At 53.1% G+C, this 51,725-nt stretch carries 51 protein-coding genes, 2 tRNA genes and 3 pseudogenes; 24 read left to right on the forward strand and 32 right to left on the reverse strand.

The genetic code is table 11. The features are described 5' to 3' along the window. Positions 1-141 (reverse strand): annotated as a pseudogene (locus P3X23_RS10050) (photosystem II D2 protein (photosystem q(a) protein)); the annotation flags it as partial. Between the two features lie 383 nt (positions 142-524). Here P3X23_RS10050 and P3X23_RS10055 point away from each other — a divergent pair. After that, on the forward strand, positions 525-698 hold the full coding sequence (locus tag P3X23_RS10055) for a hypothetical protein (protein WP_300876194.1): 174 nt from the start codon (positions 525-527) through the stop codon (positions 696-698). After that, complete coding sequence (gene rbfA, locus P3X23_RS10060; protein WP_300876197.1) at positions 677-1,057, forward strand: 30S ribosome-binding factor RbfA; 381 nt, start codon at positions 677-679, stop codon at positions 1,055-1,057. The genes P3X23_RS10055 and rbfA overlap by 22 nt, the downstream gene beginning before the upstream one ends. Here the strand turns inward: rbfA and P3X23_RS10065 are convergent. The 3 genes from P3X23_RS10065 to P3X23_RS10075 all read right to left on the reverse strand — a co-directional run bounded on the left by P3X23_RS10065 (position 1,054) and on the right by P3X23_RS10075 (position 3,252). Then, complete coding sequence (locus tag P3X23_RS10065) at positions 1,054-1,941, reverse strand: sulfite exporter TauE/SafE family protein (protein ID WP_300876200.1); 888 nt, start codon at positions 1,939-1,941, stop codon at positions 1,054-1,056. The two genes, rbfA and P3X23_RS10065, sit on opposite strands and share 4 nt — an antisense overlap. Positions 1,942-1,944: 3 nt before the next feature. Beyond that, positions 1,945-2,487 (reverse strand): rhodanese-like domain-containing protein, encoded by a 543-nt coding sequence (locus P3X23_RS10070; protein WP_300876203.1) that lies wholly within the window; start codon positions 2,485-2,487, stop codon positions 1,945-1,947. A gap of 66 nt (positions 2,488-2,553) precedes the next feature. Continuing rightward, entirely contained in the window at positions 2,554-3,252 is a 699-nt protein-coding gene (locus P3X23_RS10075; RefSeq protein WP_300876207.1) for an MBL fold metallo-hydrolase, read from the reverse strand. A gap of 188 nt (positions 3,253-3,440) precedes the next feature. Here P3X23_RS10075 and P3X23_RS10080 point away from each other — a divergent pair, with 188 nt between their 5' ends. Genes P3X23_RS10080 through P3X23_RS10090 form a run of 3 tightly spaced genes read left to right on the forward strand, consistent with a single transcriptional unit; the run spans position 3,441 to position 8,242 of the window. Further along, positions 3,441-4,904: an FAD-linked oxidase C-terminal domain-containing protein gene (locus P3X23_RS10080; RefSeq protein ID WP_300876210.1), complete on the forward strand. Its 1,464-nt coding sequence runs from the start codon at positions 3,441-3,443 to the stop codon at positions 4,902-4,904. Next, on the forward strand, positions 4,904-5,920 hold the full coding sequence (gene cobW, locus P3X23_RS10085; RefSeq protein ID WP_300876213.1) for a cobalamin biosynthesis protein CobW: 1,017 nt from the start codon (positions 4,904-4,906) through the stop codon (positions 5,918-5,920). The genes P3X23_RS10080 and cobW overlap by 1 nt, the downstream gene beginning before the upstream one ends. A gap of 6 nt (positions 5,921-5,926) precedes the next feature. Next, the gene (locus tag P3X23_RS10090) at positions 5,927-8,242 is read left to right on the forward strand and encodes a TrkA family potassium uptake protein (protein ID WP_300876216.1); all 2,316 of its coding nucleotides are present in this window, start codon (positions 5,927-5,929) and stop codon (positions 8,240-8,242) included. A gap of 249 nt (positions 8,243-8,491) precedes the next feature. On the opposite strand, the gene P3X23_RS10095 is transcribed toward P3X23_RS10090, so the two are convergent. The 3 genes from P3X23_RS10095 to serS form a co-directional block, all read right to left on the reverse strand. Beyond that, positions 8,492-8,563, reverse strand: a tRNA-Asn gene (locus tag P3X23_RS10095). A 58-nt stretch (positions 8,564-8,621) separates the two neighbouring features. Continuing rightward, positions 8,622-9,962 carry a UDP-N-acetylmuramoyl-tripeptide--D-alanyl-D-alanine ligase gene (murF, locus tag P3X23_RS10100; protein WP_300876219.1) on the reverse strand — a complete coding sequence of 447 codons (1,341 nt, stop codon included), beginning with the start codon at positions 9,960-9,962 and terminating at the stop codon, positions 8,622-8,624. Continuing rightward, entirely contained in the window at positions 9,959-11,251 is a 1,293-nt protein-coding gene (serS, locus tag P3X23_RS10105) for a serine--tRNA ligase (protein WP_300876222.1), read from the reverse strand. Before serS ends, murF begins: the two co-directional genes overlap by 4 nt. Before the next feature lie 200 nt (positions 11,252-11,451). On the opposite strand from serS, the gene apcD reads away from it, so the two are divergent. Then, positions 11,452-11,937 (forward strand): allophycocyanin subunit alpha-B, encoded by a 486-nt coding sequence (gene apcD, locus P3X23_RS10110; protein WP_300876225.1) that lies wholly within the window; start codon positions 11,452-11,454, stop codon positions 11,935-11,937. A gap of 66 nt (positions 11,938-12,003) precedes the next feature. Continuing rightward, on the forward strand, positions 12,004-13,359 hold the full coding sequence (locus tag P3X23_RS12030) for a lipid-A-disaccharide synthase (protein ID WP_367186596.1): 1,356 nt from the start codon (positions 12,004-12,006) through the stop codon (positions 13,357-13,359). Positions 13,360-13,375: 16 nt separating this feature from the next. Here the strand turns inward: P3X23_RS12030 and P3X23_RS10115 are convergent. The 4 genes and pseudogenes from P3X23_RS10115 to P3X23_RS10130 form a co-directional block, all read right to left on the reverse strand. Beyond that, positions 13,376-14,350, reverse strand: a pseudogene (locus tag P3X23_RS10115) (AI-2E family transporter); the annotation flags it as partial. A gap of 77 nt (positions 14,351-14,427) precedes the next feature. Next, positions 14,428-15,522, reverse strand: coding sequence for a metallophosphoesterase (locus tag P3X23_RS10120; RefSeq protein WP_300876230.1), 1,095 nt, complete (start codon positions 15,520-15,522; stop codon positions 14,428-14,430). Between the two features lie 9 nt (positions 15,523-15,531). Further along, on the reverse strand, positions 15,532-17,088 hold the full coding sequence (gene purH, locus P3X23_RS10125; protein ID WP_300876233.1) for a bifunctional phosphoribosylaminoimidazolecarboxamide formyltransferase/IMP cyclohydrolase: 1,557 nt from the start codon (positions 17,086-17,088) through the stop codon (positions 15,532-15,534). 37 nt (positions 17,089-17,125) lie between these two features. Then, a complete protein-coding gene (locus P3X23_RS10130; RefSeq protein WP_367186597.1) occupies positions 17,126-18,160 on the reverse strand; it encodes a ribose-phosphate pyrophosphokinase in 1,035 nt (344 codons plus the stop codon). Positions 18,161-18,233: 73 nt separating this feature from the next. Between P3X23_RS10130 and P3X23_RS10135 the strand changes: the two genes are divergently transcribed. After that, a complete protein-coding gene (locus P3X23_RS10135) occupies positions 18,234-19,130 on the forward strand; it encodes a carbohydrate ABC transporter permease (RefSeq protein WP_367186598.1) in 897 nt (298 codons plus the stop codon). Here the strand turns inward: P3X23_RS10135 and P3X23_RS10140 are convergent. The 5 genes from P3X23_RS10140 to P3X23_RS10160 all read right to left on the reverse strand — a co-directional run bounded on the left by P3X23_RS10140 (position 19,127) and on the right by P3X23_RS10160 (position 22,923). Then, entirely contained in the window at positions 19,127-19,246 is a 120-nt protein-coding gene (locus P3X23_RS10140; protein WP_071823295.1) for a photosystem II reaction center protein J, read from the reverse strand. The genes P3X23_RS10135 and P3X23_RS10140 overlap by 4 nt on opposite strands. 44 nt (positions 19,247-19,290) lie before the next feature. Continuing rightward, positions 19,291-19,404, reverse strand: a complete 114-nt coding sequence (locus P3X23_RS10145) for a photosystem II reaction center protein L (protein WP_149820459.1) — start codon at positions 19,402-19,404, stop codon at positions 19,291-19,293. A 12-nt stretch (positions 19,405-19,416) separates the two neighbouring features. Beyond that, complete coding sequence (psbF, locus tag P3X23_RS10150; RefSeq protein WP_011057382.1) at positions 19,417-19,554, reverse strand: cytochrome b559 subunit beta; 138 nt, start codon at positions 19,552-19,554, stop codon at positions 19,417-19,419. A gap of 7 nt (positions 19,555-19,561) precedes the next feature. Further along, the gene (gene psbE, locus P3X23_RS10155; protein WP_011057381.1) at positions 19,562-19,816 is read right to left on the reverse strand and encodes a cytochrome b559 subunit alpha; all 255 of its coding nucleotides are present in this window, start codon (positions 19,814-19,816) and stop codon (positions 19,562-19,564) included. Positions 19,817-20,010: 194 nt separating this feature from the next. Further along, on the reverse strand, positions 20,011-22,923 hold the full coding sequence (locus P3X23_RS10160; RefSeq protein WP_300876244.1) for a CHASE2 domain-containing serine/threonine-protein kinase: 2,913 nt from the start codon (positions 22,921-22,923) through the stop codon (positions 20,011-20,013). Positions 22,924-23,121: 198 nt separating this feature from the next. On the opposite strand from P3X23_RS10160, the gene chlG reads away from it, so the two are divergent. Further along, on the forward strand, positions 23,122-24,117 hold the full coding sequence (gene chlG, locus P3X23_RS10165) for a chlorophyll synthase ChlG (protein WP_300876246.1): 996 nt from the start codon (positions 23,122-23,124) through the stop codon (positions 24,115-24,117). Between the two features lie 9 nt (positions 24,118-24,126). Further along, positions 24,127-25,056, forward strand: a complete 930-nt coding sequence (locus tag P3X23_RS10170; protein ID WP_300876249.1) for an RluA family pseudouridine synthase — start codon at positions 24,127-24,129, stop codon at positions 25,054-25,056. Here P3X23_RS10170 and P3X23_RS10175 read toward each other — a convergent pair. After that, positions 25,053-25,667 (reverse strand): primosomal replication protein PriC, encoded by a 615-nt coding sequence (locus P3X23_RS10175; protein WP_300876252.1) that lies wholly within the window; start codon positions 25,665-25,667, stop codon positions 25,053-25,055. The genes P3X23_RS10170 and P3X23_RS10175 overlap by 4 nt on opposite strands. 51 nt (positions 25,668-25,718) lie before the next feature. Beyond that, positions 25,719-25,791, reverse strand: a tRNA-Ala gene (locus P3X23_RS10180). A 214-nt stretch (positions 25,792-26,005) separates the two neighbouring features. Between P3X23_RS10180 and P3X23_RS10185 the strand changes: the two genes are divergently transcribed. After that, a complete protein-coding gene (locus tag P3X23_RS10185) occupies positions 26,006-27,295 on the forward strand; it encodes a PrsW family glutamic-type intramembrane protease (protein ID WP_300876255.1) in 1,290 nt (429 codons plus the stop codon). 12 nt (positions 27,296-27,307) lie between these two features. On the opposite strand, the gene hisH is transcribed toward P3X23_RS10185, so the two are convergent. Beyond that, the gene (gene hisH, locus P3X23_RS10190) at positions 27,308-27,958 is read right to left on the reverse strand and encodes an imidazole glycerol phosphate synthase subunit HisH (RefSeq protein ID WP_300876325.1); all 651 of its coding nucleotides are present in this window, start codon (positions 27,956-27,958) and stop codon (positions 27,308-27,310) included. Between the two features lie 27 nt (positions 27,959-27,985). After that, on the reverse strand, positions 27,986-28,585 hold the full coding sequence (locus tag P3X23_RS10195) for a cation diffusion facilitator family transporter (RefSeq protein WP_300876258.1): 600 nt from the start codon (positions 28,583-28,585) through the stop codon (positions 27,986-27,988). 94 nt (positions 28,586-28,679) lie between these two features. Here P3X23_RS10195 and fumC point away from each other — a divergent pair, with 94 nt between their 5' ends. Next, positions 28,680-30,083: a class II fumarate hydratase gene (gene fumC / locus P3X23_RS10200; RefSeq protein WP_300876261.1), complete on the forward strand. Its 1,404-nt coding sequence runs from the start codon at positions 28,680-28,682 to the stop codon at positions 30,081-30,083. On the opposite strand, the gene P3X23_RS10205 is transcribed toward fumC, so the two are convergent. The 4 genes from P3X23_RS10205 to psbB all read right to left on the reverse strand — a co-directional run bounded on the left by P3X23_RS10205 (position 30,035) and on the right by psbB (position 34,489). Then, entirely contained in the window at positions 30,035-31,300 is a 1,266-nt protein-coding gene (locus P3X23_RS10205; RefSeq protein ID WP_300876263.1) for a dihydroorotase, read from the reverse strand. The genes fumC and P3X23_RS10205 overlap by 49 nt on opposite strands. 3 nt (positions 31,301-31,303) lie before the next feature. Then, complete coding sequence (locus P3X23_RS10210; protein WP_300876266.1) at positions 31,304-32,716, reverse strand: histidine phosphatase family protein; 1,413 nt, start codon at positions 32,714-32,716, stop codon at positions 31,304-31,306. Between the two features lie 122 nt (positions 32,717-32,838). Further along, positions 32,839-32,937, reverse strand: a complete 99-nt coding sequence (locus tag P3X23_RS10215) for a photosystem II reaction center protein T (RefSeq protein ID WP_300876269.1) — start codon at positions 32,935-32,937, stop codon at positions 32,839-32,841. Positions 32,938-32,956: 19 nt separating this feature from the next. After that, positions 32,957-34,489: a photosystem II chlorophyll-binding protein CP47 gene (psbB, locus tag P3X23_RS10220; RefSeq protein WP_300876272.1), complete on the reverse strand. Its 1,533-nt coding sequence runs from the start codon at positions 34,487-34,489 to the stop codon at positions 32,957-32,959. 189 nt (positions 34,490-34,678) lie between these two features. On the opposite strand from psbB, the gene P3X23_RS10225 reads away from it, so the two are divergent. After that, entirely contained in the window at positions 34,679-35,005 is a 327-nt protein-coding gene (locus P3X23_RS10225; RefSeq protein ID WP_300876275.1) for a 2Fe-2S iron-sulfur cluster-binding protein, read from the forward strand. A gap of 24 nt (positions 35,006-35,029) precedes the next feature. On the opposite strand, the gene P3X23_RS10230 is transcribed toward P3X23_RS10225, so the two are convergent. From P3X23_RS10230 to P3X23_RS10240, 3 genes are read right to left on the reverse strand one after another with little or no spacing between them, the layout of a single operon-like run. Further along, positions 35,030-36,166, reverse strand: a complete 1,137-nt coding sequence (locus P3X23_RS10230) for a DUF4350 domain-containing protein (RefSeq protein ID WP_300876278.1) — start codon at positions 36,164-36,166, stop codon at positions 35,030-35,032. Beyond that, positions 36,163-36,774, reverse strand: a complete 612-nt coding sequence (locus P3X23_RS10235) for a DUF4129 domain-containing protein (protein ID WP_300876281.1) — start codon at positions 36,772-36,774, stop codon at positions 36,163-36,165. The genes P3X23_RS10230 and P3X23_RS10235 overlap by 4 nt, the downstream gene beginning before the upstream one ends. A 15-nt stretch (positions 36,775-36,789) precedes the next feature. Then, positions 36,790-37,644 carry a universal stress protein gene (locus P3X23_RS10240; protein WP_300876284.1) on the reverse strand — a complete coding sequence of 285 codons (855 nt, stop codon included), beginning with the start codon at positions 37,642-37,644 and terminating at the stop codon, positions 36,790-36,792. Positions 37,645-37,820: 176 nt separating this feature from the next. Between P3X23_RS10240 and P3X23_RS10245 the strand changes: the two genes are divergently transcribed. From P3X23_RS10245 to P3X23_RS10255, 3 genes are read left to right on the forward strand one after another with little or no spacing between them, the layout of a single operon-like run. Further along, complete coding sequence (locus P3X23_RS10245) at positions 37,821-38,342, forward strand: photosystem I assembly protein Ycf3 (protein ID WP_300876286.1); 522 nt, start codon at positions 37,821-37,823, stop codon at positions 38,340-38,342. A gap of 33 nt (positions 38,343-38,375) precedes the next feature. Beyond that, on the forward strand, positions 38,376-38,669 hold the full coding sequence (gene gatC, locus P3X23_RS10250) for an Asp-tRNA(Asn)/Glu-tRNA(Gln) amidotransferase subunit GatC (RefSeq protein ID WP_300876289.1): 294 nt from the start codon (positions 38,376-38,378) through the stop codon (positions 38,667-38,669). Next, complete coding sequence (locus P3X23_RS10255; protein ID WP_300876292.1) at positions 38,591-39,148, forward strand: hypothetical protein; 558 nt, start codon at positions 38,591-38,593, stop codon at positions 39,146-39,148. The genes gatC and P3X23_RS10255 overlap by 79 nt, the downstream gene beginning before the upstream one ends. A 102-nt stretch (positions 39,149-39,250) precedes the next feature. Here P3X23_RS10255 and purE read toward each other — a convergent pair whose 3' ends face one another. Further along, positions 39,251-39,772, reverse strand: coding sequence for a 5-(carboxyamino)imidazole ribonucleotide mutase (gene purE, locus P3X23_RS10260; RefSeq protein WP_300876295.1), 522 nt, complete (start codon positions 39,770-39,772; stop codon positions 39,251-39,253). 88 nt (positions 39,773-39,860) lie between these two features. Here purE and queG point away from each other — a divergent pair, with 88 nt between their 5' ends. The 3 genes from queG to P3X23_RS10275 are packed head-to-tail and all read left to right on the forward strand — an operon-like array spanning position 39,861 to position 42,550. Continuing rightward, on the forward strand, positions 39,861-40,799 hold the full coding sequence (queG, locus tag P3X23_RS10265) for a tRNA epoxyqueuosine(34) reductase QueG (protein ID WP_300876298.1): 939 nt from the start codon (positions 39,861-39,863) through the stop codon (positions 40,797-40,799). Positions 40,800-40,826: 27 nt separating this feature from the next. Further along, positions 40,827-41,726 (forward strand): vitamin K epoxide reductase family protein, encoded by a 900-nt coding sequence (locus P3X23_RS10270; protein ID WP_300876301.1) that lies wholly within the window; start codon positions 40,827-40,829, stop codon positions 41,724-41,726. Between the two features lie 53 nt (positions 41,727-41,779). After that, positions 41,780-42,550 carry a response regulator transcription factor gene (locus tag P3X23_RS10275; protein ID WP_300876304.1) on the forward strand — a complete coding sequence of 257 codons (771 nt, stop codon included), beginning with the start codon at positions 41,780-41,782 and terminating at the stop codon, positions 42,548-42,550. Here the strand turns inward: P3X23_RS10275 and P3X23_RS10280 are convergent. From P3X23_RS10280 to P3X23_RS10290, 3 genes are read right to left on the reverse strand one after another with little or no spacing between them, the layout of a single operon-like run. Then, complete coding sequence (locus P3X23_RS10280; RefSeq protein ID WP_300876307.1) at positions 42,516-42,725, reverse strand: hypothetical protein; 210 nt, start codon at positions 42,723-42,725, stop codon at positions 42,516-42,518. The genes P3X23_RS10275 and P3X23_RS10280 overlap by 35 nt on opposite strands. A 1-nt stretch (position 42,726) precedes the next feature. Next, on the reverse strand, positions 42,727-43,587 hold the full coding sequence (locus P3X23_RS10285) for a shikimate dehydrogenase (RefSeq protein ID WP_300876309.1): 861 nt from the start codon (positions 43,585-43,587) through the stop codon (positions 42,727-42,729). 6 nt (positions 43,588-43,593) lie between these two features. Next, a complete protein-coding gene (locus P3X23_RS10290) occupies positions 43,594-43,932 on the reverse strand; it encodes a P-II family nitrogen regulator (protein ID WP_298614483.1) in 339 nt (112 codons plus the stop codon). Positions 43,933-44,109: 177 nt separating this feature from the next. Here P3X23_RS10290 and rph point away from each other — a divergent pair, with 177 nt between their 5' ends. The 4 genes from rph (at position 44,110) to P3X23_RS10310 (ending at position 48,387) form a co-directional block, all read left to right on the forward strand. After that, a complete protein-coding gene (rph, locus tag P3X23_RS10295; protein ID WP_300876312.1) occupies positions 44,110-44,838 on the forward strand; it encodes a ribonuclease PH in 729 nt (242 codons plus the stop codon). After that, positions 44,831-45,442: a hypothetical protein gene (locus tag P3X23_RS10300; protein ID WP_300876315.1), complete on the forward strand. Its 612-nt coding sequence runs from the start codon at positions 44,831-44,833 to the stop codon at positions 45,440-45,442. The genes rph and P3X23_RS10300 overlap by 8 nt, the downstream gene beginning before the upstream one ends. Before the next feature lie 172 nt (positions 45,443-45,614). Further along, on the forward strand, positions 45,615-47,144 hold the full coding sequence (locus P3X23_RS10305; RefSeq protein WP_300876317.1) for a YifB family Mg chelatase-like AAA ATPase: 1,530 nt from the start codon (positions 45,615-45,617) through the stop codon (positions 47,142-47,144). 10 nt (positions 47,145-47,154) lie between these two features. Continuing rightward, complete coding sequence (locus tag P3X23_RS10310; RefSeq protein ID WP_300876319.1) at positions 47,155-48,387, forward strand: ABC transporter substrate-binding protein; 1,233 nt, start codon at positions 47,155-47,157, stop codon at positions 48,385-48,387. Here the strand turns inward: P3X23_RS10310 and hpnH are convergent. Next, positions 48,384-49,394, reverse strand: coding sequence for an adenosyl-hopene transferase HpnH (gene hpnH / locus P3X23_RS10315; RefSeq protein ID WP_300876322.1), 1,011 nt, complete (start codon positions 49,392-49,394; stop codon positions 48,384-48,386). The two genes, P3X23_RS10310 and hpnH, sit on opposite strands and share 4 nt — an antisense overlap. Before the next feature lie 533 nt (positions 49,395-49,927). Between hpnH and P3X23_RS10320 the strand changes: the two are divergent. Then, positions 49,928-51,583 (forward strand): annotated as a pseudogene (locus tag P3X23_RS10320) (Rne/Rng family ribonuclease); the annotation flags it as partial. Positions 51,584-51,725 lie beyond the last annotated feature (142 nt).

Genomic DNA, 51,725 nt, shown 5'->3' on the forward strand with positions numbered 1-51,725 from the left:
GCCGCCGAGGGCAAGGTAGGCGCAGGGAAAAAGCAAGATGCCTGACCAGCCTACGAAGACAAATCTGTCACGTTTGAGCCAGTCGTCGAGGATGTCGAACCATCCCCGCTCCGCTGGCGCTCGTCCAATCGCAATCGTCATGGAATTAAATCCTCTTGCAGATATAGATGCCAGATTTAGAACCTTACAGTTGCTGGCAGAGTACTATCGACTCCTCAAAAACCAAGGAGCGATCGCTCCAGCATCCTGTTCATTTGGCTTCATAAATAAGAAACCCATCCCTTGCTAACGCTTAAGCTAATAGGTGATTTGACCTATTTACTGTTGGCGTTCACCAAGGGTAGGTTAAGCCTCCCATCAGCATTTGCTGCGGGAGAACTATACTAACGTGATAGCGGAATTCTTACGAAATATCAAGGTGATTGTTACCTGGCCTCACCAGTTTCTCATTTTTGAGCAGGGGTCGCAATTCCCCAAAACAGCAGGAAATTGAGGCCTGAACTTAAACAGAACGCCAGCAGGAAATGTTAAGTATTGTAACACTGCTGTCAGCAGTTACTGCTATGGAAGTCTTGGGCGATCGCCTGCAACCCAACGAACTCGGCGATGGCTGTCTTGATAAGATAGGAGGGGTGCAGGATAGTCTTTACCAACAATCGAGAAAAGGAGACCCGCCATGGCGACAGAGCGACGGGTAGCACGAGTAGCAGAATTAATCAAACGGGAAGTGAGTCAGTTGTTAATGTATGAAATCCGCGATGAGCGCGTAGGGGCGGGCATGGTCAGTGTCACGGATGTAGAAGTTTCTGGTGATTTACAGCACGCCAAAATTTTCGTCAGCATCTACAGCACCGATGAGGTGCGGCGCTCAACAATGGCAGGTCTCAAGGCTGCCTCAGGCTTTGTACGACGCGAACTCGGACAGCGCCTTCGCCTACGGCGGACACCTGAGGTGGTGTTTATTGAAGATCGCTCCCTAGAGCGGGGGAGTCGCATTCTCTCACTGCTCAATCAAATTGGGCAACAGCAGAGTACCTCAGAAGCCCCAGAGTCCTAAGTGTGGCTTCGCTTTGTGGGAACCGATGCAGTGAGGTAGTGCCTCGGCGGCAGGGAGGAGCTTTTGCCGCGTTGGGGGGGCGCCAATAGCGTTTTGAGGATAACAAAGGTGGCAATACCAATTAAAAAGTAGCCAAAGCCCTGCTGTAGTCGTTTGGCGGAGATGTAGTGACTGAGATAGCTGCCAAGAACAGAACCACTCGCTGCTGCTAAGGTTAGCGTCAGGGTCAAGCGTGGATCCAAGTTAACGGTGCCCAGATAGCCCCAAACCGCAGCCACGGAGTTAGCAGCAATAATGAGTAGTGAGGTGCCGATCGCCTGTCGCATGGGAATTTTCCCCAGCAAAACAAGGGCAGGCACAATGGCAAAGCCCCCACCCACACCCACCAGTCCCGTTAGAATACCGACACCCAAGCCCTCTGTGGGTAGCCATAACCAGCAGTACTTACATACGGGGGGGGTATAAAGCTGACTTTCTAAAGAAACCTCTGGCGGCGTGAGTTCGGGCGCAGGGGGGCGCTGCTGCCGCCGAATCATCAGAATTGCTGCCACCATCATGGCAACGGCAAAGAGTAATAGTTGCAGGGTATCGGTAACCCAAGGCAAGGCTGCCAGTCGTGCTCCGAGATAGGCACCAGCCATCGTTGCTGAACCAAAAACCAGTGCCAGACGTAAGTTGACGTAACCGCGCCGCCACTGGGGAATGACCGCCAGCAAACTGACGGTGCCAACAATCACAAGTGTCATCGGAATCGCGACTTTAGTCTCAATGCCCATGACATAAACCAATACTGGTAGGGCAAGGACTGAACCGCCGCCCCCCAATAGACCAAGGCTCAAGCCAATGGCGATCGCGAGTCCGTGCCCCAACCAGTAACTCAGCATTGGCTATTTTCCTTTGGGGCGATTAAAGGGCAAGCGCATGAGCAGTTGACCTAGCAGGCAGCGGCCACTGAGACCAGCAAAGAGCATGCCCATGCCGACAAAGCCTGACAGGAAGAAAAATGCTGAGTTGACGGTAAAGCCCAAGATCACCCCTGTGAGAATTAAGCTACCGGCCGTAATTTGTACTTGCCGCATGATGCTAAGGGGAGCATTAGCAGCGCCCTGTACAGCGTAGCCCATCTGTTTCCAGCGCTGGATGCCTCCTTCGAGGTTTTTCAGATTTCTAAATCCCTGCTCAGCGAGGATTTCGTAGGCTATCTGCGATCGCCGACCCGACTCGCAGTAGAGCACCACCGGCGTGTCGGAGCTACAGGGAGGCTCCAGCTCCTTCACATTGGCCAAGGGGCACAGCAGCGCCCCCGAAATGTGGGCATTGTTGTACTCATTGGGTTCCCGCACGTCAATGAGCAGGACTTGTCGCTGCTGCAGGGCATTGTGGAGCTCAGCAGCAGAAATAAGGGGAGACTCAGTCGTTGTTGCGATCATAATTTTTGGTTTCCAACTTCGGAACTAAGGGTAGGCAAAAAACAGGGGCAATCAGGAGTCAAGGAACTAAACAGCAGCAGCAACCTTACCACACTGTTGGTTAGCAGGCACTGCCTCCATAATTTTCTTGGGATCGGGCAGATTCAGGTTGGCCATAAACTCAATGAACTGCTGGCGATCGCGACCTACAAAGCGAGGATTAAAGCGTTTCTCCTCACCAATAGTAGAGACAGTGTGGCCACGATAGTCATGGCCGGGATAGACCAAGGTGGTGTCAGGTAGTGTAAAGAGTCGCTGCGTTACCGCATCGTACATTGCACCCGCATCACCGCTTTGAAAGTCGGTGCGCCCACAGCCCCGAATAAAGAGGGAATCGCCGGTCAAAAGATGAGTGCCATTGACTAAAAAAGCCATATGGCTATCGGTGTGACCCCAGGTGGCAATTCCCTGAATCGGAATGCTACCAACGTGAATCACTTCCCCATCCTTAATATAGCCATCAGCGCAGTCCACTTTAGCATTTTCAGGGACAAGGGTTTTACAGCCCGTGCGCTCACGGATTTGACCAGCGCCGGTAATGTGGTCGGCGTGGACATGGGTTTCCAAGCAGTAGCGCAACTTTAACCCCAATTGCTCAATTAATTGCACATCCCGATCCACTTGCTCTAGGACGCTATCCACCAAAGCGGCCTCACCTGTGGCTTCATCGGCAATGAGGTAAGAATAGGTCCAAGTATCATAGTCAAACAGTTGGCGAAACAGCATAGCAAACTCCTTTGCAAGGTAGAGGTCAAGGAAACTCGCTCAGACTTAAAACGGTTACCACTTCAGCTTAATCAATCTAAGTATAATTTTATAACTATTTAGTAAACAAATGTCAAATCCCCCTCTTCCCCATTTTTGAAATCAGTGGTCAGTCTAGAATAGGGGAAAGCAGGTTCGGCACACTGGGGATGTTCACACTCTGGCAAACCACTCCTTGGCAGCGGGTCATAGGGGAGCTAGCGGCAATTGTCGGCAAAGAAGGTCTAATTTGTAAAGCAGCGGAAACCCTGGTGTATGAGTGCGACGGTCTATCCATGTATCGGCAGCAACCAAAGCTCGTCGTGCTTCCTCAGACCACAGCTCAAGTTTCTGCTGTCCTCAAAGTGTGCGATCGCCATCGGATTCCCTTTGTTGCCCGTGGCTCAGGCACCGGCTTATCGGGGGGCGCGCTGCCCCACCCAGAGGGAATTCTTGTTGTTACTTCCCGCATGAACCAAATTTTAGACATTGATCTGGCCAATCAGCAGGTGGTAGTGCAGCCGGGGGTCATTAATGCGTGGGTCACCCAAGTGGTTGCCGATCAGGGCTTTTACTATGCGCCCGATCCGTCGAGTCAAACGATTTGTTCCATCGGCGGCAATGTGGCTGAAAACTCCGGCGGTGTTCACTGCCTAAAGTATGGCGTCACCACTAACCATGTGCTCGGACTCACGGTGGTTCTGCCCAATGGAGAGATTGTGGAACTCGGTGGTGCTGCTCCCGAAATGCCCGGCTATGATCTGATGGGGGTTTTTGTTGGCTCGGAGGGGACGCTGGGAATTGCCACAGAAATTCGGCTGCGGGTTCTTAAACAGGCGGAAGCAATCGCTGTTCTATTGGCGGATTTTCCCACCATTGAAGTAGCCGGAGAAACAGTTTCTGCAATTATTCGTGCCGGGATTATTCCCGCTGGCATGGAGATTATGGACAACCTGAGTATCAATGCCGTTGAGGATGTGGTGGCAACCAACTGCTATCCCCGCGATGCCGGTGCTGTCCTGTTGGTGGAAGTAGATGGGCTAGAGGCTGAAGTGCCCATCTTGCAAGAACAAGTCATGCGCATTTGCTATGAACAGGGCGCACGCCATGTCAGAGTGGCCACAGAGGCCGAAGATCGCCTGCGCCTTTGGAAGGGGCGCAAAGCCGCTTTTGCCGCTGCGGGTCGTCTCAGTCCCAATTATTTTGTTCAAGATGGCGTGATTCCCCGCAGTCAACTGGCCACTGTTCTCAAGGAAATTGAGCAGCTCAGTCAGCGCAGTGGTTATCGCATCGCCAATGTCTTTCACGCCGGCGATGGCAACCTGCATCCTTTGATTCTTTACGATCAATCGGTTCCCGGTGCCCTTGCCGAAGTAGAAGCCTTGGGGGGTGAAATTCTCAAGCTCTGTGTGCGCTTGGGGGGAAGTATCTCTGGGGAGCACGGTATTGGCAGTGATAAGGCCTGTTTCATGAGGGAAATGTTTAGTCCAGCGGATCTAGAAACAATGCAGCAGGTGCGCGCTGCTTTTGATCCAAAACGCCTCGCCAACCCCGAAAAGGTGTTTCCAACACCACGAACCTGTGGCGAAGCTGCCCATCAACTCAAAGACTTTCCTAACATTGAGGCTTTTTAATGGGTGCAAAAATTCCTGTTACAATTATTACTGGTTTTCTCGGGAGTGGTAAAACCACGCTGATTCGGCACCTGCTCCAGAATGCCGCTGCTAGGCGTATTGCCGTGATTGTCAATGAGTTTGGCGATGTCGGCATTGATGGCGAGTTGTTGCGGTCCTGTTGCGATCGCGCCATGGGCATCTGGGAACTCACCAATGGCTGTCTCTGCTGTACGGTGCAGGAGGAGTTTTTGCCAACGATGCAAGCGCTCTTGGCACGGCGGCAGGAAATTAATCACATTGTGATTGAAACGTCGGGACTGGCACTGCCCAAGCCCTTGGTAATGGCCTTCCGTTGGCCAGAGGTACGCCACGCAGCAACGGTAGATGGGGTGGTGACTGTTGTGGATGGGCTGGCCTTGGCAGCGGGTCAAGTGAGCGCCGATTTAGAGGCACTCTTTGCCCAAAAGGAGGCAGATCCGAGCCTCCAGCATGAAGATACGCCCCTTGAGGAACTCTTTAATGATCAACTGGCCTGTGCCGATTTGGTGATTCTCAACAAGGCCGATCAACTGACTCCCCAGCAAGTGGAACAGCTCCTGAGTCAACTGCGCAGTCAATTGCCCCCACGGATTAAGCTGCTGGCGGCGCAGCAAGGACAAGTGCCTGCGGAGTTGTTGTTGGGCTTTAATGCAGCCGTTGAGGAGAACTTGGGGCAGCGGCCAAGTCATCACGATTTTGCGGAAGAGCACGATCACGACGAGGAGATCCAAGCCGTTTGCTTGGAGATGGGGGCTTGGGAGCTACAACGCCTGTGTCAATCCCTTGAGCAGCTATTACAGGTACCCGACATTTACCGTATTAAGGGTTTTGCGGCCATTGAAGGCAAGCCGATGCGTCTTGTGGTACAGGGGGTCGGTCAGCGGTTAGACTGGTTTTACGACCGCCCCTGGCAATCCGCAGAACCCCGTCAAACCCGCCTTGTGGTGATTGGTCGTCAGTTGGAGCAACAGACACTGCTGTCCTATTTCGGCTAGAAGAATATGGCGAGCCTTGTGGAGGTCATCGATCAGCAATTGCGCCAGCTCTTAGGTAGCAGTGCCACTTGGTTTATTGATCTTGGCGATCGCCACCTAGCCATTTGGATTGAGTCCACTCAGGTTGACCTTGATCGCCTCACCCGCTGGGGCACTCTCCTGCGGCAGAAGTGGCAAGGGGGAAGTCTCCTTCTGTTTGTGGCTGAACCCTATCAATCCTTTCCCTACTGGTGGAAATCGTGGTCTGCTCCCTCGGTAGGAGCACCGTTCACACAGTTAGCAGAGGGGAGCGGCCGCGATCGCTTTATTATCTGTGGTCTTGGTAGTTTGGGGCAGTTTTGCATCCAAAGCCTGCGCCGGTTTGCGGCTGATCACTTGGCGATTGAAATTTGTGCCATTGAACGCCACCGCAACATTGAATGGGAAATTCCCCAGTTGGCGGAGTTACTCAGTGAACCTGTGGTTATTGGTGACTGTCGGCAAGAAACAGTTCTGAAAGCTGCTGGCATTGATCGCTGCCGCACCCTACTAGCGGTGACAAGTGATGAGGCCACCAACATTGCTACGGCGATTGTGGCTCACCGCTTAAATCCCCATGTCCACCTCGTGGTGCGCTCCAGTCGCGATAATCTCAACGCCCTTTTGGCAAAAAAGTTGGGGAGCTTTGTTGCCCTTAATCCGACGGAACTGCCGGCTCCTGCTTTTGCCTTGGCAGCCCTCGAGGAGGATATTCTAGCTGCGTTTACAATTGAGGGGCAACAGTTTCGAGTGTGGCAGCAAACCGTCACTGCCGAGAGTCCGCTACTGGGTACCCCTGCCCACCGCTGGCAACGCCGTCATCAGCGCCTAATTAGTATCCGCTCCTGCCATTCGCAATCCTCTCTCTTCCAGCCGACTCGCCCCCATCGTCTTTTTAACCATTGGCCCCCAGATTTACACTTTGAAGTGGGCGATCGCCCCATTTGGATTGAACGGGTGGAAGTGGTTAAATCCTTGCCCGTTGCGGACTCCACTCTGATTCAGCGACTCATTCAGCAGGGGCGCCAACTCCCTGAGCAGATGCAGCAATTCTGGCAGTGGATTCATAGCGATCGCTCCCGCGAGTTAATCTTCAGGGGACTCTGGATAGGCAGTGGTCTGTGGCTTTTGACAGCCCTCCTGTTGCGCTACAACGTCCCTGAACTCACTTGGCAAAAAGCTTTTGCTGCTGGGTTTATTCTCCTTTTAGGGGGGTTTGGCGATGTTTTTGGCGGGCTAGAAAATGATCCTGTGCCCCCTTGGCTACTCGTGGTTTGTATTTTGGTGGCAATTGTCAGCATCCTCTTTATTGTGGGTGTCTTAGGACTTTTGGCCGAAAAACTCCTAGAAGCACGGTTTGAATTTATCAAGAAACGCCCCCCTCTGCCCACGGCAGATCATGTCATTGTGGTTGGCCTAAATCGCATTGGCCAACAGGTCGTACAACTGCTGCGCACCTTTCGTCAACCCCTTGTCCTACTGGTGGACAACCCAGAGCAGACCCAGCTCTTTGAAGACCTACCAATGCTTTTTGGCAGCATTACTGAGAAACTTCCCCAAGCCCATTTAGAGACCGCCAAAAGCCTAGTTCTTACCACTCCCGATGAGATGCTGAACCTTGAGGCGGCTCTAATTGCCCGCCAAGCAACAGAGCAGCGCCAGTCCCCCATTGGCTTGGTTATTAGCATCTATAATCCCACACTGACCAATGATTTGCGGGAGCTTTTACCCCGTGCCCGTCCCCTCTGTGCCTATGCCTTGGCAGCAGAAGCTTTTGCCGGCGCCGCCTTTGGCGAAACCATGCTTGGTCTGTTTCAGATTGAGCAGCAGACAGTGCTCATTGCCGATTACACAGTAACCCCAGGGGACTCCCTTGAGGGCAAGTTAATTGGGGAGGTGGCCTATGGCTATGCAGTTATCCCCGTCTTTTACAAGCGCCACGAACAGTTTTTGGGCGGGGAGACCAGTCAGCAATTTTTGCCCAGTGATACACTGCAACTTACTGCGGGCGATCGCCTGATTGTCTTAGCCACAATTGATGGCCTACGGCGGATTGAACAGGGAAAAATGGCGCCTCGCCGTCAGTGGCGGCTGTGGGTGGGGCTCCCCCGTAATGCGGAAGCCGTCCTAGAAATCGGCAACTTAATTACAAAAATTACAGGTCTGTCCCTGCCGCAATCGCGCGCTTTTATCCAGCAACTCCCGGCTGCCCTCACCCTCGAACTCTATGAACCCCAAGCTTTTCGCCTTGGACAACAACTGCAGGCCCTAGCCCCAATACGTCTTTTTCCCCTAACTTACTAACTTAATTTAGCTCATCGGCGGGAAGCTCTACCCTCTTCCGAGGAGGAATCTTGCTGCTCAATGTACTGCTTCAAGAGGAATACGGTGACTGTTCCACCACTGGCGATGAAGTACTCACCGTTGACCTCTAATACCGCGAAGCGTGAGGGCCGGGAGTATGTTACTAGTCCCCCTCCCGCTCCGACTTCATTAGCTAGATCGAACTCCAAAGGAGAGGACGCCGTCGCTATTGTGGCTTAAGTTATGGAACTCCCCAGGCTGGATTCGAACCAGCGACCAATCGGTTAACAGCCGACCGCTCTACCGCTGAGCTACTGAGGAATATTGACGATTTTCTAATGTAGCGTAGTTCACTGCTCTTTGCAAGCCTCGGCCACCTTTAAGACTGAAGTTTAGGCCAGCGCTGCCGCAGTTCAGTGACCACTCGATCTAGGGCAACGGCATGGGAGGCCTTAAAAAGGAGGCGATCGCCCGCTTGCACCTCCTTCAATAGGTACTCCACCAATTCTTCGTGGCAAGCAAATCGTTGACTGGGAACATGCCCCGCTGCGCGCGCAAGGGCTGCCCCTTCCTCGCTGTTATCGAGGATCAAAAGACCATCGAGGTCTAATTGGGCAATCGTTGCCCCCACCTGCTCATGGAAGGGAAGCGAAAACTTGCCCAGTTCGCGCATAGGGCCGAGAACCGCCAGATGCCGCTGGCCAGGGAGCGATCGCAACAGGTGCAAGGCGGCCACCATTGATTCTAGGCCGGCATTATAGGTTTCATCCAGCAAGAGAATATCTGGTTCAAGGAGATAGCGGCCACTGCGACCACTGGGCAGTTCTAGCATTAACTGGGGAGGCAGGCAACTGCTCTCTAGGTTTAGAGCTTGCAGTACCCCAAGGGCGGCCAAAAAGTTTAGGGCATGATGGGCGCCAGCAAGGGGAACGGTATAGGCCCGCTCACCCACGCGCAACGTTTGCGGAGGGATATAACTACCCCGCAACGTCCCTTGCTCAAGGCCATAGGTCAGGGTCTGGCCGCGCCAAACCTGAGCCGCCGTTTCCAACAGCAAGGGGCTATCGGCATTGAGCACCGCAGTTCCCCCCGCAGGCATTTCGGCAAGCAGTTCGCATTTGGCTTGGGCAATGGCCTCGCGCGAACCCAGGCGACCAATATGAGCCGTGCCCACATTGGTAATTACGGCAACATCGGGCTGGGCAATCTGGCTCAACAGGGCAATTTCGCCGCGGGCACGCATCCCCATTTCAATCACGGCAAATTGGTGGTGTGGCTCCAATTGCAGGAGGGTCTTGGGGACGCCAATCTCGTTGTTGAAGTTGGCTGTAGTTTTGTGAACAGCACCGTAGTGACTGAGGACAGCAGCAATCATTTCCTTGGTGGTGGTTTTGCCCACTGAGCCAGTAACTGCAATGACTTTGGCTGAACATTGCCGCCGCCACCACTGCCCCAAGCGCTGATAGGCCCTCAGGGTATCCGGCACCCAAAGCTGCGGCAAAGAAGAAGACACTGGTGCCTCGACAATCAAGGCGATCGCCCCCGCTGCGGCCGCTTGCTCCACAAATTGATGACCATCAAAGGTTTCTCCCCGCAGGGCAACAAATAGATTGCCTGCGGCAATCTGGCGGGAGTCAGTGCTGATCCCTGTAATGGGTACCTCTGGCGAGGCAGTTTCTACCCCCAACGCATGGGCGATCGCCCCCAAGGTCGTGTTCACGAGGCGGCTCTGCCAATGTAACTACATTTCAAGTAAGGTTGTAGCACCTGCGGTACGCGGACAGTGCCATCTGCCTGTTGGTAGTTTTCCAGAATGGCCGCCATAGTTCGGCCAACAGCTAAACCAGAACCATTGAGCGTGTGCACAAACTGGGTGCCCTTTTGCTTGGCTCCCTTGAAGCGGATTTTGGCGCGACGGGCTTGGAAATCCCCAAAATTAGAGCAACTGGAAATTTCGCGGTAGCAGCCCGCTGCGGGCAGCCACACTTCCAAGTCGTAGCACTTCATGGCAGCAAACCCCAAATCGCCAGTGCACAGTTCAACAACCCGATAGGGCAGTTTCAGGGCTTGGAGAATGAACTCTGCATCGGCCACAAGGGCTTCATGTTCCGCAGTAGAAGTTTCCGGATGGACAAACTTAACCAACTCGACTTTATTGAATTGGTGCAGGCGAATTAGACCGCGGGTATCCTTGCCGTAGCTGCCCGCTTCGCGCCGAAAACAGGGGGTGTAGGCACAGTGGTAAATGGGCAGTTGCTCAGCAGCTAAAATTTCATCGCGATAGAGATTCGTCAGCGGTACTTCCGCCGTTGGAATCAGCCAGAGATCGTCGTCGGCACAGCGAAAGCTCTCCTCAGCAAATTTGGGGAGTTGCCCCGTTGCCGTCAGCGAGGCCGTATTCACCAACAGGGGCGGCAACACTTCCACATAGCCGCGCTCGCGGTGGGTATCGAGCATGAACTGGATCAAGGCTCGCTCAAGGGCAGCGCCCATTCCCACTAAGGTCACAAAGCGACTCTGAGCCACCTTCACCGATCGCTCCACCTCCCAGAGTCCCAATTGAGTGGCAATATCCCAATGGGGCTGACAAGGTTGATTTGGCTTATACTCCTCACCCCAACGGCGCACCTCCACGTTTTCAGTTTCATCGCGGCCAACAGGAGTTGTTTCGCTGGGAAGATTGGGAATTGTCAGCAGTAGCTGCTCCAATGCTTCCTTCAGTTGCCGTTCCTGCGGTTCGAGATCACCGAGCTGCTGCTTGAGATCGTTGGCCTCGGTCTTCAGGGCTTGGATTTCGGGGTCAGTGGGGGGAACCCCTGACTTCATTTTTCTGCCGACAAGGGCACCAATTTCGTTACTGCGGGCTTGGAGGCGCGATCGCTGTTGTTCTAGCTGTCGCTGCTGCCTATCCAATTCTAAAATGCGCTCAAGGTCAAAGTCACCGCCGCGCCGCCGCAGGCGATCGCCAAAGGCTTGGGGATTTTCTCGCAGTTGCTTTAGATCAATCACAGGCGGACGAAAACCAGTGCAAACCGCATTGATCCTATCACCAAGGGAGGAGATTGATTCCAGGGGACTGTCTTGCTGCGCATCGGGTCATCCAAACCTCTAAAGTGCGTCTATCAACTGTGGAGATTTTGATCGTTGGTGGCGTCAACAAGGGGTCGCCGTCCTCTAAAATGAGGGATGTATTAAGCGGTGTTAGCAATATGAGTGTCATTAGTCAGGTTCTTCTTAAAGCGGACGATGAATTACGCTACCCCACCACGGGCGAACTACAGACGATTATTGACTTTTTTCAAACGGGTGAGCAACGCCTCCGCATTGCCACAACACTGGCCGAAAATGAGAAACGCATTGTTGAGCAAGCCAGCAAACAACTGTGGCAGAAACGGCCTGACTTCATCTCACCGGGGGGGAATGCCTACGGCCAGAAACAGCGTGCCCTATGTCTGCGCGACTATGGCTGGTATATGCGCCTGATTACCTATGGCATCCTTGCTGGTGATAAAGACCCCATTGAGCGCACAGGCATTATTGGCGTACGGGAAATGTACAACTCCCTTGGCGTGCCAATGGCCGGGATGGCAGAAGCAATCCGTTGCCTAAAGGAGGCCTCCTTGGCACTGCTGAGCACTGAAGATGCTGAAGTTGCTGCCCCCTATTTTGATTACATTATTCAGGAAATGTCCTAGAACAAGGAGCAACACCACTCCTAGTGGTCGCCTGTTTGAGCCCTTCAGGGGGCAAGGCCACCCTCTATGAAACAGCCCCTCGAAGTCGTCATTTTGAGTAATGGCCCTGGTGAACTGGCCACGTGGGTCTATCCCTTTGTAACAGCACTGCGGCAACAGGTTAAACAGGGCATGCGAGTCTCAGTGGTGATTGTTCCCTGTCCCCATGCCAGTGGTCAGGAAGCAGAAATGGCTCGCCGCTATCTAGGGGTAGATCGGGTGTTGCCGGCCACAGAGTTTTGGCACCTTGTGCGCACAAAAACCACTCGCAGCAATTGGGATTGGTTTTCCCAAGGCGTTGTGGTCTTTTTGGGAGGTGATCAACTGTTTGCAGTCCTGCTGGCTAGGCGGTTAGGCTACCGCTGTGTGCTCTACTGTGAGTGGCAGGCACGTTGGCAAAGGTGGGTAGATGGCATTGGGCTGCGCCGTCCTCTACCAATGGGCAAAACAAGAGCCAAGGTGGCGGTAGTAGGAGATCTGATGACCGATGTGCAGACCCTCACCTTTGATTCTCTGCCTGATGTGCGCCAACAGATAGGCATTGCTGCAGATGCTCCCCTTGTGGGGCTGATGGTCGGTTCCAAGCCCAATAAACTTAAGTTGGGGGTACCCCTTTCCCTTGGGATCGCCGACCATTTAGCTGCCGCCCATCCCCCGATTCACTGTGTAATTCCAGTGGCACCCACCCTGACGCTCAACGCCCTTAGCTGCTATGCCAATCCCCACTTTAACCCGGAACTCAAGCACGTTGAGGGCACCACTGCCACACTCGTCCAATCCAGTGCAGGGCTGCCCTATTTAGAGACGCCAAGGGGTACGAAAATCTATCTCTGGCAGCAGTTACCCAACTATCCCCTGCTGCGGCAGGTGACTCTCTGCGTCACCACCGTTGGTGCCAATACCGCAGAACTGGCCGCCTTGAATGTGCCGATGATTGTTCTGTTGCCCGCACAACAGTTACGGGTTCGGCGGGCACACCCTTGGGATGGCTTGGCGGGGTTGCTGGTCAGCTTGCCGGCAATTGGGCGGCAGTGGACAGCGCTGGTATTTTGGGCACTCGTCGCCAAAGGATTAGGCTGGCGGCGCTTTTGGCAGTTGTGGCGATCGCCAGAAATCGACTGGAACCTAGTAAAACAGGGTCTCGGCTACAGGGCGTGGCCCAATATCTGGGCGGGTAGAGAAATAGTACCGGAGCTGGTAGGTCCCATTGAGCCAGCAGTTGTTGCCGATCAGATTATGTCTCTATTGAGTCATCCTCAGCAACTGCATCAGATGCGGCAGGACTTGCGGGAGCAGGTGGGGTCGGCGGGGGCTGCGGCAAAATTGGTGGATTTGACGCTTCAGGTGGCGGGTTGGGCTGCCAGCGATCCAAAATGTCCTTGAGCACAATTTCCGTAAACCAAATCTGACCCACAATCACTAAGGGCAGTGCCAGCAGTAATCCTAAAAAGCCAAAGAAAATGGCAAAAATAATTTGTGAAACCAACGTCACAGCGGGCAGTAAAGCTACCTGTTTGGCCATGACGACGGGTACCAGCAGGTACTGCTCCAACTGTTGAATGACAATGTAGGCAATCAGCACCGCCACTGCTCGCCAAGGGTTGTCAATAAAAGCAATGATCATCGGTGGAATCACACTCAAAGCAGGGCCAATATTGGGAATTGCCTCCAGAAGACCTGCCAAGAAGGCATTGGCCAAGACCAACCGTACCCCCAGCAGAGCAAGAGTAATGCCACTGACCACACCAATTACAAGCATATTCAGGCCTGTGCCCGCCAGCCACGCCAAGAGTGCCTGCTCACTTTCGGTGAGAATTGTGTCAATCCGAGATCGATAAAAAGCTGGAAACAGACGAATAAACCCTTGGCGGTAGGGCTGAGGATCCATCACTAGCATCACCGTCAGCACCAAGACTAGCAGCGTATTCAGTAAGACTGCCAGTGTATTGGAAAAAAGGGCAAAGAAGTTATTAAAAATTTGCTCAAGGAATGGCTCTAATTGGGTAATGAGCCGAGTAAGTACAGGAGTGTCGTCAAAGCTACTCTTTGGTAAAAGGTAAGCAATCTCATCAAGCCATGCCTCCAGCCGCCCTAGACCTTTGGGAATCAAGACACCCAGTTGCTGCGCCTCTTGCAAAAAGGGGGGAATAATCATCCAAAAGAAGCCAAAGATGATCAGGAAAGTCAAGCTTATACTGATGGCGATCGCCCGCCTTCGTTGCAGTCCCCAGCTTTGGAGCCGCAGTTGTAGCCAGTTGAGCGCCGTTGCCAAGACCACCGCCAAAAAAACCAAGAGTAACACTTGGCGAATTTCCCAGAGGATGTAAAGACACACCCCCAGCACTAGCAAGCCAATCCACTGACCAAATGTCACTACTGTGCATCCAATCTGTGCCTCAACCCCCTATTAGAACAGGTTTTGGAACCCTACCATCCCAACCAAAGGAATGGCTAAACGACAAAGACTGTATTGTTGTCCCGGAGCTGGGGATACTCCAGCGGTGGCCTGTGGTTAAACTGGTCAAAGTAAGCGGCCAAAGGTTCCGGTAGGCTCGGTAGCGTGACTTGGGTATCTCCCTTGGCAATTTCCGGCCAGAGGGACGATAGAGCTTGGGCAAGGGGCTTGGCCTCAGTTTCCGATAAATTAAAAGGTGGCAAGGTAAGAAAGCGCACCATAAACCCTGCACCGCGCTGAAGCATCCATTCTCGTGAGAGATCACTTAAAGTGGGATAGGCACTGAGGGACTCAATGCGGTAGGATTCCACATCCACTTGCCAACCCCCTTGGGGGCGTTCCTGCAAAATAAGCCGACGATAGGGATGGGGATAGCTCACCAGCGAACCGGTCGTTAGGTCAAACAGCCCCCCCTCATAGGCAATGTCTTGAACATGGAGATGTCCGGTTAAGACCAATGCCACCCCTGCCGATCGCAACAGGTTCAATAGCTCCGCCCGATTCTCCAAGAGGTAGCGCTGCCCCAGCGGACTTTGGCTTTGCTGTGGCCAATGCTCAAGGACATTGTGGTGAATCATCACAAGGCGCAATCCAGAAAAGGGTTCTGCCAACAGAGCCGCCAACCATGCGAGTTGTCCTTGATCAACTGCTCCCACCTGCTGACCCGTTGAGCTAAATTGGTTGGAGTTTAGGGCAATTAGTTGCAGGTTGTCTGTAAGCAGGGTTTGATAGTAATGCTTGAGGCTTTTGCCATAGCCAGCGTGGGCATACCACTGGGGAAACTCAGCCCAACCAATACGGTTGTTGTCCCCTAGAAAAAGAGGCACATCGTGGTTCCCCGGAATCACATAGCAGGGAATGGGCAGAGTCTGCAGATAGGTACTGAGCCAGCAATGGTTTGCCCGCTCGCCATCCCGTGTCAAATCGCCGGGAATCAATAGGGCATCAATTCCCAGCCCTAGGAGATGGGCAACGGCGGCTTCAAAGGCAGGGATACTGACTTCGTAGAGAAAAATAGGGGGATAATCTGTCGGAATAGTCTCCGGCAGGGCAATGTGGGGATCACTGATAATTCCGAGTCGCACCGCCATCGCTATTTCCTAGTGGCGGAAGTGTCGCCGGTTGGTAAAGACCATGGCAATTCCCGCTTCATTGGCTGCTTGGATAGACTCATTATCCCGCAAACTGCCCCCTGGTTGAATAATCGCGGCAATACCGGCAAGGGCGGCAGCTTGCACAGAATCGGCAAAAGGGAAAAAGCCATCACTGGCTAGCACACCCCCACGCGCCGCCTCACCGGCATCACTGAGGGCAATTTGCACCGCACCGACGCGATTCATTTGACCTGCACCAATCCCTTGGGTTTGGCGATCGCGACTGACCACAATGGCATTGGACTTCACATGCTTAACCACTTTCCAAGCAAAGATCAGTTCGGCCATTAACTCTGGCGGGGGTGCTGTGGCCGTCACCACCTGCCAAGTGTGGGGCTCAATTGGCGTTGACGGCGTCTCTTGGAGAAGAAACCCCCCAGCAATTGTCTGCACTGTAACAGGAGGGGCAGTTTCTAACTCCGGTAGGGTTAAAACCCGCATCTTCGGCTTCATTTTTAGGATGGGCAGCGCCGCTTCCTCACAGGCGGGAGCCACGACACACTCTAAAAAGGTACGGGTTAGGGCTTCAGCAGTGGCCACATCCAAGGGGCGGTTGAGGGCAACAATGCCGCCAAAGGCAGAGACGCTATCCGCCGCAAGGGCGCGCTCGTAGGCTTCCACTAGGGTCTTACCCTCAGCCACGCCACAGGGATTAGTGTGTTTGACGATGACGGCGGCGGGGGCACTGTCCCCTAAGAATTCACTGATAACGCCCCGTGCAGCTTCCAAATCCAGCAGGTTGTTGTAACTGAGTTCTTTGCCTTGGAGCAGCTCAGCCGCAGCCCAACCCCTAGGGTGTGCCCCTGTCATATACCAAGCCGCCTTTTGATGGGGATTTTCTCCATAGCGCAGAGCTTGCCTTTGCTGTCCGATAAGGTGAAAGACGGGGGGCAGAATCTCCGCTGGCGCCCCCGGAGAAGTGATTTCTTGGAGATACTCGGCGATCGCCCGATCATAACTAGCTGTTAGGGCAAATGCTCGCTGAGCACAGGCCAAGCGAAAAGCGGGCTGAGGTGCACCGTAAAGACGCAGTTCTTGAAGATAGGTTTGATACTGGCTAGGTTCCACTAATACCGTCACATGGGCATGGTTTTTGGCAGCAGCGCGGATCAGGGTTGGCCCGCCAATGTCAATTTGTTCGATCGCTTCTGCAAGGGTGGCCTTGGGTTGGGCAATGGTTTCCGCAAAGGGGTAGAGATTGACAACCACTAGATCAATGGGATGGATCCCCTGGGCTTGCAAATCCGCTTCGTCTGCGGGGCGATCGCGCCGTGCCAAGATGCCGCCATGAATTTTGGGATGCAGGGTCTTGACCCGTCCGCCGAGAATTTCCGCTGCTCCTGTGTACTCAGCAACAGTTGTCACAGGAATTCCTGCCGCTTGCAAGGTCTTTGCAGTGCCGCCGCTACTTAGGAGCGTAAAGCCAAACTCCTGCACCAAGGCCGTTGCCAACTCCACCAGTCCTTGTTTATTACTGGTGCTCAGTAAGGCAATTCGCCCCATGCCTGCCATCCTCCTCGGTGACTAAGAACACCTAATTTTAGCGGAACATGCTGCTCACAGAGCTATCTTCATGAATCCGCCAAATGGTTTCTCCGAGAATGCTCGCCACTGACAGCACCGTGAGTTGGGGAAAGCGTTGGGTTTCCGGCACTGGAATTGTGTTGGTAACAATCACCTCTTCAAAGTCACCCCCTTGGAGGCGCTCAATTGCCGGCGGTGAAAATACTGCATGGGTAGCACAGGCATAGACTTCCTTGGCACCTTCCCGCCGCAGGAGCCGTGCCCCCTCTAAAATTGTGCCCGCTGTGTCAATCATGTCGTCCACCAGCACTGCCGTTTTGCCTTTAACATCCCCCACCACATTCATCACTTCGGCCACATTGTGGGCTTGGCGTCGCTTATCAATAATGGCGAGGGGCGCATCGTCAAGTTTATTGGCAAAGGCACGGGCGCGGGCTACTCCCCCCACATCGGGGGACACTACAACAATATCCTCCAAGTTTTTACTGCGCAGGTAGTCAAGGAGCACTGGCGAACCATAGACATGATCCACAGGAATGTCAAAGTACCCTTGAATTTGCGCTGAGTGCAGATCCATGGCCAAGACCCGACTTGCCCCCGCTTGGGTAATCAGGTTAGCCACCAGTTTGGCAGTAATGGATTCACGGCCAGCGGTCTTGCGATCGGCACGGGCATAGCCATAGTAGGGAATCACCGCAGTCACTTGACGAGCGGAAGCGCGGCGGCAGGCATCCACCATAATCAGCAGTTCCATTAGGTGGTCATTGACGGGGCGGCAACAGGGCTGAATCAGATAGACATCACAACCGCGAATGGATTCTTGAATCTGCACATACAGTTCGCCGTCAGCAAATCGCTTGCGCACCATTGGGCCTAGATCAATACCGAGGTAGCGGGCAATTTCCTGAGCAAGAGGAATATTGGCAGAACCCGAAAATAGCTTTAGACGACTATGATCAGAAACGTGAGAGGGGGTAGTCGTGGGCAATGGCGCAGTGTGAATCACAGCATCTCCCCAAGATGGCGTGCATTTTGATTTCAATCTTATCATTTCCAATTTTGGGAGCCACTACCTTAGGATTGAATTTATAAAAAGACAAATTTTGGGGTCATCATCTTTGCCAATGGTGCGATCGCGATTCCTACGATGGGGGAATGTTTTTTTGTCATCGATAGGGGTAGCTTGGTTATTCCTGTTACCTGCCCTGTCGTTTCTGACAATTTTTGTTTTTTTGCCAATTTTGTACCTAGTCTATCTTAGTTTTACAACCGGTAGTTTTACTCAGGAAGGGGTGCGTTGGGTTGGCCTGCAAAATTATCAGCGATTGCTCCTGAGTCCAGATTTTTGGCAGGTGATTGGCAATACGCTCTATTTCACAGTGGCAACGGTGCTACCGACGATTGCGCTGCCTTTACTATTGGCGGTGGGTCTCAACCAAGCAATTGCCGGACGGGATCTTTTGCGTACAGCCTACTTTTTACCGACGATGACCTCAATTGTGGCCGCAGGGTTAGGGTTCCGTTGGTTGTTTCAAACCAATGGCCCAGTGAATCAACTGGTGCAAACATTAGGGGGTAAACCCATTGCTTGGCTGAGTGATCCGGCATGGGCAATGCCGGTGCTGATTTTGCTCAGTAGTTGGAAGCAGTTGGGGTTTAATCTAGTGGTTTTTTTGGCAGGGTTGCAAACCATTCCTCGCGATCGCTATGAAGCTGCCCTCCTCGATGGTGCTCATCCTTGGCAACAGTTTCGCTACATTACACTGCCGGGGCTGCGACCTACTTTAATTCTTGTGTTTGTGACAACCACAATTTTTACCTTGCGCAGTTTTGAACAGGTCTATGTGGTGACTGGTGGTGGCCCCCTAGATACAACAAACCTGCTGGTATTTTATATTTACCAACAGGCCTTTGCATTATTCGACTTTGGTTATGCCGCTGCGGCGGCAACGGTGCTTTTGGCAGCGACTCTTGGACTCATCTGGCTGCAATTGCGTACGCGCCAAGACCCCAACTTCTAGAGAGAGGAGCCAAGACCCGCGTAGGCGCCATAGAAGAAAAGTCCAACAATGACAATTACTCCCATGCCGGCCACAGTGGCCACAATCCACAGGGGAATACGTCCACCTTCAGACAACATGATGAATTCCTCCTAAGCAAATTCGGTTATAGGAAAGAGTTTTAGTTAAAGAAGTAGCTCGAAAAAAGCAACGCAAGGACGAAGATCAACAGCAGTCCTAGATACAGGGATGTGCGATTCAGTTCGACGGGCTGACGATTCGGATTTGGTTCCATGGCTGTACCTTCCTAACGTTGGATAAACTGCATTGCCGCGATCGCCCCGAGGAAGAAAATCGTGGGCACAGCAAGCGTATGAACGGCCACCCAGCGGACCGTAAAAATGGGGTAAGAAACGGGTTCTTGATTAGGAGTGTTACTGGTCATGGCAATCCTACTTCAACTGTTCTAAGAAGGTTTCAACTTGTTGTTTGGCTTCAAAGCGATCGGTCACCAGGGGAATAGACCGCTGTTCCTGGGCATAGTAGCTGTCAGGGCGGGGTGTGCCAAACACATCATAGGCCAAGCCGGTGCTGACAAAAAGCCAGCCTGCAATAAACAATGCCGGAATGGTGATACTGTGAATCACCCAATAACGGACACTCGTAATAATGTCGGAAAATGGTCGTTCTCCTGTCGTTCCAGCCACGTTGCGATGCCTCCAAAGTGTCTAATGTTGAGCAAAGGAAACGCTACTATCCATCATACAGCTTTTTTTCACAAGGATTTAACTACGTCAATCCACCCCTCTGTCAAAGATAAAGCAGCGACAAAAGTGGGCAAACTGCTGTTGTAGACCTGCAAGCGCTCTAGAGAATCCAAACATTCGCAAACGGCGGCTTACTAGAGGCCGGCTTTGGCTAAATCATTGAGTACCTCCTCGGCGCTCTGGTAGCGATCGCGAAAGTTATACCTAATCATTTTGTTGATAATGGCAACAAACTGCGGCGAGAGATGCCGTCCTGGCTGCCAGATAATATCCCCCGTGTGGGGATCAGAGGGCAAATCCATTGGAGCAAGTCCTGTCAAGCCCTCAACAATAACCATGCCCAAAGAGTAAATATCACTGGCAATCACGGGTCGTCCTGCCATTTGCTCGCTAGGGGCATAACCACGGGTACCAATCGAAATCGTGTATTTGCCGTGCTGAAGTAAATCTTCCGGCTGGACATGGCGTACCGCCCCAAAGTCAATCAAAAACAGTTGTTGATCACTGCGGCGGCGCAAGATATTGGCGGGCTTAATATCCCGATGCACCACCCCAAACTGATGCACATACTGCAAAATCTCCAGAATACTCTTGAGAATGGCGAGGGCTTCAGCTTGGGAGAGAGTTATTTTCTTTTCAAATTCCTCTTTGAGGGATTCGCCATCCACATACTCTTGGGTGAGATAAAAATATCCCCCCTCCTCAAAGTAAGCCAGTAGTCGAGGGATATGCTCGTGTTCACCCAATTGCGCTAATGTTTCTGCTTCCCGCCGAAAGAGGCGACGGGCAATGGCCAAAAAGCGTTCATCCTTACGGGAGGGCACTAACTGCTTGACCACGCAAATCGGATGATCCGGCAGGTGTAGATCCGCAGCCAAGAACGTCCGTCCGAATCCTCCTTCCCCCAGTTGACTCAGGACACGGTAGCGTCCCCCCACCGTCTGAGGCAGTGGTTCACTAGGTTCTTCGGCAATGTCAGAAACGACGGTGGTTTTTGACTGAGTGCCGCTTGGGGTTTGCGTCTCTGTGGTGGGGTGTGCCGGCGAGGGGACTGCCACAGTGCAAATCACCTCTGGGGGCTGAGTGGGATCTGCAGGCGGTGCAGTCAGGGGGGCAGGGTTGGACGGTTGTGTTTCCAGTAGGTCTGTCCGCAGAGTCTCTGGAATTGGCAATTGGGTTTCAGGCAAATCCGCACTGGTTGCCAACTGGGTTGATGGCATCAAGATTGATTCTGAGGTAGCCAGTGGCTGAGGAAGGGGAAGTTGTGTTTCAGGCAAATTGGGATTGGGGATATTAGGGGTCTGCGGGATGGTTGTCAAGGCCTCGGGAACCGTCAGTTGGGTTTCCGCTAAATCAGGGCGCACTGCCGAGGGTACTTCTGAGGGAGCTGCCGGCTGAGCAGTAGGAACCACCATCTGAGTTTCGGGAAGATCAGCATTTGTGGGTTCAGGAGCGGTCGTGGCAGTTTTTGGCAAATCGGTAGCGGTAGGTGCGGCCTCATCAGCGTGAACCACTAAAAAGGTTTCCCTTTCGGTAACGGGTTGTGGCGGTGTCTTGCGCGTCTCTGTGGGCGGAATTTGATCGACGACGGAGGTAATGAGGGTGGGTGCTGCGTGGGGTTTATCCCCAGTGGGAGGAGCTGGTACTGGCTCGACGGGGGTAAAGGAAATCGCCGTTTCGGGTTGCAGCACCGTTGCGTTGGCATCCGTTTCGAAGCACGAGACTTGCGTTGGCGGGGTTTCAGGGATTTCCAAAATAGGAGCTGATTCAGGTGTGGTGGGTTGACCCATGCCTTCAGTCATTAACTGCAAGGGAGTAGCCGCTGGTGGAGAGGGGCTAGAGATAGCGCGGTAGCCCAGCAGGAAAACCGCAGCGCCACCAAAGCCAACAAGAGGTGCGACTAAGGGAATCCAACTTCCCTGTAAAAAGAACAGAAAGGTGAGGCCACTTAAGCCCAATCCTCCGGCCACCAACAGCGGCACAATCACCCAGCGGTGTCCCCTGGCAATGATCAGGGCACCCAAGCCAGACCAAACTAGAATCCAAAGGGCGATCGCCCCCTGCGGCCATGTACCGATGGGAGAACGGTGATCGAGAGCCGCTGCCAGTAGATCTTCAAGGATGGCTGCTTGAACCACTACACCGGGGGTAAGGCGATTGGTTTGACCCGGCAATGCTATTGGAATCAAAAACTTGTCGCTGCTGCCGCTGTCAGTGAGGCCAATAAGTACGGCGCGATCGCGTACCTTCGAGGGCAGCACTTGACCTGTCAGCACCTCGCTTAGGGTGACTGTTTCATAGGGCTGGGGCGGATGGGCATAGTTAATTAGGATCTGAAACCCTGCAGCATCTAGGTTGCTGTAGCCCCCCCAGTTGCTGGTTAAGGCCTGAAAATGAGCCGTTCCTAATTCAAGGTGGTTCTGAGTCACGGCTTGGGGATTCATCCCCAGAAAAACGCGCGCCAAGGCCAGAGCAAAGGATTGAGGGGTAAAGCAGCGGTCACCAGCCTCTGGACGGCTGGCGAGAATGGCACGGCGTACTACTCCATCATCATCAATGGGAATGTCAGCAAACCCCACCTGTGCATTCGGCACTCCAGCGGGAGGGGCAATTCCGGGATCCGCTTCGCTCCCTACTTTGCAGACAATGACAATGTTGGGCTGGGTCATCATCACCCGCCCGAGGGAAGGTAGCACATCAGTGGGTGGTTTGAAGCGATCGGGAATCGGAAAATCGCGAAAAATATCAATGCCAATGACCTTGGGTTGATACTTTTGCAACTCATTGACGGCTTGAATGAGCACTTCGTCAGGAATCGGGTACTGCTTGAGGGCTTGAATGTCAGCTTCAGTAATCTTGACAATCAGAAGTCGCTCAGATGTGGCCGGTGTCGATCGCCAGCGCAGCCATTGGTCATAGACTCTTAATTCCAAAGGTTCTAGCAGGCCGCCCAGCCGCAGGGCAAGGACGCCCACTGTGGCGATCGCGGTCGCAATGAGCGCCGGTAAAGTGCGTTTAAGATGATCAAAGGTAGATACAGGAGTCATGGCACAATCTAGGGCTGTTCTGCTGACGCTGAAAGATTCTAAAGGCAGTTTTGCTTCTATCCTGATCTACGGCACTGGCGATCGGCAAATTGAGGCACATAATACAGCATTACCTCCTTTTTGCTTTAGAGTAGGGAGTTCTTGAAGAAAGGGAAACGACTATAATCAGTGAGGTGATTGCTGAGCACAACAAGCGCTATGACGGAAATCCCCGATTCAACGACGACTTCAACATCCTCGGAAACTACAACGGCAGCGGCACGTCAACTGCTGGGCATGAAAGGTGCCAAAAGCGGCGAGACCAATATCTGGAAAATTCGCCTGCAATTGATGAAGCCGATTACGTGGATTCCCCTCATGTGGGGTGTTGTCTGTGGCGCTGCATCGTCGGGAGGATTTACTTGGAGCCTAGAGGATGTGCTCAAGGCAGCCACCTGTATGCTGCTATCGGGGCCTTTGATGGCCGGCTATACGCAAACGCTGAATGATTACTACGATCGCGAGATTGATGCAATCAATGAGCCTTACCGCCCGATTCCCTCAGGGGCGATTTCCCTCAATCAAGTGCGGGCACAGATTATTGTTTTGGTTCTCGCGGGTTTAAGTCTTGCTGTCTTACTGGATCTATGGGCCAATCATCCCACATTCCCCGTGACCAAAATTGCTTTGCTGGGGAGCTTTTTGGCCTATATTTACTCTGCACCGCCTCTGAAACTGAAAAAGAATGGTTGGCTCGGTAATTATGCCTTGGGGGCAAGCTATATTGCATTGCCATGGTGGGCAGGCCATGCGCTTTTTGGTGAATTGACGCCGACAATTGTGATTTTGACGTTGATTTATAGTCTGGCGGGCTTGGGTATTGCCATTGTCAACGACTTCAAAAGTGTTGAGGGCGATCGCCAACTGGGCTTGGCGTCACTGCCGGTAATGTTTGGCGTCACGACCGCCGCATGGATTTGTGTCTTGATGATTGACATTTTCCAATTGGGGATTGCGGGCTACTTGATGGCAATTCATGCCAATCTCTACGCAGTGCTACTCATTTTGCTGATTATTCCGCAAATTGTGTTTCAGGATATGTACTTCCTGAGGGATCCCCTGAAAAACGATGTGAAGTACCAAGCCAGTGCCCAGCCCTTTCTAGTTCTAGGCATGTTGGTGGTGGGTTTAGCCCTTGGCCATACACTGGTGTAATAGGAGGGAATGACGACGGCGCTGACCTTTCGGGTAGAAAAGGGGGGCGATCGCCTCGATACGTTCCTTGCCCAGCAGCATTCTAAACTCTCGCGATCGCGCTGGCAGCAATTGATCCAACAAGGGCATGTGCGCCTCAATGGCCAAGTGTGCGCTCGCAAAAATCAGCCCCTCAGCGGCGGTGATGTGCTGGAGGTGGTGCTGCCTGAGCCAGAGCCGCTGGCGTTAGTCCCCGAACCCCTGCCCCTAAGTATTCTCTACGAGGATGAAGAGCTGCTCATTCTCGATAAACCCGTGGATTTGGTGGTCCATCCTGCCCCTGGTCATAGCCACGGCACGCTAGTTCATGGTTTATTGGCTCACTGTCCTGATTTGACGGGTATTGGTGGTGTCCAGCGGCCGGGGATTGTGCACCGCTTAGACAAAGACACCTCTGGGGTCATGGTTGTCGCCAAAACGGAGTTTGCGCTGCAGCATCTACAACAACAATTGAAAACGCGACAAATGCAGCGCCACTACTTGGGGGTGGTCTATGGCCAGCCTCCCCAAGAAATGGGGACTGTAAACACTCCGATTGGGCGTCACCCAATGGATCGCAAAAAGATGGCAGTGGTACCCCCGGAAAAAGGCCGCCTAGCAATTACCCACTGGTACGTAAAGGAACGGTTTCGCCACTGTGCCCTTGTGGAGTTCCGCCTTGAGACCGGTCGTACCCATCAAATTCGCGTTCATGCCGCCCACTTGGGCTGGCCACTGTTGGGAGATCCCCTCTATGGCCGAGGCAGCCCCCTGAAAGTGAAGCTTCCTGGCCAAGCCCTCCATGCCTATCGCCTACAGTTGCGGCATCCGCGGACAGGTAAAGAAGTGGTCGCGATCGCCCCTTTGCCAAAGCATTTAGAAAAATTGTTGCGCACATTGCGCCAGAATACTGCTCCCTAAGGCTGCGGCAAATCAAACATCAAGAGCTTTGCCAGTAAACCCACTGTGGCAATCAAGAGTGCCACGAGAAATCCCCATAGGCGCGCATCCGTTCCCGCTTGGCGTTTAGAGATATCCTGCAACGTCACTTCAATAGTGCTGATCCGTTGTCCCAGTTGCGCCTCCACTCCTTTAATTTGCTGCTCTAACTTTGTTTCAAGAGCACTGATCTGTTGCTCTAACTTAAACTCAAGGGCTTTGATTTGCTGCTCTAGTTTTGCTTCAACAGCACTAATTCGCTGTTCAAGAGTCTTGATTTGCTGCTCTAGCTTTGATTCAACAGTACTAATCCGCTGTTCTAATCGAGACTCAACGGTCTGAATTTGCTGTTCTAATCTTGATTCCACCGCATTGATCCGCTGCTCTAGCTTTGCTTCAACAGCATGAATCTGTTGCTCCAGTTTTGCTTCAACGGCATGGATCTGCTGCTCTAGCTTGCCTTCAACAGCATCAATTTTTTCTTCAAGGCGTTGAAAGCGCTCAGTTGTGGTAGCAATGTGGATGTCTAGCTTTTTATCAATTTGCTGAATGCTATTCTGGATGCCTTGAATACACTCCAAGACTTGACTCAATTCAGACGGGCTTGCTGACTCATTCATGGATTAGGGGAGGGTTCACTTCTATGGAGCTAAGCGGATTCGAACCGCTGACCCCTTCAATGCCATTGAAGTGCTCTACCAACTGAGCTATAGCCCCGAATCAGCAGATTTTTATTCTTGCGCAAAGTGCTACTTTTGTCAACTCTGTCCCCCAGAGCAAAGAATTGGCATTTAAGTTTTCCGCTCACTTCCCTTCCCGCGATCGCCTTGTCGATCAAAGGAAGTATCTAGTGCTCAGTGTATAGTGGGTGTGAGTGCTGAGCAGGTAGGACTGTGGGAGTCTTACCGTCCCCCTTGCAGTTGATCTACGAATGAATCGCGATCGCTCTCCCCTCAATTCAACGTTGAAGTATGCAGGGGTACTGCGGCAAATTTCCCCTGAAATGGCGCAATTTTGGCTCTCCCAAGAAGATGTGACAATTATTGGCCGTGATCCCGATACTTGCCACATTGTCCTTGACGCTCACATTTATACTTCTGTTTCCCGCCACCATGCCCAACTTACCTGTCAAAAGCGTGGCGGTATTCCCATGTGGGCGATCGCTGACCTAGGGAGTGTCAATGGCACCTATGTCAACCAACAGCGAGTGAAGACATTAACCCTGCTCAATGCCGGCGATCACATTCAATTGGGACGCCAAGGCCCTGAATTCGTTTTAGAGTATCTGCCCCTCACCGAAGTTGTGACTACTCAGCCTGATCAACCCCTTACCCTCACCCAACTCCTGCCTATTTTTGCAATCGATCCCGATTGGGTGCGCAAAGCTTATCTTGTCCCGGGCATTGTTACTGTTATTGCAGTCATCTTGCTGTTTGCCACTGCTGGCTCCCCTGATGCCTTCAAGGTAGTCTTGGCACTCTATTTGGGCAGTGCTGCCTATTACTTTATTTATCAACTTTGTGGCAAACGCAAACCTCTATGGGTGCTCCTAGGGACGTTGACCCTAGAAATTTTAATTCTCCAAAGCCCGATTTTGCCAACGATGATCTATTTTTTCCGCAGAATCTTACCCGGCCAACTGCATCCGCCCCATGCGTCATTTTGGGTCTTATTCAGCCACAACTTCATTGGCGCCGGGTTAATGGAAGAGTTACTCAAGGCCTTGCCAATTGCTGTGGCCTACGGGTTGGGGCGATGGCTACCGAGTCCATGGAAGCAAAAGGTGGGGGTATGGGAACCCCTTGATGGCATTCTCTTAGGAGCCGCTGCCGCACTTGGGTTTACTTGGATAGAAACCCTTGGGCAGTACGTCCCGAGTATTGCCGGTCAATTTGGTCATTTAGCAGGCCTACAGGTGCTGATTCCACGGGTCTTGGGATCGCTCACAGGACACATGGCCTACACCAGCTACTTGGGCTATTGTGCGGGCTTGAGTGTGTTGCGCCCTCATCGAGCACCCTTGATTTTAATGGTTGGCCTAGGTCTAGCGGCCTTTCTCCATGCACTTTGGAATACGGCTGCCACCCGTTTTGGTCCAATGGGGTTAGCAGTGGTGGGAATTTTGGCCTATATGTTTCTCACCGCTGCTATTTTGAAAGCGCGGCAACTATCTCCCACGCGATCGCAAAACTTTGCCACACGGTTCTATGGTTATCGTTAGAGGAAGTCTTGGCTACTCCCAATGGGAGGGCTGCTGGTGTTTGACTAGAGTAACAAAGTTGTGGAGAACTTGGAGGCCAATCTTACCCGACTTTTCAGGGTGAAATTGACAAGCAAAGACATTGTTGCGGGCGATTGCAGCTGTTACAGTTTGCTGACCATGATGGACAGTTGCGGCCACCAATGTTGGCTCAGCGGGGGCAACAAAATAGGTGTGGACAAAATACACCCAAGGGGTGGGCGGTAAATCTTGCCAAAGAGGACAGCCAGATTGCGTTAGGATGAGTTGGTTCCAGCCCATGTGGGGTATTGTGAGGCCGGGTTCAGACTGAAAGCGTTTGACTTTACCAGCAAAAATCCTGAGGCCGGCTTCTGTTCCTTCTTCGCTGCATTCAAAAAGCACTTGGAGGCCAAGGCAAATCCCCAAGAAGGGCATTCCCTGCTGAATCAGCCGCTGGATCACAGGCACCAGTTCCCGCTTGTGGAGATGAGTCATGGCTGGGTCAAAGGCACCTACGCCGGGCAGGACTACGGCGTCAGCAGCAAAAATTTCACTAGGGCGATCGCTGACTAAGGGTCTTGCCCCCACCACATCCAAAGCTTTACTGACGGAATGTAGGTTGCCCATATCGTAGTCAATGATTGCGATCGCTGGTGCGCCCACAGGAGATGTCCCCAAAAGTCACCCTACTTATTCTACAGGGAGGTTCCTTGCATCCCGCACAATGCGAATCCCTCCCCAGAGCACAAGGCTGGCGATGCCAAACCCCACAATTAAATCGGGATAAGGGGATCGAAAGAGGGCAACCAGTCCCCCGGCAATAATCACGCTCACATTGGCAATCACATCATTTTGAGTAAAAATCCAACTGGCGCGCATGTGCACCTCCCCTCGCCGATGCTTGGCAATGAGATAAAGGCAATAGCTATTGGCCGCCAGTCCAAGGAGGGCGATCGCTATCATCCAATCGGCTTCCGGCGTCCTACCCACTATAAAGCGACGGAGCACGTCCCCCAAAATTAAAACTGCAAGGGTCATTTGAAAAAGACCACTCAGACCTGCTGCACGGCTTTTGTGTTTTGGCGATCGCCCCACAGCATAGAGGGAGAGGCCATAGACCAGCGCATCGGCAAGCATATCAAGAGAATCTGCAATCAGTGCGGTGGAATGGGCAAGAATGCCGCTACCCAACTCCACCAGAAACATCACCCCATTGACAAGAAGGACAATGCGCAGGGTTTTGCGCTCCGCCGCATTTTTCGCTTCAATGTGACAACCGCAGTCTGACACTGGCTTTCCCCAAATACTTTTAGGATATTATTCGAATCATCTTGGCACACAAAGCAGTGCGCTTTAGTTTTTGCTCCTTGGTTTGATCCTCTGAATGACAACCGCGACTCGCATAGAATACGATGCCTTGGGTGCCGTTGAAGTGCCAGCAGACTGCTACTGGGGGGCACAGACGGCACGTTCCCTAAAGTATTTTCCCATTGGTGGCCTACGGATGCCCCTAGAGGTGATCCATGCCATGGCACGGGTCAAGAAGGCAGCCGCGATTGCCAACCGCAACCTAGGGGTGTTAGCTGCTGATAAGGCAGCATGGATTATTCAAGCGGCCACCGAGGTGATTGAGGGACGGTGGGACGATCAATTTCCCCTTTCTATCTGGCAGACGGGCAGTGGCACTCAAACAAATATGAATGTCAATGAGGTGATTGCTAACCGAGCCATTGAACTGGCGGGGGGCATTAAAGGGAGCAAAAATCCGATTCATCCCAATGATCATGTCAACTGCAGCCAGTCTTCTAATGACACGTTTCCAACGGCAATGCATGTGGCTGTGGTCATAGAACTGCACGAGCAACTGTTGCCCATGCTGCGCCGCCTCTTGGGGGTGTTGCAGGAAAAAGTGACGGCTTTTGCGGAGATTATTAAAATTGGGCGCACCCACCTGATGGATGCCGTGCCCCTCACCCTTGGCCAGGAATTTTCTGCTTATGCCAGTCAAATTGCGGCGTGCCAAACCCACATTGAATACGTCTTGCAGCATTTATATCCTCTGGCTATTGGCGCTACAGCAGTGGGTACTGGTCTGAATGCGCCCCGCGGCTTTGGCGATCGCGTGGCTGCCGAATTGGCACAAATGACGGGGTATCCCTTTTGTAAAGCAGAGAATCCTTTTGCCGCCCTAGCCGCCCATGATCCCTTGGTGATGCTCAGTGGTGCCTTAAAAACCTTAGCAGCGGCGATGATGAAAATGGCCAACGATATTCGCTGGTTGGCCTCTGGTCCACGCTGTGGGATAGGGGAACTCATTTTGCCTGCCAATGAACCGGGGTCGTCCATTATGCCGGGGAAGGTGAATCCTACCCAATGTGAAGCCCTGACAATGGTCTGTGTTCAGGTAATGGGCAATGATGCGGCGGTTGGCATTGCCGGCAGTCAAGGGAATTTTGAACTCAATGTCTTTAAGCCCCTCATCATTCACAATGTGCTGCACTCAATTGAACTTCTCAGTGACGCGGGACAAACTTTTACAGAGTTTTGCTTGGCGGGCATTGAACCCAATCGGGAGCAAATTCAAACTCACTTGGAGCGATCGCTGATGTTAGTGACGGCCTTGAACCCCCACATCGGCTACGACAGGGCGGCTACAGTGGCCCAAAAAGCCTACAGGGAAGGCAAGACCCTCAAGGCAGCGGCGCTGGAATTGGGCTACCTCACGGCTGAGGAGTTTGATCAGTGGGTGCGGCCAGAGTTGATGCTTGGTGAGAAGGGCACCAATTGACCCCGCACAGCCTGCTGCCAAAATGGGGTATTACGGGCCCGCGATCGCAAGCTTTGCTGCGTCACCGTCCAACTCACAGTTGGATCAAAAAGAACAAAGTTGCGACTGTTCAGTTCGAGACGGGGTGGCTCCATGCCCAAAATTCGTGCGGGTGCCGTACTGAGGGCATGCCAAAGCTCAAGGGCACTCAAGTGTTCCCTGGCAACGAGTTCCTGCCACAGGACAGGAAGGGCTAATTCGAGACCAATGGCGCCGGGGAGTGCCTCCGCAAAGGAAACCATTTTCTCTTCGTAGAGTAGGGGAGTATGGTCAATGGCGATCGCCTCAATCACCCCTGTTTTAACTCCCTCAATCAGGGCTTGGCGATCGCCGACCGTTCCTAGGGGAGGAGCAAGGCGGAGATTCGGATCATAACTGGCTAAATCCTCAACTGTAAAGAGCAAATGTAACCACGACACACTGGCGCTGACGTGGGCAGGCTTCTCCTTAGCCAGAATCTCAACACTGCGGGCTGTTGAGAGGCGCATTAGGTGCAGCGGCGTTGAGACCGTGCGTGCCAGTTCTAAGATCGCCAATAGGGGAATCGTTTCACAGCAGACCAGTTGCTCCACCAATCCTAAGCGAGTAGCTACCCCACTTTGCCGTGCCACGCCATTGGCCGCCAAGACCGGGTCAAAGGGCCAAAGGGCAGTGGGTTTCCCTAGGGGCTGGAGATAGGTCAGTGCCCGCTGCACCAAGGGCCAATGGGTCAACCCCTGGTCATCGCAAAAGCCAACCACACCACTGGCTGCCAGTTCAGCTAAATCCGTTAGTGCTGTGCCCCTACAGCCTTGGGTGAGGGCGCCCCAAACCCGTACCTGTGCCCAAGCGGTATCAGGAATCTGTTGCTGTAGCGCTTGCCAAACAGCGGGATGATCAATGGGGGGGTCTGTGGTGGGCAAGAGGGTTAAATGCTGAACCCCACCGGCAGCTGCCGCTGCTAAAAGACTTTCTAGGGTTTCTCGCGCTTCATAGCCCGGCTGACCACTGTGGCTGTAGAGATCCACCAAGGGCGGCGCTAAAATCCAATTGCTGGCTGGGAGGATTTCCGCGTCAGCGGGCACCGCTTGGGGCGCGATCGCCACCAGTTGATCATTGTCTAGCAGCACATCCGCGCGCCAATCTTGGCGGTTGACAGGATCCAGCAGCCGCACCTGTTGCAACAGTCGCCACCCCATGGCCTATAAAGCCCCCGCTACGGTCCGATCCAGCACGCCCCCCAAGTGGGTAGTGATATTCACTGCCTGCAATCGTGGCAGACCTCCTGTGAGGGGATAGTCAATCACCGTGACGCTGCCATTCCCCTGCTTAAAAAGCCAGAAGTTTTCAATGCCGAGGCCAACGATGTGGCAGAGCAAAACCTTATTAGTGGCATCGTGAGCTACAACCAAAACATTGTGGGGAGTGGGGGTATTGGTTTTCCAGCGTTTTAGCCACTCTTCCCACGCCTTAACCACGCGATCGCGCACCTGTTCAAGGTTTTCTCCGTTAGGCATTTGCACAAGGGCAGGGGTTGTCCGCCAGCGTTCCAGCTCACCCGGATATGCCGCCTCCACCTCTGGTTCAAACTTTCCCTCCCAATCGCCGTGACGAATCTCCACCAGGGCAGGCTCTAGCTCTAGCGTTACATCAGGGTGGTACTGCAAAATAGCCAAAGCGGTCTCCTTAGGACGCAGTAGTGGACTACTCAAAGCATGGTGGAAAGTCACCTCCTTGAGGAACTCAGCCACCGTTGCCGCTTGGGCACGGCCATTCTCATTGAGGGGGACATCCATTTGTCCTTGAAAGCGTCCCTCGCGATTCCAGTCAGTTTCACCATGGCGGACAAGAAAGATACGCAGCGTTTGCTCCTTAAATCGGGGCTGGGGAAAGGGATCGTTGAGATGGCTAGTGAGATTGAGCGCTTCCAGTTGAGCCGGTTGTCGCAAGCCATTGCTGAAATTTAAGACACTGATACCGCCATTCGCCTGCTGGAGCCGCAGATAGCCCTTGACCCCCAAGCCGAGACCAGTGCAAATCAGGGCACGATTCATGCCGCTGTGGCCAACAATAACAATCGTTTCATTTTCGTGAGCCGCCAGCAGTGCTTCCAAGACCATGCCCGCGCGGTCGTAGAGATCCAACAGGGGGAAAAATTCCTTGGTTTGGCCACTTTCCGTAGTGATTTTCATCATCAAGGTTTCTGGGGCTTCTTGCCAGCGGCGATAGTCCTCTGGGAACCGTGCCTTCACCTCGGCAAAGGGCAGATCTTCCCAAGCTGGCAGCGCAATCTCTTTCAGTAGATCAAGGGAGTGGGGTGGCCTGAGTTCAGGGTTTTGGAGCTGAGCATGGATGCCCTCCGCAGTTTCCTTAGCCCGTTTCAGGGGACTGGTGTAAATCTTACGGATGGGAATGCCCCGCAGGGCAAGACCCACCTGAGCTGCCATCCAATGACCACGCTCCGTGAGGGAAGAGGCATCACTTTGACCTTGCACCCGCTCTTGAACATTAAACGTGCTTTCACCGTGGCGGACAATAATGACTCGGGTACTCAGAGCTTTCTCCTTAGCGATTGACAGACAACAAGCTTGGCCGTGCCATAAAGACTGTACCAAAAACCACGGCTGCAAAAGCGAAAGATCTAGAAATTAGTGGGCATCATCCTTCTGAAAATCAAAAAACCGACCGCAGGGGCGATCGGCGAGTATTAAAGACCTATTGGGTGATGGGTCAGAAGTTACTTCTTGGTGATCCGAGGAGGCTCACGGAAGAAGACAGCAAAGAAGAACAGGGCAATAATGCACGCAAAGATGAAAACGTAGGTGATGGTTTCCATAGTAGTCCCCTAGGAATGACTAGACCGCTTCTTTGCGACGAGTGGTGACATCGCCGACTTTTTGGTAGAAGCCCCATTCCACTTGCTCCGGCGACAGTTCTGGATCAATTCCAGAAAAGACATCGCGGAACAGGGTACGGGCACCATGCCAAATGTGACCAAAGAAGAAGAGCAAGGCAAAGACTGCATGGGCGAAGGTAAACCAGCCACGGGGACTGGTGCGGAAAATCCCGTCGGAGTTGAGGGTTTCTTTATCGAATTCAAAGATCTCACCGAAGATGGCCTTGCGGGCATAGCTTTTGACGGTGGGCGGATCGGTGAAAGTTTGGCCATTCAATTCACCGCCGTAGAAGCTGACGGTAACGCCTTGCTGCTCAAAGCTATACTTCGACTCTGCACGACGGAAGGGAATGTCGGCTTTGACAACGCCATTTTTGTCGGTGAGGATGACGGGGAAGCTTTCAAAGAAGTTGGGCATCCGACGGACAAAGAGTTCTTCCCCCTCTTTGTTGCGGAAGACCGCATGGCCTTTCCAAGCTTGGGCAATCCCATCCCCTTTATTCATAGGGCCAGTACGGAAGAGACCGCCTTTGGCGGGGTTATTACCAATGTAATCATAGAAGGCCAATTTCTCTGGAATTGCCGACCAAGCCTCTTCAAGAGTGGCGCCACTGGCAAGGGAAGCTTGCACGCGGCGGTTAATTTCCTGTTGGAAGTAGCCACTGTCCCACTGATAGCGAGTCGGACCAAAGAGTTCAATGGGCGTGGTGGCACTGCCATACCACATCGTGCCGGCAACCACAAAGCCAGCAAAGAAGACGGCGGCAATACTGCTAGAGAGTACCGTTTCGATATTCCCCATCCGCAGGGCTTTGTAAAGGCGTTGGGGTGGGCGCACCAGCAGGTGGAACAGACCAGCAATAATACCAACAATACCTGCGGCAATATGGTGAGCAACCACACCACCGGGATTGTAGGGGTTAAAGCCATCGGGTCCCCATTCGGGGGCAACAGGCTGAACACTGCCCGTCAAGCCATAGGGGTCAGAGACCCACATCCCAGGGCCAAAAAGACCCGTCAGGTGAAAAGCACCAAAACCAAAGCAGAGTAAACCGGCAAGGAACAGGTGAATGCCAAACATTTTCGGCAAGTCGAGAGCCGGCTCACCCGTGCGAGGATCGCGGAAGAGTTCGAGATCCCAATAGACCCAGTGCCAGCAGGCTGCCAAGAATAACAGACCCGACAGCACGATGTGGGCTAGGGCAACCCCCTCAAAGCTCCAAAAACCAGGGTCAATCCCCGCTTCACCAGTAATACTCCAACCGCTCCAAGACCCCGTGACCCCCAACCGTGCCATGAAGGGCAACACAAACATTCCCTGCCGCCACATTGGGTTGAGAACTGGATCACTGGGATCAAAAATAGCTAGCTCATAAAGAGCCATCGACCCTGCCCAACCGGCGACCAATGCCGTGTGCATCAGGTGGGCCGCAATCAACCGCCCTGGATCATTGATCAGGACAGTGTGGACTCGGTACCAGGGTAGTCCCATTGACTACGCTCCTCCTATACAAAAATTTAGCGTTTGCATGAACAAATTTTATTAAGCAGCCGGATCACGGTAACAACCGCTTCCCTACTAAGAGTTTAACGGCCAATTTACCCGTAACTTCAGCTATGGTTGGGCAGTTTTTCTGCCAAAATGAGAATGTATTAAGAATGGTAACTAGCGTAGGTTCCTATGGCAAGCAAAGCTGAATTTGTGACCACAAATATTAAGTTTGTTAACGAAAACAAAGAAATTATTGCTGCCAACGGCGCGAATCTGCGCTTAAAAGCAATGGAAGCGGGAGTTGACCTCTATACCCTCAAGGGCAAGCTCTTTAATTGTGGAGGCTACGGCCAGTGTGGCACGTGTATTGTTGAGATTGTCGAGGGCATGGAAAATCTCTCTCCCCGCACGCCGGTGGAAGAGCGCAAGCTCCGCCGTAAGCCAGAGAATTATCGCTTGGCTTGCCAAACTCTTGTCTATGGGCCGGTGGACGTGAAGACAAAGCCCAAGGGCTAGACTGTGAATACTGACTGAAGCCAGTCAGGTAGCCATTTTCAGAGCCTGTAGGAGACTGGCGGCCTGCTCTAGCCACTGCAGTAACCGAGAATCATCAACATTGGGGGGGACATCGAGGAGGTCTTGAAGCTCTTCAGGCGATCGCCCCGTTACTGTCTGCCACGCTTGAATGAGTTCTGCATCCTTAGGAGGAGGGTGACGATTGATAGCAAGGCCGAGTTGACTGGCCAAATCATCGCGCAGCCAGTCTTGCAGCTGTTTCAAGACAAACTGTTGCTGCTGTGCCCGCTGAAGAACGCCTGCGAGGGCTTCAATGTAGGCGGCACTATTACTCGAGACGGGTTCTTTTTCTAAAAAGAGTGAACCAAAGCGTTGGCTTTGTTGCCATAGCAGGAAGAAGAACAAGAGGACTAACTGCAACCCCACAGCCAACCAAGGGGTACGACTGAAGTAATCGAAGAGGGTCTGAGGGACGGTGCCACTTACCACCTCCTCTGGGGTGCGCTGGCGATAGCCGTGGAGCCATTCATCAAAGTAAATCGTTGCCTCCGGTTTGACCACCTCCTGCAAAAGCTGAGCCACAATGGCAAAGTTGGCAAGACCGGTTTGGCTGCCATAGGCATTGGCCACTAACCAAGGATAGACGCCAAGGATGCGCTGTTCATCATTGTGGGGACTATTGGAGCGTTTGAGATAGACAATCCAACCGTAATTATCGGCAAGGAGGGGGCGATCGCCCTGGTGGACGGGAATGCGGCGGCGCGTTTCAATTAAGACATTGCCTTGGGGCATGGAGAGCCGCGTCTCAAAGGGGGCGGCGGTGGGTTCACCATGCCAATAGAGGCGCACTAGTGTATTGCCCTGAGCTAGCCACTCCACAAGAGGCGGTGGCCAACCCAGGGGACGACCACTTATTTGAAGGAGAATGTGCCCTTTGCCCTTGAGGTTTTTGAGGTTGTCATAGTTCCGCTGCCAGCGCTCCACCTGCAGCCCCTGCTGCTCTAGGTAGGCATAAAATTGCTGCGTGCCCCAAGAAGAGGAATCAAAGGAGGAGCCGGCGCGGTTGTTTGGTGCCGCCAGCAGAATCAGGAGGCCGACCACTAACAGTATAAGGAGAGCGAAGCTAAGGAAAAATCCCTGCCGACGGTTGATCGCGATCATTGCCGGGTTCCCCGCAGGAAGGGTTCCACTTCAAAATAGGCGGCTTGACAAGTGGCTAGGGTTTCGGCATCCACTGCCTCGGCACCATAGTAACTGCGACTGTGAACTTGAAAGAGGTGCTGGATACTCCGCTGTACGCTGGGCGATCGCTCCCCCAGTTGAAAGAGCCGCTCCAATTCCCGCAGGTAGTCGCCATTGGTCCAGTGGGCTTGTATCGGTAGCCAACCCGCCTCCTGCAACCGATAGAGCAAGGCCATGTAGAGGGCGCGGCAGGCTCCCCGGTAGTCCCCCGCCAATTGTAGGTTTTGGGCGACTTCCAACCACTCCCGCACAGGTTTGGGACGCTCATTCAAAGGAGATAGAGGAGTTGGGAAGGAGGAGCGCGATCGCCCCCGCCACCATCGCCACACTCTGCGCCCTAGAAAATACAGGGCTACTCCAAGGCCAACAAACAGTACCCCCCCAAAGAACCAGCGCAGCCATGTTTCCAAGGGGGGTGGTTGATCCCTTTGCTGCGGAAAGAGTTGGAGAAAGGCGTACTCAAGGGCTTCGCTCCATTGTCGCCACTGGCGATCGCCCTGCCAGCGCAGATCGTCAAAAAAGGTCACTGCCGCCAGATCAGACTACACCTCCAATTGTCGCACAAAGAGTACGGGGCACTCGGCATAGACCCGCACATAGTCTGAAAGGGAGGTACCCAAAAGACGATCTAAATCGGGCAAGCTGCGGGCAATCGACGGACGGCGATCGGGGGAGCCAAGAACGAGAAGATCGGCGTTGGTGTCGGCAGCAATGCGGCAAATTTCTTCACCAGGTTTGCCTGTGGTTAGCACGCACTGGTACTCCACCCGCCGCTGTTTGGCCACGGTTGCCGCTTGCGCCAGAATCGCGTCTTTTTCAGCAGCAGTGCTGGGGGTATCGGCATGTCCCTTGAGGTCTGGATTCACATGGGCAAGAATGAGTTTGCCGCCTTTGACCCCCTCTATAAGGCGTACCGCTAAATCCAAAGAGGCTTTGGCAGCCGCAGAATTATTGAGCGCCACCATAATGCGATTGATTTTCTTCACAAAGAGGTCATCGCGCACCAGCAACATAGGTCGGGAGGACAGTTGAAACACATACTGGCTGACGGAGTTCTCTAGAATAGATTGCAAGCGTTTGAGTCCCCGCGACCCCATAATAATGAGGTCGGCATTGATTTCATCGGCCACCTGTAACACGGTATCTTTGGGATCCCCTTCCCGCAGCATGGTATTGACGCTAATGATGGGGTCAAGGTGCAGTCGGGCAACAGCTTCCGCTAGGAGTTTGGCACCCGCTTGACGTTGTTCGGCCATTTCTTCAGCAGTGATTTTCGGTGAAATCACGTGCAAAACGGTCACGGTGGCTCGTTGAATCGCCGGCAACTCCATCAGCGATTTGAGCATTTGTTCGGATTGTCCAGTTCCTGAGTCTGCCAATAGAATATTTTCAATCATAAATCTTAAACTCCCAACATCTGGTGAGCATCACGGCGCCGATGGCCACTACGATGATCTTAGGTCTGAGCTAGGGGCTTCTTGATGGAATGCTACAAATCTTAGGCATTGGCGAGAAGTACGCTCTCTGGCGGTGCTTTTGATACACTAAGCAAAAGATCGTTCAGGGAAGCTCTATGCCGCGATCGCAACGGAACGATAACTTTATTGACAAAACCTTTACGGTCATGGCTGACCTTATTCTTAAGGTCTTGCCCACCAATGCCCAGTCAAAAACCGCCTTTGCCTATTACCGCGATGGCATGGCTGCCCAAGCAGACGGGGAATACGCCGAGGCGCTAGAAAACTACCAAGCAGCCCTTGAACTGGAAGAGGATCCCAACGATCGCAGCTATATTCTTTACAACATTGGCCTCATCCATGCCAGCAATGGCGATCATGAAAAGGCACTGGAGTATTATCACCAAGCCCTTGAACTCAATCCCCGCCTGCCCCAAGCCCTCAATAACATTGCTGTGATCTACCACTATTTGGGAACACAAGCTGAGGAGCAGCAGCGCCCCGAGGAAGCGGAACAATTCTTTGATCGCGCCGCAGAGTACTGGAAACGGGCGATTCAACTGGCTCCCAATAACTATATCGAGGCACAAAACTGGCTGAAGACCACGGGTCGCTCTAATATTGATGTTTACTTCTAGGCAAGAAATGTTTACTTCTAGGCAAGAATTAACATGACCACAAAAGTCATTACAGCAGAGGACGTGCGCAAGGTGGCTCACTTAGCGCGCTTGGCCATTGATGAAAGCGAGATTGCAGCCCTGACCGAGCAATTGGATAGCATTCTGGGGTATGTGAATCAGCTCAGTGAACTGGAGGTCACGGATGTGCCGCCAACAACGCGTGCAATTGAGGTGAGCAACGTCACCCGTCCCGATCAGTTGGAGCCGTGGCCCAATCGCGAGGATTTACTGGCGATCGCCCCCGATCGCGAGGAGGATTTCTTCCGCGTCCCCAAGATCATGTAGAGCAGACTGTGCGGCGGCGTCAATCTCATCACCTCCAACTGGACTTATTTCCTTTCCTTTCAGTCTTGGCCTGTACCCTTGGCACTTTAATCCTCTTAGTAGTGGTGATTAGTGCCAGCAGTCTGGGACGAGAACGCACCAATGTGCAAATTTTGGCACGGGAAAATGCTGAGAATAGCGAACGCACCCCACGCTATCTAGAGTGCCGCCGCGAAGGAGTCATGCTCCATCCCCAAAGAGTCCTTGTGAAAACAGCCGATCTGGCGCAGCCCACTTCGGTACTCGGCAGGTTATTGGCCAATCTCAGTGGGCGGCGGGATCGCGAGTACATTATTATTGCCGTGCGCCCCGATGGCTTCGAGTGCTTTGAGGAGGTACGCCATCAGGCAGAACAGGCAGGGGTGGCTCTGGGCTACGAACCCTTCAATGCCGAGTGGGAGTTGTGTGTGCCTGCACCGGGGCGCAGCAATTGTCCCTAGGGGGATATTTCATCCGCAATGGGCGTAGCAGAGAAAACAGCATCACACCTGATTTGCAAAAGGCAAGACTTTCGGGTTCTTCCCTGGCACCTGAATCAGGGATTACTGCTGTTGTAGATAGGCGCTAGCCCCCAGCGTTTGTAGTTTTTCATTCTTAGCGGCTACAGTGGCAGCCAACTCCTGACGATAGGCAATCACTTGCTCTAATAGCTCTGGATTATGACTGGCTAGCAGTTGGACGGCTAAAAGGCCTGCATTTTGGGCATTGCCAATGGCAACCGTCGCTACGGGAATCCCAACGGGCATCTGCACAATTGAGTAGAGTGAGTCCAGCCCTTGCAAATGGCGGCTCGGCACGGGTACGCCAATCACGGGTAGGGGGGTTAGGGAAGCAATCATGCCCGGCAAGTGAGCAGCTCCCCCCGCACCGGCAATAATGACTTTCAGACCCCGCTGATGGGCATTTTGGGCAAACTCTACCATTGCCAGGGGAGTGCGGTGAGCCGAGAGGATAGCCACTTCGTGGGGAATGCCAAAGCGTTCACAGATGGCGATCGCCCCCTGCATGGTTGGCAAATCGGAATCACTGCCCATAACAATGGCAACCAGTGGTGTCTTTGACATTCCTCTTTCTTACCCCTTCAGCAAACGGTGCAAACTCATCCTACAGCCCTTTTCACCGGCGCAAGATATTACAAGATATCATTTCTTTATGGTCACTGCTACTGCAATTAAGGCATTTGCCCGTCAGTTGGGGTTTCATCGGGTGGGAATTGTGGATTTGCGTACCTATAGCCATGACCATCCTTCTGGGGTGGCGGCCCTACGACGCTGGTTAGCCCAAGGGTTCCAAGGAGAGATGGCGTGGATGGCCAACCCGCGGCGACAGGATATTCAGTCGGTCCTGCCCGGAGCACAGTCGCTGATTTCCGTTGCCCTCAATTACTATCAGCCCAATCCAGAGCCGCCCCCCAAGGCGAAAATTGCCCGCTATGCCTGGGGGCGAGATTACCACCGAGTCTTGGGAAAACGCCTGCAAGCCTTGGGGCAATGGCTGCAGTCACAGGTACCGGAGATGCACTACCGCTGGTATGTGGATACAGGCCCTGTACAGGACAAAGTTTGGGCAGAGCAGGGGGGAATTGGTTGGATTGGCAAGCACAGCAATCTGATTTCGCGCCAGTATGGTTCGTGGATTTTCTTGGGAGAATTAATCACCACATTAGAGTTAACGGGCGATCGCCCCCACACCAATCACTGCGGCACCTGTACCCGTTGCTTGGCCGCCTGTCCTACGGGAGCCATTGTTGAACCCTACGTGGTGGATGCCAACCGCTGCATTGCCTACCACACAATTGAAAGCCGTGCCCCCGAACTGCCCCCGGCCATTGCCGCTCATTTGGAAGGATGGGTTGCAGGCTGTGACATCTGTCAAGAGGTGTGCCCTTGGAATCAACGCTTTGCTCAGCCCACCGATGTGGCTGACTTTGCTCCGCGATCGCCTCTCCTGAAGACATCCCTAGAGGAACTGGCCACCCTCAGCGATGAAGCATGGGATGAACTCACCCGTGGTTCTGCCCTGCGGCGGATTAAACCAGAACAATGGCGCCGCAATGCCCAAGCGGTGCTGTCGAGCAGTCGGTATGATTGAACTGTGATTCAATGCGGAGGCTCACCTATGGTTCGACGACGCTCCACTCCTTGGATTCATCGTTGGTCGCGGTGGTTAATTGGCGGGGTTGCCCTCGCTGGCATGGTAGTGACCGCTTACCTAACGATCGCCAAGCTAACCAATCAGGAGGTGGCCTGCCCCACCGAGGGCTGTGATATTGTTCTCAATAGCCCTTGGGCAACGGTCTTTGGCATTCCTCTTTCCCTCATTGGGTTTGTCGCCTACACAGGGATGCTGTCGTTGGCGGCCTTGCCCCTGCTGTTCAACCAGCCGCAGCAAAAAGAACTCCGCCGCAATGCTGAAAACACCACTTGGCTTTTGCTCTTTCTTGGGGCAACGGCCATGACCAGCTTCAGCAGTTATTTGATGTATATCCTGGTAACAGAGATTAAAGCCACTTGTCCCTATTGCCTTGCCTCAGCCGTCTTTAGCTTTACATTTCTGATCTTGACCATTGTGGGCCGTGAATGGAGCGATCGCGGTCAGCTCTTTTTCAGCGGCATCATTACTGCTGTGATTACATTGGTGGCGGTCTTTGGTATCTACAACACCCAGATGGCTAACGCCGAAGGGCCAGGCATTCCCATCGTCAATACCTCAGGCCCAGCAGAAATTGCCCTAGCTCGCCATTTAACCCAAGTGGGAGCCGTGATGTATGGTGCCTACTGGTGTAGCCATTGCCATGATCAAAAGGAACTCTTTGGCAAGCAGGCGGTACGGGAACTTAACTACGTCGAATGTGACCCCAATGGTGCCAATCCCCAAGTGGAACGCTGCCGTGCCAAGGGGATTAAGGGGTATCCGACGTGGGAGATTAAAGATCAGCTTTACTCCGGCACGCGATCGCTGAGCGAACTTAGTCAACTGAGCCAATACACAGGCCCAATGAACTTCAAGAACCAATAAGGCAACAAATGTCAGTGATAGAATGAAGCCAACTGAGCCCTACGCAGGTTTTTATGCTTTCCATTGATACAGTTGCCGAACCCGCCAAGGCTACTTTTGCCACACCCCTTGCCCTTGCCAACATTTTAGTTGTTGAAGATGAAGACCTAATTCGTGAGACTCTTGTCCTTGCTTTGCAGGAGGAGGGCTACCACACCCTAGTGGCCAGTGATGGCTATGAAGCCCTGAATCTCATTAATACCCATCTATTAACGGACGTTAGCTTTGAAAATCCAAAAGTGCATTTGATGATCCTTGATGTCATGCTGCCGGGCATCAATGGATTAGATCTATGCCGATTCATTCGCCGTGAAGGCTGCACTGTCCCCATTCTCATGATCAGTGCCAAAGGTAGTGAAATTGATCGAGTAGTTGGCCTTGAAATTGGTGCTGATGACTACTTGGCAAAGCCCTTTGGCATGCGAGAGATGCTGGCCCGCTGTCGTGCTCTATTGCGGCGAACACAAATTCAACAGGCCATGGTGCCCCCCGTTTTGCGCTTCCGCGATCTTTGTCTCTATCCCCAAGAATGCCGCGTAACCCTGCGTGGAGAGGAGATCAATCTCTCACCCAAAGAATACAAACTGCTTGAGCTGTTTATGCGTCATCCCCGCCGTGTTTGGCCACGGGAGCAGTTACTGGATCAGGTGTGGGGGCATGACTTTGTTGGCGACAGCAAAACTGTTGATGTCCACATCCGCTGGCTGCGGGAGAAAATTGAAACCGATCCTAGCCATCCCCAGTACATTCTCACGGTGCGGGGTTTTGGCTATCGCTTTGGTTGAGCTTGATCAGGACAATCGCCATTAACAGTGCAGGGGTAACCACCAATAGCAGAATAACACCCAGATGAGGCGGCAAGGGATAGAGGGGAGCTATCAGTTTAACCCCTAGGGCAATCAACAGCGACACTCCGAAAACCACCAATAACCACGTCAGTTCTGCCAGCCAAGGTGCCATGCTACTCTTCCCTCCCTAGGGCAGTTTCAAGGGCAATGGCCATGATGGCAGTAGGCGCGGGTTGGCCAATCCAGTACTCTAGGGCTGCCGCCCCCTGATGAAGAAGCATGGCAAGACCATCAAAGGTTTGCAGTCCTCGCGCCATAGCTAGTTGCAAAAGGAGGGTAGGACGAGGCTTGTAGATGAGGTCATAGACAATAGCGGTGGCGGGTAAGCGGGCTAAATCCTCACCCGTTAGGGGGGTAGCGTCTCTATGGGGATTCATGCCAATAGGGGTCGTATTGACCACAAGGCCGACTTTTTCTAAACACGTGGCACGCTCTGACCATACCAAGGGATGGAGAGTTCTCTGCGGCCAACTAGCAACCAAGGCTTGCAGCCGTTCCCTTTGCCGGCCACTGATATAGATCTGCCGACAGCCCAAATCATAACAGGCAGTAACCACTGCGCGTGCGGCACCCCCATAGCCCAAAACTAAAACGGCAATCTCTGGCCACGGGTAGGTCCGCTGTCGCAACGGTGCCAAAAAGCCATGCACGTCGGTGTTAGTACCCACCCAACCTTTTTCACTGCGATAGACAGTGTTGACTGCCCCCACTTGCTGGGCAAGGTCGCTAACATCCGCCAAATGGGGAAGGATAGCTTCCTTGTGGGGAATGGTGACATTAAAGCCAACAACGTTCAGAGCATCCAGTCCGGCGATCGCCCCCGCCAACTGCTGCGGCTTGACCCGAAAGGGTACATAGACATAGTTCAAGCCCAAATGTTCCAGTGCTGCATTGTGCATTTCTGGGGAGAGGGTGTGCTCAATGGGATCGCCAATTACTCCCAGCAGCTGGGTTTGACCAGAAATTTTTGGCATTGGCCTCTAGACCGCTTCGTGATCTTTTTCCCCTGTGCGGATGCGAATGACCTGTTCTACGGGAGTCACAAAAATCTTGCCATCGCCAATTTCGCCAGTGCGGGCAGCTTCAACAATTTTGGCCACCACCATGTCCACTTGACTATCTTCGACAACAATCTCGACTTTTAGTTTTTGTAAAAATTCCACCGTGTATTCAGAACCGCGATATCGTTCCGTTTGCCCCTTTTGCCGCCCAAAGCCACGGACTTCTGAGACGGTCATGCCGACAATCCCTGCATTGACAAGGGCAATCTTCACTTCATCCAATTTAAAGGGGCGAATGATGGCTTCTACCTTTTTCAATGTCAAACTCCTTCTCTATGGCAACGGGCTAATCTTTATTTAGCATTGGCAAAAGAGTATAGCGTGTAGCAATAACTACATTATCTCCAATCATTGGGCGATCGCCCAATGGCAACCTCTCGCGCTGTCTCCAGAAAATAAGCTCTAATAGGGAAGGTGATTGAAAGGGAGTCAAGCATGGGGTGGCAGCGACCCGATGGCCGTCAACCACAGGAATTGCGATCGCACCGCTTTCAGCGGCATTTCACCCAATTTGCCTTGGGCTCGGTGCTTGCCCAAGCGGGGCAAACTCAAGTACTGTGTACCGTCAGTCTTAAAGAGGGGGTGCCCAAGTTTTTGGAAGGCACAGGCCAAGGCTGGCTCACCGCAGAGTACCGCATGCTACCCAGTGCCACACGGCCACGACAGGAGCGAGAATTTCTCAAACTGTCTGGGCGCACCCAAGAAATCCAACGCCTGATCGGTCGCAGCTTACGCTCGGCCCTAGACTTGTCTCTACTGGGGGAGCGCACGCTCATTGTGGATGCTGATGTCCTCCAAGCCGACGCTGGCACGCGATCGCTGGCGATTACAGGGGGCTACATTGCCCTTGTAGATGCCCTCAGTACCTTACTTCAGCAAGGAGTACTCAGCGAATCTCCCCTGTGTCATCAAGTGGCGGCGGTTTCCGTAGGTCTGATTGATGGCGAACCCTATCTAGATTTGAGCTACGCTGAGGACGTAGCCGCCAGTGTAGACCTCAATGTGGTGATGACGGCCAGTGGTCAATTCATTGAGGTTCAAGGCACAGCGGAGATGGGTTCCTTTGATCGGCCAACCCTCGATTGCCTTCTTGATGTCGCCACCCAAGGTATTCAAGAGTTGATTGAAATCCAACAGCACGTCTTAGCCGCAAGCTATGAGTGAGCAGTCCATTTACTTGGGACACATCGTCAAGTCCAACTCCCACTGTGATTACGTGGCGCAACTGGTGGATCAGTTGGATGTCCCCCACCCCCCTGCCCCAGAAGACTATGGCTTTGGTCGCTTTGTCAAACTCGAAAATGAGCAGCGCCACTGGGCGGTTGGAGTTATTTACAATTCTCAACTGTTGAATCCCCAGTTCCATCAGATCAGCCCTCGCCTCACCACCAGTGCCGACACATTTCTCAGTCCCGATTTAGTCACTGAAACCCGCACACTGCTTTGGATTGCCCTCATTGGTCATTTAGCGACTGTGGAGGGTCAGCTCTACGGTCAGCAGGGGATGCCCACCCTTGTGGTACCAGTGAATACACCTGTGTGGCAATTGACAACCGCCGAGGTGCTAGCTTTTCATCGCAACGCCCAAGGTCAAGCCCAGTTTCGCTACTATGCCCATTTATTGCGTTCCACAGGGAACTATGCAGCACCACTGTTGGCGCAAATTCTGGAAACAATTACACCCCTCTTCAGTGGTGCCGAACAGCGATCGCTGGAAATTATCAACAAAGAGTTGGCTTGGCGGCATACCTTGGGCAGCCTGCGCTAAGGGCAGATGCAGAAAGTGTAGTTTTGCAAACAAACTTCATGAACAATCCTATGCAATGGTGACAAATCTAGGATATTTCTGCTAAGGTCATTAAGTGTGTGAGGAGCGAACCAGTTAAGGGCACCGAGACGAAACACGGCCAGTCGTCGGTGCTCTTTCTGACGTTTAGACTATGCTGGCGCGAGTTTGGAGTGCTGCGGTTTTAGGCATTGACGCAATTCCCGTCGGCGTTGAAGTAGATGTTGCCGGCGGCTTACCGGGGATTGTGGTGGTCGGTCTGCCCGATGCGGGTGTTCAGGAGGCACGGGAGCGGGTTAAGGCGGCTATTCGTAATGCCGGTTTTAGCTTTCCAATGCGGCGCATTGTTGTCAATCTCACCCCCGCCGATCTACGAAAGGAAGGACCTAGTTTTGATCTCCCCATCAGTGTCGGTATTCTAGCGGCCTCAGGACAGGTTGCCACGGATTTACTCGGCGATCATCTCTTTCTTGGTGAAGTATCCCTCGATGGCACCTTACAGCCAGTGGCTGGGGTACTGGCCATTGCTGTTGCGGCGCAAGCCCAAGGAATGACTGGTTTAGTGGTGCCCACTGCCAATGTTACGGAAGCAGCAGTGGTGCGGGGGCTAAAGGTCTATGGTTGCCACACCCTCGCTGAAGTTGCAGCCTTTTTGAATGACCCTAACTCGCGATCGCCGGCAGCCAATTCCCTGAGTTCCCATCCCCCACCCTCTCCCTGCTTCAACTTGGACCTCAAGGACGTTAAGGGGCAGTATCAAGCGCGGCGGGCCCTAGAAATTGCCGCTGCGGGGGGGCACAATCTCATCTTTGTCGGGCCACCGGGAAGTGGCAAAACAATGTTGGCGCGGCGCTTACCCACAATCTTGCCCCCTTTAACATTTGAAGAAGCCCTTGAAGTAACGAAAATTCATTCCGTTGCTGGCTTGCTTAAAGAACGCGGTCAATTGATCCAAACACCGCCCTTTCGCAGTCCTCACCATTCTGCCTCTGGACCTGCCCTTGTCGGCGGTGGCAGCTACCCGCGACCGGGGGAAATTTCTCTTGCCCATCGGGGTGTGCTCTTTCTGGACGAATTGACGGAATTCAAGCGGGATGTTTTGGAGTTTTTGCGCCAACCCCTTGAGGATGGCCAAGTCACTATTGCCCGCACCCGCCAATCCGTGGTTTTTCCGGCGCAATTTATCTTGGTGGCCAGCACAAATCCCTGTCCCTGTGGCTATTATGGCGATCCAGTGCAACCCTGTACCTGCTCCCCACGCCAGCGAGAACAGTATTGGGCAAAGCTCTCTGGCCCCCTGTTGGATCGCATTGATCTGCAAGTAAGTGTCAGCCGTCTCAAGCCAGAGGAAATGACTCGCCAAAGCCTAGGGGAAGATTCAGCCACAGTACGGCAGCGGGTCTTGGCGGCGCGATCGCGAGCACAGCGGCGGTTTGCCGAAGAACCCAACCTCCATTGCAATGCCCAAATGCAAAGCCGCCATTTGCGTCAGTGGTGTCAATTGGATGAAGCGTCAATACAACTTCTAGAGGGGGCGATCGCCAAACTCGGCCTGTCGGGGCGAGCCACAGATCGTATCCTAAAAGTAGCCCGTACCATTGCTGATTTGGCTGACTGTGAAACGATTGCCGCTGCCCATGTGGCCGAAGCCATTCAATACCGCACTATTGATCGTTTGCAATAGATGGGCGTGGTTGGCGTTCCTACTGGGCTTCTTAGCGCTGCTACTGATTGGCTGCACAACGGCAACCCAATCGGAGGAGCCAATTGAACTCGTGTTTTGGCACGGGGTCAACCCACCCGCCAATCGCGTGGTGCTCCAGCGTCTAGTGGATCGCTTCAATGCCCGTCATCCCCAGATTCACGTCCAAGCCCTCTACGTTGGTCAGCCCGACCAGCAGTTGCCAAAAATTCTCGCAGCGGTGGTGGGCAATGCTGCACCAGATTTGCTCTGGTATAACCCCACTATTACCGGCCAGTTTGTCGATCTGGGTGCCCTGCGTCCCCTCGATGATTGGTGGCAAAGCTCTCCCTACCGGAACCAAGTGAGTCCGGCGCTGATTCCCACGATGCGCTACGGCAATCATTACTGGTCAATTCCCTTTGCCACCAACAACATTGGCATTTTTTATCGCCCTAGCTTATTGGCTGCCGCTGGCATTGAAAAACTGCCCACCACCTGGCAGGAACTGGAGGAGGTGAGCCAAGCCCTCAAGACCCAGGGCATTACCCCACTGCTCCTTGCCCTTGGCCAAGGGGAATTTGCTGTCTTTACCTGGTTGCCCTTCTTTTGGAATGCTGGTGGCAATCTCGGAGAAACGCCAGAAACCGCCCACATTGACACTCCGCCCGCGATCGCGGCTCTTGACTTTTGGCAACGCCTGCGACAGCAGGGCTTAGCAATTCTCTCGGCTCCCGAACGCGGCTATGAACTGGATCAATTTATCCGCGGTGAGGTGGCCATGCAGATTACAGGGCCTTGGACATTGGCACAACTACAACAGTCGGGAGTGGATTTTGGTGTCCTACCTATGCCCGCCCTCAAGACCACTGCAACCGCACTGGGGGGTGAGAATCTCTTTGTCTTTCGCTCAACGCCCCCACGGGAACAGGCGGCTTTAGCGTTTTTGGACTATGTCCTCAGTGAAGAATTCCAAACAGAATGGGCCTTGGGCACAGGGTATTTACCTGTGAATGAACGGGTGCGCACCAATGATCGCTATCAGGCCTTTGTGGCACAGCAGCCCGCCCTCCGTGTCTTTCTCGATCAGATGGCCACTGCTAAAGCCCGCCCTAACTTTCGCGGCTATGCTCGTTTTTCGCAAATTCTTGGGCAAGCGATCGAAAGCGTTCTTCTGGGAAAATTAACCCCCAAAGCCGCCCTAAAAACCGCAGAACAGCGTTGGCAACTCATGCGTCCGCACTAGAACAAGCTGCTTGCGGCCTTAACCATATTGGCTGGATTAAAGGCATCCATAGCAGCCGTAGCCTCATAGCCACAGTGCACCATGCAGTCACGGCACTTGGGATTGCCGCTTTTGTGGCCATACTTATCCCAATCGGTATTTTCAATCAGTTCCTTCCAAGTCTTGTAGTGCCCCTCGTTGAGGAGATAGCAGGGTTTCTGCCAGCCCAACACACTGTAGCTTGGCATCCCCCAGGGGGTGCACTCGTAATCCTTTTCACCGACAAGGAAATCAAGGAAGAGGGGATTGTGGTTAAAGTTCCACTTCTTCTGACCAGCGCGGTAGGGGGCGAGGATTTCGCGGAACAGAGCGCGGGTTTGCTCCCGTTTAAGAAAATGCTCCTGGTCTGGTGCCCACTCGTAGGCATAGCCCGGCGAGATCATCATACCGTCCACTCCTAGGGAACTGACAAAGTCAAAAAATTCCTGCATTTCTTTGGGATCTGCCCCCTCAAAAATTGTCGTGTTGGTGGTGACACGGAACCCTTTAGCTTTAGCAGCTTTAATTGCTTTCACCGCAATATCAAAAACCCCTTTGCGATCTACGCATTTGTCGTGCCACTCCCGCAGACCGTCAAGGTGCACACTAAAGCTAAAGTAGGGAGAGGGCTTGAATTTATGCAGATTTTCCTCTAGGAGAATTCCGTTCGTACACAGATAAACAAACTTGCGTCGCGCCACCAAGCCACGGACAATTTCATCAATTTGCGGGTGGAGCAGGGGTTCCCCACCGGGAATAGCAACAATCGGCGCACCGCATTCTTCAACAGCGCGGAAGCACTCCTCCGGGGTGAGATACTTGCGCAGGACTTCAAGGGGGTGCTGGATTTTACCACAGCCTGAACAGGCCAGATTACAGCGAAAGAGAGGCTCAAGCATCAAGGTGAGGGGAAAGCGCTTTTTGCCCTGTAGGCGTTGTGAGATGATATAGGTCGCAACTTCCACTGCCTGCTTGATGTGGACTCCCATGGGCAACTCTCCTCAGTGTGGCTAATTTGCTAGCCAAAACGCTTAATAGATGCTTATAGTTGTAGCAGCTTTGTAGGCGATCGCCAAAGTGTCCTATCAGGTTTGCAAAGTGGCACACTCTCCTTGGGAGCAACAGGGCAGTGACGACCACCGTAAAAAATATTGCAAAATGCCCTATGCAATCTTGACAGATGTACGTACAATCAGAGACCATTAAAGATACTGTAGAAACATCCCTTTTGCTTAACCTCCATAGCCCAACAGACCAAAGGTTAGGCATACATTTTCATTAGGGCTGGCATGGGGTGACATCTTTCCCTTCTGCAAGTCGTGCAGAGCCTTTTAGGTATCACCACAATTGCGTTCTGCGTTCCAATGCCAAGCCGCCTCTACAGGAACCCTTTTCCCAACCATACTTAAAGCCAAACTTGCACAAGTCCCTTACAGGGGCAAGAGTGGCTAGACACTGTGCTAGATGCCTGCAGCCAATTCATGCTGACGTTTATTTTGTTAAGAAATTCTAAGGATAATGAATGCCTAAGCAGATTATTATTGCCGAGGAACATCGGTTAGCGGCGGTCTTTGCCGAAGATCAAATTCAGGAATTGATTGTAGCCACGGGTACCCATCAGGTGGGGGATATCTACCTTGGCGTGGTAGAAAATGTCCTGCCGGGCATTGATGCTGCCTTTGTCAACATAGGGGATACCTCCCGCAATGGCTTTATCCACGTCAGTGACCTTGGTCCACTGCGCCTCAAGCGAACCGCTGGGGCAATTACCGAGTTACTAGCACCACAGCAAAAAGTGCTGGTTCAGGTGATGAAGGAACCCACCGGCAACAAAGGACCACGGCTGACGGGGAATATTTCTCTCCCAGGGCGCTATCTAGTGTTGATGCCCTATGGTCGGGGGGTGAATCTATCACGACGGATTACCAATGAAGCGGAACGGCATCGGCTACGTGCCTTGGGCATTTTGGTCAAGCCCGCTGGCATGGGGCTATTGGTGCGCACAGAGGCCGAGGGTGTCTCCGAAGAGGCAATTCTTGAGGATCTGGAACTGTTGCAACGGCAGTGGGAAACGATTCAACAGCAGGCGGCCTCCAGCCGTCCTCCCCAGCTTCTAGGGCGCGATGATGACTTTATCCAAAAAGTGCTGCGGGATGTCTATAGCAGCGATGTCAATCGCATTGTCGTGGATACCCCAGAGGGGGTCAAGCGGGTAAAACAGCACCTGAAAAACTGGAATGCCAATAGGCCGGTGGGGGTTCTCGTTGACTATCACCAGGAACCCATTCCCATTTTGGATTACTTCCGGATCAATGCTGCCATCCGTGAAGCCCTTAAGCCCCGTGTCGATTTGCCCTCCGGTGGCTATATCATCATCCAACCCACGGAGGCGCTGACGGTTATTGATGTCAACTCCGGTTCATTCACCAGTTCAGCAACCTCGCGGGAAACAGTGCTGTGGACAAACTGCGAAGCGGCGACAGAAATTGCGCGCCAACTGCGGCTACGCAATATTGCGGGCGTGATCATTGTGGATTTTATTGACATGGATTCCCGCCGTGACCAGTTGCAACTGCTGGAGCACTTTAGTAAAGCCCTGCGCGCCGATAAAGCTCGACCCCAGATTGCTCAACTTTCAGAACTGGGCTTGGTGGAATTGACCCGCAAACGCCAAGGGCAAAATATCTACGAACTCTTTGGCCGCCCCTGTAGTGCTTGCGGTGGCTTGGGGCACTTGGTACATTTACCCGGTGAACCGGAGGATAGCCCTGGTGAAATTGTCGAGCGATCGCCCATGCCACGTCCACCGGAGCCACGCCGTAGTTTAGAACCCCGCAGTGAACCGAATGGGTTTGCCAGTAGCAACCTGGAGACCCAACTCATTAACCACCCGGACTATCAAGCAGTGGGGGTTACGCGCCCGCGTTCCTCCCGCAGTAGTCATCCGCCAATCCCCCGCAGCTCTCGCCGTACAGCCGAAAATGGCAATGGCCGCAAGGTAATTACAGCACCGACAGAAACGGCACCCTCTCCTGTGGTCAAAGTGGAGAGTCGTCCCCCACGTCCTGCCCGTCCTAGCCGCTCTGAACCCGCAGAGGTAATTACGGTAACGATGACGGATCAAGAGCAGGCGGTCTATGCAGAAATGGGAATTTCACCCCTTGTACTGCATACTGAATAGGTGAAGAACCCTCGGGGAGCGATTGTTATGGTGGCACGCCCCGGCCAAGACCCCCTACCCCTACCCCAAAAAAAAGCACTTACCATCTGCGAGAGAATGGCAGAGGATGTGACAGAAACTGCTTATGAGTTTCCCTCCC

Source organism: Thermosynechococcus sp. Uc, from assembly GCF_029335995.1.
In the GTDB taxonomy this organism is placed as follows: Bacteria; Cyanobacteriota; Cyanobacteriia; order Thermosynechococcales; family Thermosynechococcaceae; genus Thermosynechococcus.

Bases quoted from the DNA above. Each gene is read 5' to 3' on its own strand.
- P3X23_RS10055 (WP_300876194.1), top strand. From the start codon at position 525: ATGTTAAGTATTGTAACACTGCTGTCAGCAGTTACTGCTATGGAAGTC.
- rbfA (WP_300876197.1), top strand. From the start codon at position 677: ATGGCGACAGAGCGACGGGTAGCACGAGTAGCAGAATTAATCAAACGG.
- P3X23_RS10065 (WP_300876200.1), bottom strand. From the start codon at position 1,941: ATGCTGAGTTACTGGTTGGGGCACGGACTCGCGATCGCCATTGGCTTG.
- P3X23_RS10070 (WP_300876203.1), bottom strand. From the start codon at position 2,487: ATGATCGCAACAACGACTGAGTCTCCCCTTATTTCTGCTGCTGAGCTC.
- P3X23_RS10075 (WP_300876207.1), bottom strand. From the start codon at position 3,252: ATGCTGTTTCGCCAACTGTTTGACTATGATACTTGGACCTATTCTTAC.
- P3X23_RS10080 (WP_300876210.1), top strand. From the start codon at position 3,441: ATGTTCACACTCTGGCAAACCACTCCTTGGCAGCGGGTCATAGGGGAG.
- cobW (WP_300876213.1), top strand. From the start codon at position 4,904: ATGGGTGCAAAAATTCCTGTTACAATTATTACTGGTTTTCTCGGGAGT.
- P3X23_RS10090 (WP_300876216.1), top strand. From the start codon at position 5,927: ATGGCGAGCCTTGTGGAGGTCATCGATCAGCAATTGCGCCAGCTCTTA.
- apcD (WP_300876225.1), top strand. From the start codon at position 11,452: ATGAGTGTCATTAGTCAGGTTCTTCTTAAAGCGGACGATGAATTACGC.
- P3X23_RS12030 (WP_367186596.1), top strand. From the start codon at position 12,004: ATGAAACAGCCCCTCGAAGTCGTCATTTTGAGTAATGGCCCTGGTGAA.
- P3X23_RS10120 (WP_300876230.1), bottom strand. From the start codon at position 15,522: ATGGCGGTGCGACTCGGAATTATCAGTGATCCCCACATTGCCCTGCCG.
- purH (WP_300876233.1), bottom strand. From the start codon at position 17,088: ATGGGGCGAATTGCCTTACTGAGCACCAGTAATAAACAAGGACTGGTG.
- P3X23_RS10130 (WP_367186597.1), bottom strand. From the start codon at position 18,160: ATGATAAGATTGAAATCAAAATGCACGCCATCTTGGGGAGATGCTGTG.
- P3X23_RS10135 (WP_367186598.1), top strand. From the start codon at position 18,234: ATGGTGCGATCGCGATTCCTACGATGGGGGAATGTTTTTTTGTCATCG.
- P3X23_RS10145 (WP_149820459.1), bottom strand. From the start codon at position 19,404: ATGGAACCAAATCCGAATCGTCAGCCCGTCGAACTGAATCGCACATCC.
- psbF (WP_011057382.1), bottom strand. From the start codon at position 19,554: ATGACCAGTAACACTCCTAATCAAGAACCCGTTTCTTACCCCATTTTT.
- P3X23_RS10160 (WP_300876244.1), bottom strand. From the start codon at position 22,923: ATGACTCCTGTATCTACCTTTGATCATCTTAAACGCACTTTACCGGCG.
- chlG (WP_300876246.1), top strand. From the start codon at position 23,122: ATGACGGAAATCCCCGATTCAACGACGACTTCAACATCCTCGGAAACT.
- P3X23_RS10170 (WP_300876249.1), top strand. From the start codon at position 24,127: ATGACGACGGCGCTGACCTTTCGGGTAGAAAAGGGGGGCGATCGCCTC.
- P3X23_RS10185 (WP_300876255.1), top strand. From the start codon at position 26,006: ATGAATCGCGATCGCTCTCCCCTCAATTCAACGTTGAAGTATGCAGGG.
- fumC (WP_300876261.1), top strand. From the start codon at position 28,680: ATGACAACCGCGACTCGCATAGAATACGATGCCTTGGGTGCCGTTGAA.
- P3X23_RS10205 (WP_300876263.1), bottom strand. From the start codon at position 31,300: ATGGGGTGGCGACTGTTGCAACAGGTGCGGCTGCTGGATCCTGTCAAC.
- P3X23_RS10215 (WP_300876269.1), bottom strand. From the start codon at position 32,937: ATGGAAACCATCACCTACGTTTTCATCTTTGCGTGCATTATTGCCCTG.
- psbB (WP_300876272.1), bottom strand. From the start codon at position 34,489: ATGGGACTACCCTGGTACCGAGTCCACACTGTCCTGATCAATGATCCA.
- P3X23_RS10225 (WP_300876275.1), top strand. From the start codon at position 34,679: ATGGCAAGCAAAGCTGAATTTGTGACCACAAATATTAAGTTTGTTAAC.
- P3X23_RS10230 (WP_300876278.1), bottom strand. From the start codon at position 36,166: ATGATCGCGATCAACCGTCGGCAGGGATTTTTCCTTAGCTTCGCTCTC.
- P3X23_RS10240 (WP_300876284.1), bottom strand. From the start codon at position 37,644: ATGATTGAAAATATTCTATTGGCAGACTCAGGAACTGGACAATCCGAA.
- P3X23_RS10245 (WP_300876286.1), top strand. From the start codon at position 37,821: ATGCCGCGATCGCAACGGAACGATAACTTTATTGACAAAACCTTTACG.
- gatC (WP_300876289.1), top strand. From the start codon at position 38,376: ATGACCACAAAAGTCATTACAGCAGAGGACGTGCGCAAGGTGGCTCAC.
- purE (WP_300876295.1), bottom strand. From the start codon at position 39,772: ATGTCAAAGACACCACTGGTTGCCATTGTTATGGGCAGTGATTCCGAT.
- queG (WP_300876298.1), top strand. From the start codon at position 39,861: ATGGTCACTGCTACTGCAATTAAGGCATTTGCCCGTCAGTTGGGGTTT.
- P3X23_RS10270 (WP_300876301.1), top strand. From the start codon at position 40,827: ATGGTTCGACGACGCTCCACTCCTTGGATTCATCGTTGGTCGCGGTGG.
- P3X23_RS10275 (WP_300876304.1), top strand. From the start codon at position 41,780: ATGCTTTCCATTGATACAGTTGCCGAACCCGCCAAGGCTACTTTTGCC.
- P3X23_RS10280 (WP_300876307.1), bottom strand. From the start codon at position 42,725: ATGGCACCTTGGCTGGCAGAACTGACGTGGTTATTGGTGGTTTTCGGA.
- P3X23_RS10285 (WP_300876309.1), bottom strand. From the start codon at position 43,587: ATGCCAAAAATTTCTGGTCAAACCCAGCTGCTGGGAGTAATTGGCGAT.
- rph (WP_300876312.1), top strand. From the start codon at position 44,110: ATGGGGTGGCAGCGACCCGATGGCCGTCAACCACAGGAATTGCGATCG.
- P3X23_RS10300 (WP_300876315.1), top strand. From the start codon at position 44,831: ATGAGTGAGCAGTCCATTTACTTGGGACACATCGTCAAGTCCAACTCC.
- P3X23_RS10305 (WP_300876317.1), top strand. From the start codon at position 45,615: ATGCTGGCGCGAGTTTGGAGTGCTGCGGTTTTAGGCATTGACGCAATT.
- hpnH (WP_300876322.1), bottom strand. From the start codon at position 49,394: ATGGGAGTCCACATCAAGCAGGCAGTGGAAGTTGCGACCTATATCATC.